The sequence below is a fragment of the Streptomyces sp. NPDC059003 genome, assembly GCF_042740445.1.
Lineage (GTDB): Bacteria > Actinomycetota > Actinomycetes > Streptomycetales > Streptomycetaceae > Streptomyces.
On record NZ_JBHYJH010000077.1, the window covers coordinates 1 to 41503 of the forward strand.

The following is a 41503-nucleotide window of genomic DNA, read 5'->3' on the forward strand; positions in this document are numbered from 1 at the left end:
GAGTCCGGAGACGTCGACGGTGACCGTGCCCGCGTGTTCGGTGACGTGCCCCGGGATATGGAAGTGCCGGTCCCCTCCGGCGTGTTCAACGATGAACGCCCAGGTGTCCCGGTGCGCCTGAAGCGTGGCGGCGGAGATGCCCGCGGCTTTGCGGAGGAGCTCACGGTGCTCGCCGTCGGGGCTGTCCCGGCGCGAGGGCTCGTCGCCTGCCGGTACGGGGTCGGCGTGGACGGGCTGTACCGGCTGCGCCGGCTCTGCTGATGACCTGTCGCGGGTGAGGCTGTTGAGTGCCGCCCGGACGGCGACAAGCTCGGTGTTGATACTGGTGAGCGGGTCACGGATGGTGTCGTTGCCGCGAGCAAGACCGTCGCGGACGACGGCACGGATCTCCGCGAGTCCCGTGGTGACGGCCGCGGTGGCGTCCTGGCGGGCTTGGTCGGCGGCGTGCTGCTGGTCGGTGACCCGCTGGCTGAGTACCGCCAGTTCGGTCAGGACCTGGTGGAGCAGGTCACTGTTGTCGTTCCTCTTGCCGAAGATACCGAGGCTTGGCACGAACCCCCCTTTGTCCGGTTGAACTGAAAAGGGTGGCATGCATGGACAAGTCGACAAGTGCGCGAATTGGCCACGCCTCCACCCGTCCCGACGTGCGCGGTCAGTCCGCGTGCGGGTCCGGGGTTCGGCCCGGTCCGGAGAGGAACGCGAAGTCGCAGCCGGTGTTCGCCTGGGTGATCTGGTCGTTGTGGAGCGCGCCGTAGCCGCGCTCGTATCGGTTGGGCGGTGGTGTCCAGGCGGCTCTTCTGCGGCTCAGCTCCTCTTCCGTTACGTCGAGTCGGAGGCTGCGCGCCTCTACGTCGAGGGTGATCGGGTCCCCGGTGCGGACCAGGGCGAGCGGTCCGCCGACGTGTGACTCGGGGGCCACGTGCAGCACGCAGGTGCCGTAGCTCGTGCCGCTCATCCGGGCGTCGGAGATCCGCACCATGTCGCGCACCCCCTGCTTCAGCAGGTGGTCCGGAATCGGCAGCATGCCGTACTCGGGCATGCCGGGGCCGCCCTTGGGCCCGGCGCCCCGCAGCACGAGCACGCTGTCGGCGGTGATGCCGAGGTCCGGGTAGTCGATGGTGCGCCGCATGGTCCGGTAGTCGTCGAACACGACGGCCGGTCCTGTGTGCCGCAGCAGGCGCGGCTCGGCGTTGATGTGCTTGATCACCGCGCCGTCGGGGCACAGGTTGCCGCGCAGCACGGCGAGCCCGCCCTCGGCCGCGACCGGCTCGGCCCGCGGTCGGATCACGTCGTCGTCGTGGACGCGCGCGCCCGCGAGCTGCTCGCGCAGCGTCTCGTGCGCCACGGTGGGCCGGTCCAGGTGCAGCAGGTCGGGGATGCGGGAGAGGAACCCCGGCAGGCCGCCCGCGAAGTGGAAGTCCTCCATCAGATACGTGTCGCCGCCGGGGCGGACGTTGGCGAGGACCGGCACGGTGCGGGCGATGCGGTCGAAGTCGTCGAGCGTGAGCCGGACCCCGGCGCGCCCCGCCATCGCGATCAGATGGATGACGGCGTTGGTCGAGCCGCCCAGGCCGACGACGGTGGTGACCGCGTCGGCGAAGGCGTCCGCGGTCAGGAGGTCCGACAACCTCCGGTCGCGGTGGACGAGTTCGACGATGCGCAGGCCGCTGGCCGCCGCCATGCGGTCGTGCTCGGAGGCGACGGCGGGGATGGACGAGGCGCCGGGCAGCGTGACGCCGAGGGCTTCCGCGGCAGCGGTGAGCGTGGCGGCGGTGCCCATCGTCATGCAGTGCCCGGGCGAGCGCGCAAGCCCGTTCTCCAGCTCGGTCAGCTCGCAGTCGCCGATCAGCCCGGCCCGCATGTCGTCCCAGTACTTCCACATGTCGGTGCCGGAGCCGAGGGTCTCGCCGCGCCAGCGGCCGGGCAGCATGGGTCCCGCAGGGACGAACACGGTCGGCAGGTCGACGGAGGCCGCGCCCATGAGCAGCGCGGGCGTCGACTTGTCGCAGCCGCCGAGCAGCACCGCGCCGTCCACCGGATAGGACCGCAGCAACTCCTCGGTCTCCATGGCGAGGAGGTTCCGGTAGAGCATGGGCGTGGGCTTCTGGAAGGTCTCGCTCAGCGTGGCGACGGGGAACTCCAGCGGGAAGCCCCCCGCCTGCCACACCCCGCGCTTGACCGCCTGCGCCCGGTCGCGCAGATGGACGTGGCACGGGTTGATGTCCGACCAGGTGTTGAGGATCGCGACGACCGGCTTGCCCAGGTGCTCCTCGGGCAGATAGCCCAGCTGACGGGTGCGGGCACGGTGGCTGAAGGAGCGCAGGCCCGACGAGACGCCACTGCCGTACCACTGGTGGCTGCGCAGCGACTCGGGAGCACGGATCGGGGTCGTTCCGTGGGTCATTCCGTGGGTCGTTCCGCGAGCCGGTCCGTCGGTCACAGGGCCCACCCCGCGGCGATCGCGGCGACCTCGGCGCGCCGCTCCTCCGGCAGCGGCCGGCTGGGCGGCCGCACCTCCCGGCGGCACAGGCCGAGTGACGCGAGGGCCTCCTTGACCACGGCGACGTTGTTCGCGGAGGCGTCGGCGGCACGCAGCTCCTCGAAGGGGCGGATCCGCTCCCACACCTTCATCGCCGCCGGGTAGTCACCGCTGCGCAGCGCCGCGAGCATGGACAGCGAGAGGCGGGGGCTCACGTTGACGAGCCCCGAGGTGAAGCCCGTCGCGCCCGCCGAGAAGTACGAGGGCGCGTACGGCTCGGCGAGCCCGGCCACCCACACGAAGCGGTCCAGGCCCGCGTCCCGCGCGAAGGCGGCGAACCGGGCCGCGTCCGGGACCGCGTACTTCACGCCCACGACATTGGGGCAGCCGTCGGCGAGTTCGGCGAGCCGCGCCCCGGGGATGAGGGGATTGCGCACGTACGGGACGACGCCAAGGTCGGGCACGGAATCGGCGATCGCCCGGTGGTAGTCGACCCAGCCCGCTTCCGCCACGTACGGGTGCACGGGCTGATGGACCATCACCATCTGTGCCCCGACGTCGCGGGCGTGCCGGGCGGCGGCCTTCGCGGTGGCCAGATCGTGCCCGACCCCGACGAGGACGACGCCCCGCTCCCCCGCCTCCGCGACGGTCACCTCCGTGACCAGGCGCCGTTCTTCGGGCGTGAGCGCGTAGAACTCGCCGGTGTTGCCGTTGGGCGTCAGCGTGCGCACGCCGCCGTCGAGCAGCCGGCGCAGCAGGGCCCGGTAGGCGCCCTGGTCGACGGCACCCTGCGCGGCGAAGGGGGTCACCGGGATGGCCACCACGTCGGCGAGTGCGGCCCGCTGCGTCTCGTACGTCCTCTGAGTCTCGTACGTCCTCTGCGTCTCGTACGCCATCACGCCCGCCCTCCTTCCTCGCCCGCCACGCGGACAGCCCGCGCTTCCTCGTCCGCCGCGGGGAAGGCTCGCCCCACGAACGACGCGATGTGTGCGTGCAGGGCCCGCGCCGCGCCGTCCCCGTCGCCCTCCAGGGCGAGCCGCAGGATCTCGCGGTGCTCGTCCGCCTCCCGTTCCCAGGACGGCTCGGCGGCCCAGGCGACGGTGGAGACCAGGGCGGCCTGGTCCCGCACCTCGTCGAGCATCCGCCCGAGCAGCGGGTTGCCGCACGGCAGATACAGGGCGCGGTGGAACTCCCGGTTGGCGAGGGAGCGTTCGGCGGTGTCCGCGGCCGCGTCGGCGCGGGCCAGCGCGTCCCCCGCAGCGGCGAGCGAGGCGCCGCGCCGCACCGTCCGCCGCAGCGCCTCCGGCTCGAGGAGCAGCCGCACGTCGTACACCGCACGCGCCATGTCCGCGTCCACCCTGCGCACCGCGGCGCCCTTGTACTGACTCATCACCACGAGCCCCGTGCCGGCCAGCGTCTTCAGCGCCTCCCGCACGGGGGTCTTGGACACCCCGAACCGCTCGGCGAGCTCGGTCTCCACCAGGGCCTGCCCCGGACGCAACTCCCCCGTGAGGATCCGGTGCTTGATCGCGTCCTGGACGAACTGGGTGCGGGAGGGGATCGGTACGGGAACGGAGGTCATGTGTGCCTCTCGGATCTCGCGTATCACGTCTCGTATATGACGTACGACGCCGACGCGTCGAAGGTAGGAGGAGGGCGGCGATGGGTCAACGCTTCTGACAGAGAAAAGGGGTGCCGTACGGTTGGTTCATGATCGACAAATCGACCACACCCCTGCGGGTCCTGTTCTGCATCGGGGTGACCCAGGACTTCTTCTCCGCCCGTGCCGATGAGCGGGCCGAGGTGGCGCGCGTGCTGCCGGACGCCTTCGGCGGGCTCGGCGAGCGGTTCGGGCTCACCGTGCTCGGGACCATGGACGACGACCAGTTGATGGTGGGGGCGTCCGCCGCGTACCCCTGGACCTCGTACATCCTCGCCGACGCGCCGGATCTCACGGCCGTCGCGCGCGTGTGCTCCATCATCCGTGACGCGCCCGTGGGCGAGCACCAGCTGTGGCGGTATCTGCGCATCGAGGCCCGGGTGGGGCGGGAGTTGTTCTTCGGCAATGAGTGACTCGCCCGTTGCCGCGGACTTCGCCGGGCGCACCGTGCTCGTCACGGGTGCCGCTCAGGGCCTGGGCGCGGCCATCGCCCGCTCCTTCCACGCACAGGGTGCCCGCGTGGCCCTCCTGGACTTCGATTCCGCCACCAACGAAGAGACCGCCCGCTCCCTCGACCCGGACGGCGGGCGCGTGCTGCCCGTCACCGCGGACCTCGGCGACCTGGAGCAGGTGCGGGCCGCACAGCAGGCCGTCGTGGACCGGTGGGGCGGTGTCGACGTACTCGTCAACAACGCCGCCCGCGCCCCGATGAGCAGTCTGTGGGAGATCACTCCGGAGGAGTGGGACGGGGTCTTCCGGACCAATCTCACCGGCACGTTCTTCCTCACGCGGGCGGTCGCGGAGGACATGCGCCGCCGGGCGCGCGGCGGACGGATCGTCAACATGGTGTCGGTCGCCGGGCAGACCGCCCGGCCCACCGCGCCGCACTACGGCGCGTCCAAGGCGGGTCTGATCGCGCTGACCCGGGTCTTCGCGACGGAGCTCGCCGCCGACGGCATCACGGTGAACGCCGTCGCGCCCGCGATGATCGACACGCCGATGGTCCGCACGGTCGGCGAGGAGAAGCTGGCGGAGATGACCCGGCGCGTGCCGGTGGGGCGCATCGCGGACCCGCAGGAGGTGGCGGACCTGGTGCTCTATCTGGCCGGCGAGCGGGCCGGGTTCATCACCGGCGCCACGTACGACATCAACGGCGGGGTCCTTATGCGCTGACGCCCGGCGCTTGCCCGGCGTGCGGACGACGCACGCAGGACGCGCGGACGACATGCGGTTGCCGCCCGTGCACGGGCACGGGCGGCAACCCTTCTCATGAGGTCAGGCCATCGGGACAGGGACCGGTCGGCTCGGCGCTCTCCCGCGTGACGCTCACCTCTGGCACGGCGGCGGTCAGATCTCGACTTCGAGGCAGACCAGGCGCTGTTCCTTGCGTGCGGTGAGGGCCGCCGCCCACAGCGACTGGGCGAACGGCGGGATCAGCGAGGTCCCGATCCGGTCGGGGGCGACGAAGCCGTACTTGCCCACGCCGCCCTCCTGCACGCGGATCGAGCGCCGCTGCTTCGCGCTCACCACTCCGGCGTCGAAAATGTAGTAGACGCGCGGCATCTGACCGCCGGTGTCGACCCAGGCGACCACCAGCAGGTCGCCGACCTGGACGTCGAGACCCAGTTCCTGACGGATCTCACGAGCGCAGGCGAGGCTCGGGCTCTCCTCTCCATCGATATGGCCTCCCGGGAGGTTCCAGTACGCCGTGTACACCGGGTTGACCATGAGCACATCACCGTGTTCATCGGTGATGATTGCCCCCGCCGACGCGGCGAGGGGCGGTGCGACAGTATCCATGGCATCTTCCTGACTTAGCCAAGACATGACGTGAGCACCAGCGAAAGGGGCTCGGGCAAGCCCCCCTGGGCTCATAGGCGTACACCTGGTGATAAAGCGGACCGGCAGTCGCCTCCCGTGCGCGGACCCCTTCTCGGGGCCGTCGCCGCGGGCCATGACCTGTTGCTATGGAACAGCCCGGCGTCATGTCCACTGGACATGCCACCGGGCCACGCGCGGAGAACCCGTCTACCTCTCCCGGTGCCCCCACACCGGGAATCAAGCGGACACGGGGCGTTCCGAGCGTGTCGGACCGAAACGACCGTTCTGCGGTGCGGGACTTCGCACCGCGGACAGGGCGCGACAGCTGCCGCACTCGTGGCCACCCTCGACGGGCTCGAAGGCGCCACGCGCTGCCGCGGCCTGTTCATCGTTCCTCCCCCGGCTCCGTGGTCCTGCCGAACCACGGGGTCATGGATCACCTGGTGCACCAGTCGTTCCACTCGCGGGCCGACCAACCCCACAACGCGACGCGGGCGGGCGTGCCCTCCAGAACACCGCAGCTCGGCGCCGTCGCCGACTGAGGTGCCGCAGAGTCGGGTGGCTGCTCACCGACGCCTCCCACCCCCATGCGGGAAGCCCCGGAAACAGGCCGTGAAACGAATGGAACCAACGGGCAGGCGTCGCTCGCCGTCAGAGCCAACCTGCCCCCCGGCTCTGGCGTGAGACAGATCCTGATGCAATATCACACGCGGTGTCAACGATTGAGAACGACGCATGTCACACGCATGTCGTTCTTCTGTTCGTCCGCGGTGCGCCCCGGCAGCCCGCGCGCGCCCGCCCGCAACGCGCGTAGCACGGCGGCGACCTCCGCCGCTATGCCTCCCGGCCGGGCCCCCTGACCTCCGGATTGCGCTGCCGCATCAGCTTCACCACTTCGTCGAGGGCGGGGAGAAGATCACGCAGCGTGTCGATCTGTGCGCCGTCCCCCGTGCTGCGCAGCGCCACGGAGCGGGCACCCAGCTCCTGCAGCACCGCCCGCGTCGCGAGCTTCGGCAGGTCCTCGTTGACCATGCGGCGCAAGTACGCGACGAGCGCCGCCCCTTCCGTGCGGGAGCAGAAGCCCTCCGGTACGCCGAAGAACAGCTCCAGGCGGGCCGCGTGGTCGTGGTTGGCGCCGCGCTCGCCGTTGAGCAGGTTCGACACGTGCTGCGCGGAGATGCCCGTCGCCCGGGAGATCTCCCGCAGCCCGTACGGCTCCTTGCCCGTCGGCGTCGCCTTCAGACGGGTGCGCTGCAGGAAGCGCAGGCGCTGTTGGAACAGCGCCTTGCGGAAGCCCTCGCGCGCGTACTTCTCGCGCGGCTCCTCCTCCGGGGGCTCGCCCGCGAGCAGGGCGCGCACCCGGGCGGGCTCGATGCCCGTCGTGCGGGAGATGAGCGTGACGTCCAGGAGACGGCCGCGGGACGTCCCCAGGCGCCGGGCGTAGGCCTCGACGTCGTCGAGGAGGCGGGCGATCTCGTGTGCAGGCGCCGGTTGGTGGTCGACTGCGTTCACCTGAAGGTCTCCATGGGGCCACCGAACTCGTTGGGCGTCCCTGAGCGTAGCCACCTCGACCGACCCCGGCCAGCGGTGTCCTCAATTGTTGACACGCAACCTGCGCGTGCATCAGGATCTGCGCGTGATCGGCTCGGGGTCCATGCGCCCGATCGCGGCGGTACGGGCCTGCTCCTCCCGGTGCCCGACCGAGCACCGCGATCCCCGCCGTGGCACCGCGCCGGCCGCCGACGACCAGGCCGTCAACTCCCGCCCGCCGCCCGCCCGCCGCCCGCCCTCCGTCCGCCCCGGAACCCGATGCGATGACCCCCACACCTGCCTCTGCCCCTCCTGCCTAAGGCCCTTGATGGATCTCGCGCACCCCTTGCTCCGCCTCGACGAGTACGCCACCGACGTGCCCGCGGAGGGCCACCGCATCCGTGCCCTGGGACCCCTGATCCCGGTGGAACTGCCGGGACCGGTGCGGGCGTGGGCCACCGCCGACCACTCCACCGCCAACGAGGTGTTCCGGCACCAGGGGTTCCGCAAGAACCCGCGCCACTGGGCGGCGTACGCGAACGGCGAACTCCCCGACGGCTGGCCCCTGCTGCGGCTCATCACCGTCGCCGGCATGCTCACCATGGACGGAGCCGACCACCGGCGGCTCAGCTCCCTGGTCAACAGGGCGTTCACCCCCCGCAGGGTGGCCCGGCTCCGGCCCCGCGTCGAGGAGCTCACCGCCGGGCTCGTCCGCGACCTCGCCGAACGCGCCGCCGAGGCCCCGGCGGCACCCGTCGACCTGCGGCAGCGGTTCGCCTTCCCGCTGCCCATGGCCGTCATCTGCGAGCTGTTCGGCCTCACGGACCCGGCCGGCCGACAGCGCCTGGCCGACCACTACGGGGCGCTGCACGACAGCCGCACCACCCCGGCCCGCGCCCAGGAGGCCGACGCCGGCATCCAGGAGGTGATCGACGCCCTCATCGCGTCCAAGCGCGCCCGGCCCGGCGACGACCTCACCTCCGCGCTGCTCGACGCGCACGGCGGCGAGGAAGCCCGGCTCGGCGCCCGGGAGTTGAGCGAGACCCTGTTCCTGTTCCTCTTCGCCGGCCACGAGACCAGCCAGAACCTCATCACCAACGCCGTACGCGGCCTCCTGGAGCACCCCGGTCAGCTCGCCCTCGCGCACGACGGGGCCGCGGGCACCGACTGGTCCGGTGTCGTCGAGGAGACGCTGCGCCGGGACTGCCCGGTGCACACCGTGATGTTCCGCTACGCCGCCGCGGACGTGGACGTGCCGGGCACCAGGGTGACCGTACGGGCGGGCGAGCCCGTCCTGGTCTGCCTGGCCGCCACGGGGCGCGACCACGGCCGGTTCGGGCCGGACGCCGACGCGTTCGACGTGACCCGCGAGGACGCCGACCAGCACCTCGCCTTCGCCCGGGGCGCGCACTACTGCGTGGGCGCGCCGCTGGCCCGGATGGTGGCGGGAACCGCGCTGCACGCGCTGTTCCACGCCTTCGACATGGCGCTGACGGATCGGGACGCGCTGGTTCCGCTGCCGAGTTACGCGTCCAACTCCGTGCGGTCGCTGCCGGTCAGGCTCTCCGCGCGGGCGGCGGTCACGCCCGGCCAAAGGCGCCGGTCGAGCATCTGGTGAGGCTTCGTCGGTGGTCTGGCGAGGCCTCGGCGGTGGTCTGGCGAGGCTTCGGCGGTGAGGTGGTGAAGCCTTCGATCCGCTCTCTGGTGAAGCCTTGCATCCGCAACCTGGCGAAGCCGTGAATCCACCGCTCCTCCCGGGGCGTTGCAGGCGACACGGGCCCCCGGAGCCGCGCCCGACCCGCTTGATAGTGTCTCTGCGCATGTCGGCCTGCACACACCGTCACGTAGGGAGCGTGGAGCGTGCCCGCCACGTCATGGCACCGCCCGCGCCTGACCTCCGCGGTCGACGCCGCCGCCCGTGCCCGGACCGCCGTGCGCAAGCACCGCGCCTGGGCCAGGGCCCGCCGCCGGGCCACCCGCATCATCCGCGTGGACCTCGGACTGCGCCCCGGCCAGGGCCTCCAGGACCTGATCGACGCCGTCGCGCGTGAGCGCCAACGCCCGATCACCGTGCTGCGCCTGGCGCTTCCGCCCCATGTGAGCGGATTCTGCGTCCAGGGACAGGACAAGGACACCGTCGTCGTCACCGCCAACACCAGCGAGCGGCAGGGCCTGCACGTCCTGCTGCACGAGCTGTACCACCTGCTCCGCGGGGCCCCGGCCGCCGACGACGCCCTGCCCGTCGCCGCCTGCGACCTGCTCGGCCTCGGCACGCTCACCGACCAGATGCCCTCGCTGCCCGCCGACGTCGTGCACGAAGTCCTCTCCCGCCCCGCCCAGTTGCGGACCGGGTACGAGGAGGACGAGGAGTGGTCGGCGGAGGTCTTCGCCACGATCGGCCTGCTGATGCTGTCCCTGGACGACGGTGGCAGCCGCACGGGGTCGCTCACCTCGGCCTTCGCCAACCGTTGGTCGGACGTCTGATGGGGTCCGCGCTGTTCACCGTGGTCAACCTGACCATCGCCGCGGGCACGTTCGTCCTGTGCGTCTCCAAGGCCCTCGCGGCCCGCCACGAGCCCGACCTCACGCTCAAGCTCACGGCCTCGGTGCTCGCGCACGCCGCGGTGATCTTCCTGCTCGCCGCCCCGGCCGTCTACCGGCCCGTCGGCGCGGCCCTCGGCTCCCCCAACCTGCCCGCCCTGCTCATCAACTGCGCGACCCTGCTGTGCGTCGCCCACGCCCACCTGATGACACAGCTGTGGCACCCGGCGCGCAGCACCCCCCGCGTGCTGCGCCGCGCCGTCCTCACCTGGACGCCGCTCTACGCGGGCGCGATCGCCGCCATGACCGTCCTCTACGTCCGGGCGGACCTGTCAGGACCCGCACGCCCGATCCGCTTCGCCGCCGCCTACGCGCACGTGCCGCAGGTCGTCGCGCTCCAGCTCGTCTACCTGACGGCCCTGATCACCGGCGTCGTCGCGACCCTGCTCCAGTGCCGGGGCCTGATCGCCCCCTCCCCCGGGCCCACGGCTGCGGAGCAGGGGGTTCGCCCTCCGCCCGAGGGCTCCGGCGCGCTGGCCAAGGACCTGCACCGGTCCGTGGCCTGGTTCGCCGTCGCGCTCGCCCTCGACCTCGCACACGTCGTCTGCTCCCTGACCGCCATGTTCCACGCGGTCGGCGGCGACCACGGCCTCGACCACCTCGCCGACTGCGCCTGGCTCGCGACCATCGCCAGCGGACTCGCCGCCAACCACGGCCTGGGCCGCCTCACGGTCACCGCACGCCGCGAGGAGCGCCGCGACTACCAGACCCTGCGTCCCCTGTGGCGCACCGTGGTCCGCGCCAACCCCCAACTGGTGCTGGCCCCCGGGCTCCTGTGGAGCGGCTGGGACACGCGCATCGCCCTGTCCCGCAAGCTCGTCGAGATCCGCGACGGCGCCCGCAGCCTCAGCCCGTGGATGAGCGACGCGCCCGCCCGCGCCGTGGCGCACCTGGCCCGCGGCGACGGCGGTTTCACCGCGGCGGACGTGGTGGCGGCCCAGGCCGCGGCGACCCTGCTGTACGCCGCCGGGGCGCGCGGGGACGGCGAGCCGCCCGCGGACATCCGTCTCGCGGCGCTGCCCGGGGAGGACGTCCCCGCCGCCGCGGAGCGCGCGCACCTCGTGCTCGTCGCCCGGTACCTCAGCCATCCGGTCGTCACCGAGGCGGTCGCGCTCGTCCGGCGGGACCCGGCGGCGTACGACGTCACGGCGCGCCGGTGAACAACGGGACGAGCCGGCGACAGGACCCCGGTCACGGCCTCTCGGTGACGGCCGCGTCCAGGAGCGGGCCGAGCTCCTGGACCACCGTCGTCAGCGCGCGTACGTCCCGCTCGGCGCGGGCGATGAGCAGTGCCCCCTCGACCGCGCTGATCATGAGCGTGGCCAGGGCGTCGGCCCGGCCCGCCGGGACGCCCATGTCCGTGAGCGCCCGGGCCACCGGCCGCGTCCAGCGGGCGAACGCCTCCGCCGCGGCGGTCCTGGTGGACTCGGCGGTGTCCCCGCAGTCCACGACGGCCGCGGCCACGGGGCAGCCCGTCGTGGCGCCCGGCGCCGCCTGGAGCTCGTCGGTCCACTGCCGCACCATCTCCGCGAGCAGCCCGCTCGGCGTGGGCTCCGGCAGCGCGTCGAGGAACCGGGCGACGCGCTTGGCCGCGTAGGTCCCGCCCCACTCCACGGCCTCGTTGACCAACTGCTCCTTGCCGCCGGGGAAGTAGTGCTGGAGCGAGCCGCGCGGCGCCCGCGCGTGGGTGACGACGTCCCGCAGCCCGGTGGCGGCGACGCCGTGACGGCGCATCAACTGGGCCGCGCTGAACACCATGCGCTCACGCGGCCCTCGCTCGGACCCCATTGTCGGCCTCCCAGGTCGTACGGTGCGTGGCTCGCACCTTCCATGGCGCGCGGCCTTCGCGGGTCGCGGCCCAGGTCAGCTTAGGCAGCCGCATTCCCCGTGCCGGGCGCCGCGTCGCGGGCTACTATGACGAGTGTCATAGAAGACGAGGTCGATGGCGCATCGAGTGGGCCAGAGGCGGGGTGTGCAGTGGACGTGGGATTCCTGGGGCTCGGTGTCATGGGGCAGCCCATGGCGCTCAATCTGGCCCGTTCCGGCGCAGAGCTGATCGTCTGGAGCCGCACCGCCGCCAAGGCCGAGCCCCTGCGCGCCGCGGGGGCGCACGTGGCGGCGGGACCCGGCGAGGTCCTGGAGAAGGCGCCCGTCGTCCTCCTCATGCTGGCCGACGGCGCCGCGATCGACGCCACGCTCGGCCGCGGCACCCGGGAGTTCGCGGCGCGGGTCGCCGACCGCGTCGTCGTGCACATGGGGACGACGTCGCCCGCGTACTCCCGCGGGCTCGAGGCGGACATACGCGCGGCGGGCGGGCGGTACGTGGAGGCGCCCGTGTCCGGCTCCCGCACACCCGCCGAGGCCGGGCGGCTCGTGGCGATGCTGGCGGGCGAGGCGTCGGCGGTGGAGACGGTACGGCCGCTGCTGCGGCCCCTGTGCCATGAGGCGTTCGTGTGCGGCGACGTGCCGAACGCGCTGACGATGAAGCTCGCGGTGAATCTGTTCCTGATCACGACGGTCACCGGGCTCGCCGAGTCGTTCCACTTCGCCGAGCGGCAGGGCCTCGACCCGCGGCAGTTCCTGGCCGTCCTCGACGCCGGGCCGATGGCGAGCGGCGTGTCCCGTATGAAGGCGCCCAAGCTCCTGGAGCGCGACTTCGCCGTCCAGGCCGCCGCCCGGGACGTCCTGATGAACAATCAGCTGGTCGCCGACGCGGCCCGCGCCTCCCAGCTCGCCTCGCCGCTCCTGGACGTCTGCCACCGGCTCTTCGCCGACACGGTGGAGCTGGGGCACGGTGGCCTCGACATGGTGGCGGTGCTGCACGCGATCGAGGCGCGGACGGACCGCACGGCGCCCCCGGAGCAGCGGGCCGACCGCACGGCGCCCCCGCGGTGAGGGTCAGCGCACCAGGCCGCCCAGGATGCCCACCCCCTCCGCGATGTCCGTCGGCGTGCTGGCCGCGTACCCGAGGACCAGGCCGGGCCCGTACGGGCGCTGGGTGTGCCAGGACAGGGGCTGGACCTTCACGCCGTGCTCCAGGGCAGCCGTCGCGAGGGCCATGTCGTCGCCGACGGTGCCGTCCTCGAAGGTGACCATCAGGTGCAGGCCCGCCGCGGCGCCGTGGACGACGGCGCCCGGGAGGTGGGCCGCGATGGCCTCGATCATGGTGTCGCGGCGGACGCGATGGCGTTTGCGCAGGAAGCGGAGGTGGCGCTCCAGCTCGCCGGACTCCATCAGGTGGGCGAGGACCAGCTGCGGGAGTGCCGCGTTGCCGAGGTCGGCGAAGCGCTTGGCGTCGGCGAGGGCGCCCAGATGGCGGCGGGGCGCGAGCAGCCAGCCCACGCGCAGCGCGGGGGCGAGGAGCTTGGAGACGCTGCCCGCGTAACAGACGTGGTCGGCGAGCGTGGACCGCAGGGCCGGGACGGGGGGCCGGTCGTAGCGGTGCTCGGCGTCGTAGTCGTCCTCGATGATCAGGCCGCCGTCGCGCGTCCAGTCGGCGAGTTCGCGGCGCCGGACGCCGTCGAGGACGACGCCCGTCGGGAACTGGTGGGCCGGGGTCAGCAGGACGGCCGGGGCGCCGGTGGCGCGCAGCTCGTCCACGCGGATGCCCCGGGCGTCCACCCGGACCGGCGGTGTCCTGAGCCCTGAGTTGTGCAGATGCTGGCGCAGGCCGAGGGAGCTCGGGTCCTCGATGGCCACGTCCGCGACGCCCTCCGCGTGCAGCAGGGTCGCGAGCAGGCCGAGCGCCTGGGCGGTGCCGGCGACGATCAGGACCTCGTCCGGGTCCGCCGCGATCCCCCGGTTGCGGGCCAGCCACCGGGCGACGGCACGGCGCAGCGCCGGGGTGCCACGGGGGTCGCCGTACCCGAAGTCCGAGGGCACCAGGTCGGCGAGCACGGACCGCTCTGCCCGCAGCCAGGCCGCGCGGGGGAACGCGGCGAGGTCGGGCAGGCCCGGCGACAGGTCGATGCGGGCGGGCGCGGCGCGCAGGGCGTCGAAGACGTCGGTGGCGTCCGGGTCCGAGAACAGGGCGCGGCCGGGCGACGCACCGTCAGGACTCCCCATACCGGTGCTCCCCGTACCGGTGCTCCCCGTACCGGTGCTCCCCGTGCCGATGCTCCGCGCACCGAGGCCTGTCGGGCGCCTCAAGGGCACGGCCACCACGACCGTTCCGCCCCTCCCCCGCCCCGCCACGTGCCCGTCCTCCGTCAGGCGCCGGTACGCCTCGGTCACCACGCCCCGGGACACGCCGAGCTCCGCGGCGAGCACCCGGGTCGCGGGCAGCCTGCTCCCCACCGGCAGCAGGCCCTCCGCGACCGCGCGCCGGATCTGCCGCGCCAGCCAGTCGGCCATGCCGCCCTTCGGGGCCTCGGCGGTGTTCAGCTGCAGAAAATCGGAGGCGGAGCCCGGGACCGATGCCGCAACGGAACCCGAGGCAGAACCCGAGTCAGCCGTTATGGACCTGTCGAAAGGAGATCCATTGGACCTGTTCATGGATCCATTGTCGCGCCAGAGTCAAGGCATGGAGTTTCTGCTGACCTCGCTCGTCATCACCGCGACGCCGGGCACCGGGGCCCTGTACACGATCGCGGCCGGTCTCTCGCGAGGCGCCCGCGCCAGTCTCGTCGCGGCCTTCGGCTGCACCCTCGGCATCATTCCGCACATGCTGGCCGCGATCACGGGCCTCGCCGCGCTCCTGAACGCCAGCGCGGTGGCGTTCCAGACGCTCAAGTACCTCGGAGTGGCGTACCTCCTCTACATGGCGTGGAACACGCTGCGCGACAAGAGCGCGCTCACCGCCGAGCGCGACAGCGCGCCGCGCTCGGCGCGCGACGTGATCGTGAACGCCGTCCTGGTCAATCTCCTCAACCCGAAGCTCACGCTGTTCTTCTTCGCGTTCCTGCCGCAGTTCGTGCACGACGACGACCCGCACGCGCTGCTGCGCATGACCGAACTCAGCCTGTACTTCATGCTGTTGACGTTCGTCGTGTTCGCCGCGTACGGGAAGTTCGCCGCGGCGATGCGGGACCACGTCATCACGCGTCCCCGGGTGGTGGCCTGGCTCCGGCGCGTCTTCTCGGGCGCGTTCGCCGCGCTCGCCGCCAAACTGGCCTTCTTCTGACCGTCGCTCCCGACGACGGCCCCCGACCGCCGCTCCCGCCCCTGACCGCCGACTCCCGATCGGAACAACCACCGTGTACTTCCAGCACTCCAGCACCGTGTGGCAGGACTTCCCCGCCCTCGTCCCCGGCGTGATCCACGTCAAGGGCATCACCCCGGACGCCGTCGTCGACGGCCCGGTCGCCGAGTTCAACGCGACGGCAGCGTCCCGCCTGTCCGGCACCACGGAGGCCCAGCTGCCCGAGGTCCAGGCCTGGCGGCGGGCGTTCTCGGCGATGGGGCTCAAGCCCACCCAGTACCGGTGCGCGTCCGAGGCGCTGCTCCGGCGCTTCCGCAAGGAGGGCTCGCTGCCGCGCATCCACCCGCTCATCGACCTGTGCAACGCCGTGTCGCTCGCGTACGGCATCCCCGTCGCCGCCCTCGACCTGTCCCGCGTGTCCGGGAACCTCGAAGTGCGGTACGCCGAAGGGGACGAGGCGTACGAGACGTTCGCCGGCGACATCGAGCGGCCCGACACCCGTGAGGTCGTCTTCGTCGACGACGAGCGCCGGGCCCACGCCCGACGGTGGACCAACCGGCAGAGCGGCTACTCGGCGGTGCGGGAGGCCACGTCGGACGTCCTGATCGTCTCCGAGGCGCTGCACGACTGCGCGTACGAGGACATGACCCGTCTCGTCACGTCCCTCACCCAGGCGCTGCGCACCGTCTGGCCGGTCACGCCGACGTCGGCGGTGCTCGGCCCGTCGGCGCCCCGGTTCACCTGTTGACGAAGCCCGCTGCTGACGAAAGCCGCTGTCTGACGAAGGCCGCGCGGAAGCCGTTCGGCGCCGCGCGGCTCAGTCGTTGCTGACCAGGACCGTCAGGCGGTAGTTCAGGTCGTCGCCCCATTCGATGTTGACCCAGATGACGTACTGCCCGTCCCGCGCGGCCACGTTGTGCACGGTCATCCGCGCGGCCCCGACGAACGGGTTCCCGCTGCCGTCCACTTCCGTGATCGACGCGACGATGCTGCTGGTCCTGAAGGCGACGGGCGAGTTGATGGGCTGGACGAAGCTGCCGCGTCCCCTGCCGTTGAAGACGCGCCGGATGACTGTGCTCACTGCCTACCCCTCCCACTGGCTGAATTCCGCGCTGTGTTCCGCTCAGACCGCGTCGGCCCGGACTTCGTCGTCGTCCTCGGCCTCGCGCACCTGGGGCGCCGCGGCGGCCTGGCCGCCCGCGTCCGCGGCCTGGTCGTCGTCGGCCACCGACGCCCTGAGCGGGGCCACGCCCTGCTCGGCCGGCTCGTCCTGCCCGGCGGCGGCCACCCTCGGGGCACCGTCCCCTGCCTGCGTGCTGCTCACCCACGTCCCCCTTCCCGTGACGCCCCGGCCGCGGGTCGGGGCGGCCGGGCGCAGGCATCGTCCTGCCGCGGAATCGCTTTCGTCCACAGCGATAAGCCGCCATCCTCATATGCCGGAGTCACCGCCGAACTTCACTGGCGGTCACCGGTGGTCAGCGGCCGTACTCCACCAGGCTCGTCGGCAGCACCACCCGCCGCGCCCCCTCCGCCACGACGACCGCCGCGGCCGCCCCGGCCCGCATCGCCCGCGTCGTCCGCATCCGCTCGACCAGCAACCGCCCCGCCGCACGCCCGAGTTCGTCACTGTCGTACGCGACGAGGGTGAGCGGCAGGCCGAGCGCGTCGGCGAGCTCGAAGTCGTCGAAGCCCGCGAGGGCGGTGTCGGTGCGGGCCGCGCGGATGGCGCGGAACGCTCCTATGGTGTTGCGGTTGTTGGAGCAGAACAGCGCCGTCGGCGGGTCGGGCAGGGCCAGGAGCTCGGCGGCGGCGCGCTCGGCCTCATGGGTCTGGCTCTGGCCCTGGCGCACCAGGCGTTCGTCGGCCGTGCGGCCCCCGGCGGCGAGGGCGGCGCGGTAGCCCCGCAGGCGCTCGGTGCCGGTGTGGACCGCGGGCGGTGAGCCGAGGAAGCCGATGCGGTGGTGGCCGAGCGCGACGAGGCGGGCCGTGGCGTCGCGGGCGCCGCCGAAGTCGTCGACCAGGACGCAGTCGGCGGCGAAGTCCTCGGGCGGACGGCTGGCGAGCACCACCGGGACGCCGTCGGCGGCGGCCGCCGCGAGGTGGCGGTGGTCGGACCCGGCGGGCACGGCGATGATGCCGTCCACGCGCCGGGCGACGAGGTCGGCGACCAGGTCCCGTTCGTGCTCCAGGTCCTGCCGGGTGTTGCCGATGACCGTCTTCAGACCGTCGCCCGCGACCACGGAGTCGACGCCCAGGGCGAGCCGGGAGTAGAAGGGGTTGGCGAGGTTGGTGACGACGAGGCCGACCAGGCCGGTGCCGCGTCCGAGGCGGAGGCTGCGGGCCACCTCGTTGGGCCGGTAGCCGAGCGCGGCGGCGGCCGCGCGGACCCGGTCGCGGGTCGCGGGCAGCACCCGCGGGTCGTCGCGCAGCACGCGTGACGCGGTCATCGCGCTGACCTCGGCCCGCTCGGCGACGTCCCGCAGCGTGGGCTGACCGCTCCTGGGGTCACGAGGGGATGCGGGCATGGTGACGCCTTCCTTTCCCAGTCACGTCCGGGAGTACGCGGTCTCAGCGCTCCCCACCCGCGTACACCGCCGCCCCCACCAACCCCGCGTCCGCACCGAGCGCCCCCGCGCACAGCCTGACCGGAGTATCCCCCAGACCGGCGCGCAGCGCGGGCCCGACCACGTCCCAGGACCCGGCCATGCCGCCGCCCACCACGAGCGCCGTGGCGCCGAAGTCCCCCACGAGCGGGGCGAGTACGCGCCCCAGGGCCGTCAGGGCCTCGTCGACGACCCGGGCCGCGCGCGCCTCGCCCGCCCGGGCCCGCGCGGCGATGTCCCGCACGTCCACGCCCGGGTCGCCGTAGCGTGCGAGGAGCGCCCGCCGCGACACCACGTCCTCCAGGGGGCGGCCGTCCGCCTCGGCCAGGTCGATCCGGCCCAGCGGCGGCACGCCGGGACCGTCCCGGCACACGGCGCCGTCCGCGAGGAAGGCGGAGCCCACACCCGTGCCCAGGGTGATGCCGACGCACCGCCGGTGTCCGCGCGCGGCGCCCGCGTGCCACTCGCCGAGCGCGAAGGCGTGCGCGTCGTTGAGGAAGACGACGCCCGCGGGCCGCGGCCAGACGCCGTCGCGCAGCACCGAGCCCACGTCGATCCCGTACAGGTCGTCGAACTTGCCGACGCCCTCGAAGCGGGCGATGCCCTTGTCGTAGTCGAAGGGCCCCGGCACGGCCACGCCCCACGCCGAGCCCGCCGCCGCGTCCAGGTCCGTGGCGCAGCGGACCACCGTGCCGAGGACGTGCTCGGCGGTGCCGCGCGCGTCCACGTCACGGCGCACGCGGCGCAGCACCCGGGCGCGGCCCGGCGCACGGCCCCGGCCCGTCTCGACGAGTGCCGCCGTCACATGGGTGCCGCCGAGTTCCAGGACGGCTCTCATGCGGCGGCGCCGCGGACCAGCGCCTTGACGACCTTCACGGGACCGCCCCGCGCGACGATCCGGTAGGCGCCGACCGCCGCGGGCACCGTCAGCGTCTCCGCGTACGACAGCGGATGGCGGTCCCCGGCGGCCGTGCGCACCTCCACGCCCTCGCCCTCGACGACGTTCAGGACGTGGAAGCGCCCGTCCGTGTCGTCGGCGGCGACGGCGCCCGCGTCCAGGACGTAGCGGCGTACCTCGTAGAACATCTCGTCGAGGGCGCCGATGCGTTCCTCGCGCCATCCGGCGCCGCCGCGCAGGGTCCTCGGCTCCTGGATCAGGTCGCGGGCGACGGCATCGCCGCGGCGCCCGGTCTCCAGGTTCGCCAGGCCGTGCTCGTAGGGGAGCTGGCGCGGCCGGCCGTCGGCGTCGAGGCGCAGCCAGTCGTAGAAGCGCAGGCTGTACAGGTACGGTGTCGCGCTGATCTCCAGGACCAGGTTGCCCGCGCCGCTGGCGTGCGGGGTGCCCGCCGGGATCATGAAGAGGCGGCCCTGTTCGGCCGGGAACGTCAGGACGTGGTCCTCGGGGTCCATCGGCACCCCGTCCCGCGCCGCCTCCTCGACCTCCTTGCGGAACAGGTCGAGGTCGGCGTCCTCGCGCAGGCCGAGGAAGACCCGCGCCCCGGGGCCGCCGACGGTCAGGTAGTACGTCTCGTGCTGGGTGTAGGCCCAGCCGAACCGCTCGCGCATGTACGGCTCCCGTGGGTGGCAGTGCACCGACAGGTTGCCGCCGTCGACGGTGTCGAGGTAGTCGAAGCGGATGGGGAAGGACGTGCCGAACCGGGCGTGGACGTCCGGGCCCAGGAACGCGTGCGGGTGCAGGACGCACAGGAGCTGGAAGGGGATCTCGGCCTGTCGGTCGGGTCCCGGCCCGATCAGGACGCCCGCCTCGGGCGCGATCAGCTCGTAGCCGAGCGCGGTGTTGCGGGCGGCCGGGGCGAAGCCGAGGGTGCGCTGGGCCCAGTGGCCGCCCCACGGCGTGGAGTTGAAGTAGGGCCGGGTCCGCACGGGGCGGCGGGCGAGGCCGGCGAGGGTCGCGCGCAGGCCCGCGCCGTCCAGGTACGTGGGCCGGTCGGGTTCCTGTACGTCGAGCCAGGCGTCGACGCGCGGGGCGAGGGCGTCGCGGTGGCGGTCGAGCATCGGCCAGTCGATGTAGAACAGGCGTCTCAGGTCGGCCGGTTCGCCGGGAAGCCCCAGGTTCCGCCCGGTGCCCGCGACGACGGCGGCCTCCGCGTGCCGCTTGGGCACGTCGGCGTACCAGAGCGCGTCGTGCGGGACGAGCGCGGCGCCGGGCCCGTACACGAGGAGCAGGGCGTCGCCGGGCCGCTCCGCCTGCGGGAGCGCGTCGAACAGGGCGCGAAAGGGGGCCTCGGCGAGCCGGCAGTAGTACGGGTCGGCGGCGCCGTCGTCGGTGCGGTGGCGCACGGCGTGCGGGGGCGCGTAGTGCGCGCGGACGTCGAGTGTGCGCACCGGGACGCCCGCGGCGGTGAGTTCCTCGGTGAGGCGGGCGGCGAGGAGGTCGAAGTCGGCGGTCGGCGGCCCCTCCACGGCCACGGTCGTCGGGGAGGCGGGCAGCTGTGCGGCCACGGCGCGCCAGCCGGTGACCATCACGGCCCCCGGCGCCGGGCCGTAACGCGGGTCGAGCGCGTACACACGGGCTCCTTCGTGCGGGGTTCAGGGACGGACGAAAAGCACGGCTGTCGTCCCTAAAGGAGGAATGCCGGCGGTCACCTCGCCTTCCCTGCACGCCAGTTCCGCACGGGTGCGCCCGTCGCCGACGGTGCCCAGGTAGTCCGCCCGGTGCGCGGCGGCCACCGGGAAGCGCACCCGGACGGGGCAGTCCACCGGCTCCTGGGCGAACGACTGGAGCCGCAGGAGCACCTCGCCCGGCCGCGGAGCGGTCATCCCCACGAGCCGCACCCTGGCGTCGCCGAGCTCGGCGAAGGAGTGCGAGGCCCGGGCCGCTCCCGAGGCGCCCCGGGCCCGCACCGCCCTGAGTGGCCTGCTCCAGGCCGCCGCCGTGCGCGGTCCGAGCCCGAGACCGACCACGGTCGGGGCGCAGGCGACGCTGTAGCGGAAGGTGAACTCGAAGCCCTGCTCGCTGGGGAAGTTGGTGTCCCACAGGTTGTTGTGGATCCAGGAGAAGACCGTGGCGGGCTCGTCGTGGCCCATCGTCTTGGGGAACGGGGCGTAGGGCAGCGCGATGTTGCCGAACTGCACGAGCGGCGCGTCCTGCGTGGACCAGGCCACCGACAGGTTCTCGTCCTCCAGGGTGACCCAGCGGCGTACGGCCCGCATGTGCAGGGCGGATCCTGGCACCACCGGCAGTCCGGTGCCGGTGACGCCGCCGGACGCCTCCATGCGGACCACGGGGTGGTCGAAGGCGAAGGGGAACGCGAAGTAGGCGCTCTCCTTGCCGAGGGTGCGGTCCTTGTCCAGACGGTTCTCGATGTCGAGCCGTGGCACGCCGCGCGGCAAGGTCAGGGTGACGCGCAGCCGGTTGGCGCCCGCGGGGCGGGTCTCGTACGTGATCGTCTCCGCGGTTGCCGTGGAGTGCCGGGCGATGAGGGCGGCGGGCGGTGCGACGGCGCGGCGGCCGAGGTGTTCCAGGCGGTCGGAGGCCGTGGTGCGGCTGGAGTTGTGGTTGAAGGCGCCTGCGGTGGTGTAGCTGTCGTGGACGTAGCCGTTGAAGCCGACGACGGCGTCCGGGCGGACCAGGTCGCGCCCCGTCGCCTTGTCGATCACCGAGGCGACGCAGGCCTGCGCCAGGTCGACGCGGACGGCGAAGTGTTCGTTCTCCAGGAGCGTCGGGTCGGGGTGTGCCGCCGCGTGGGCCGCGGTCTCGGCGGGGTCCTCGCGCTCGGTGCCGCCGGTGGGGTTCCAGCCGGTGGCCGCCTTCACGACGGTGGCGTCCGCCCGCTCGGCGGCGCCCGCCGCGTCGGCCCTGACGTCCAGGCGCACCGACCCGGCGGGCGGCACGTCGTCGACGCGCACGAGGAGGAACCGCCCGGCGTCCCGGTGGTCGTCGTTGGCCTGGGGCCGCTCCTCGTGGGTGAGCCGGTGCCCGTCCCGCGCGTCGTGCACGGCGACCGCCTCGTCGAGCGGGGCGCTGCTCTCCGGCAGGAAGATCCGTACGACGTCGGTGCGCGGCCAGGAGCAGGTGTTGACCACGTGGTACGTCGCCAGGGCGCCAGGTGACGCGGTGAGCCGCTGGCCGAGGCGGGCGCTCGCGCGGTGCAGCAGCGCCTGGCCGTCGTCGTGGGCGCGCAGGGCCTGCCCGTACTTCCAGTGCCACTGGTGCTCTCCGGAGTGCCCTCCTTCGTCGCCGTGGGTCCATGGGTCGCCGGCGCCCCAGGTGTGCTCGTCGAACAGCGACACCGCTTCGTAGACCGCGGCGGCGTCCCGCGTGTCCTCCTCGGCCCCCGTGGCGTCGAGGAGGGACGCGAACACGCCGATGGTCTGGGCGTCGGCGACCACGGACTGCGCGGTGCGGGCCAGGGACAGCGGCCTGGCCCCCGCGCCCACGCCGTCGACCCACCAGTCCGTCCAGTCGCCCTCGAAGGTGCGGATCTCCGCGCCGAGCCTGGCTTCGGCGTCGCGGAAGAAGTCCTCGTTGCGGGAGAGCCTGAGGCGCGGATAGGCCCAGGTGTCGTTCCAGCGGCGCACGGTGTCGGCGATGATGCGGCGCGGCGGCGCGTTGTCGCCGAACTTGCCCTGGACGCGCAGGTGGAGCACGTCCCAGGGGTACGGTTCGCGCTTGACGTCCGCCTGGTCCATGGCCCAGCCGAAGATGCCGCCCCGATAGGGGTAGGGGTGGGTGGCGAGCGACGTCAGATAGGCGGGCAGCAGGTCGTCGACGTCCCCGTACGCGGTGTCGAAGCCGAGCAGCGGGCCTTCCATGTACGCGAGCCCGTGCGGGGTGTCGGTGACCCACACCAGGACGCTGTTGCCGCTGGGCGCCCGCCAGCGGAACAGGCGGGGCAGCTTCTCCCCGCCGACCAGGTGCGGCACGGACCGTCCTGCCCAGTTGTGGGCCACGGACAGGTACTTCACGCCCGCGGCGGCGAGGGCGTCGACGAGGCCGACGACGGCGCCGGGCACGTCGGTCTGCATCGCGGAGGTGAGGGTGACGCCGTACCGCTCGCGTACGTCCCGTGCCAAGCGCAGGAGTTCGTGCAGTTCGTCCGTGGAGCAGGTCTCGGTGTGCAGGTTGAACGGCAGCGCCGTCAGCTCGATGCGCCCCTCCCCCACCCGGCGCATCAGCTCCTCGACCTGCTCCGCGGGGCGCGCCGCGGCCCACTGCTCGAAGGACCACAGCGACTCGACGCACCACCGGAACTGGGACTCGGTCGGCCAGTCGTCGGTGGCCCGGGTCAGTTCGAGGCAGGAGTCCAGGAACGACAGGTGCTCGCCCAGGACCTGCCCCTGGGGGTCGGTGTAGCCGATGTCGAGGTGGGAGTGGTGCACCAGGTGGACGGTCCACTTGCGCTGCGGAGTCAGCGGCACCTCGATGCCGGTCCCGCCGGGCACGCCGACAAGGACCCGCGTGGGCTCGTCCACGGCGGGCAGCAGGAGCCGCACCGAGCCCCCGGGCCCCGCGACGCGCTCCGCCCGCACCGCCGCCCCCGACTCCGTGCGCACCTCCAACCCCTCCGGCACGGGGGAGCCGTTGACGGGCTCGACCCGCACCGACTGCAGCAGCGTGCCGTCGTCCGCGTACCGCATCAGGGGCTCCTCGGTCAGCCTCAGCGCCCGGTCGTTCAGGGTGCCCTCGGCGGTGACCACGCCGGAGCGGAGGCTGGCGCGGATGCGGTCGTTGTCCCAGTCGCTGGTGCGGACCAGGGCCCGTGTGGTCATGCGGCGTCTCCCGGAGCTCGTACGGATCGGTCAGCGGGCGGAGGCGGTGATGCCGCGCAGGAACAGGCCGCGGAACACCAGGAACAGCAGGAGCGTGGGCACGGACACGACGAGCGCCCCGGCGAGGATCACCGGCGGTCCGCTCGACGCGTAGGAGTTCTTGAGGGTGGTCAGGGCGGCCATCACCGGCTGGACGTCGCCGCTGCGGCTGAGCGTGATGCCGAGCAGCAGGTCGTTCCAGACGGCCGTGAACTGGAAGATGAAGGCGGCGCCCAGGCCCGCCCGCATCAGCGGTACGTGGATGCGCCAGAAGATCCGGGTGAAGGACGCGCCGTCGATGAGGGCGGCCTCGGTCAGCTCCGGCGGCATCGTGGTCATCTGGTTGCGGATCAGGAAGAACGCGAACGGCACCGCCCAGGCGACGTACACGAGCATCAGGCCGAGCCGGGTGTCGTACAGGTTGGCGTCGGCGTACAGGCCGAACAGCGGCGCGAGGAAGATCTGCAGCGGGAACAGCGTCCCGGAGTAGATCAGCCAGAACCAGAACGCGGGCCGCGGGATCGGCAGGACGACCACGGCGAACGCCGCCATGGCCGCGACGAGCACGGCGACGAGGCCGCACACCACGGCGTACAGGAGCGAGGCCTGGAAGCTGTCGCCGATCCCTGCCTTGTCCCAGGCCTCCTCGACGTTGTCGACGAGCGCGAAGCCCTGGAGGGTCCAGTCGGGCTCGCCCGCGTACTCGTCCACCGGCGTCAGGGCGTTGACGACGAGGAGGTACAGCGGGATGAGCCAGAGCACGACGCATCCGCCGACGAACACCGGCCGTACGAAACGTCCCATCACGGCCCCCTCAGCTCTTCGCCCAGCCGGTGTCGGGCATCTGACGGCGCAGGTACAGCCACGACGAAGCGACGACGATCACCGAGAGGACCAGCGCGATCGCCGAGCCGTAGCCCACGTGGAACAGGCGGAACGTCTCGCGGTACATGGTCAGGGCGAGCGTCTCGGAGGAGCGGGACGGGCCGCCCTGGGTGAGGATCCAGATCATGTCGAAGGCCTTCAGGCTGTTGACGACGGCCATGCCGACCACCACGACGGTGACGGCGCGCAGCTGTGGCAGCGTGATGTGGCGGAACATCCGCCAGCCGGACGCCCCGTCCAGCTGGGCCGCCTCGACGGTGTCCCGCGGGATCGCCCGCAGGCCGATCGCGAAGAGCACGACGTTCAGGCCCGTCGCCTGCCAGGTGCCCGCGACGATGAGGGCCAGGGTGTTCTGCGGCCACTCCAGGAGCCAGGTCTGCGCCCAGGAGTCGAGGCCGACGCCGCGCAGGACCTGGTTGACGGCGCCGTCGGAGGTCAGCATGAAGTTCCACAGGACGGCGGTGGCGGCCGGGGAGAGCGCGAAGGGCAGCACGATCACCATCTGCGCGAGCCCGCCGAAGCGGACGCGGTGCGTGGCGACCGCGATGAGCAGCCCGGCGAGGACGGGCAGGAGCAGCGTCCCCGCCACCCACATCAGGGTGTTGAGCAGCGACCGGCCGAAGATGGGGTCGTCGGCGAGCCGCGTGTAGTTGTCGATGCCGGTGAATCTCCTTGTGAAGCCGTTGTCCTCGAAGAAGCTGCCGTACACGCTGCGGAAGAACGGGTACACGAGCAGGACGCCGACGAACACGCAGGCGGGCAGCGCCCAGGGCAGCGCGGCGAGGGGCCCGCCGAGCCGGGCGCTCGGGCGCGCGGCCCGGTGGGGGGTGCGGAGGGGTACGCGGCGGCGTACGCGGCGGGGCTTGCCGCCCGTCGTCCCGGCCGGGCGTGCGGGCGTGCCGGCGGGGGTCACCATCTCGGTCATGTCTCGGCCGCCTCCCGCCACACCTTCCACGCCTCGTCGGCACGGTCCTGCATGGTGCGCAGCACCTTCCGGTACGAGGACGGGTTCAGGAGGAACCCGGCGAGGTCGTCGACGGTCGCCTCGACGAGCTCGGGCGGGCCCTGCTCCCAGAACCGGTTGAGCAGCCACAGGCGGTCGCCGCGGACCTTCTCGGCCAGGCTCGCGACGACCGGGTTGGCGGGCGGGACCTTCGGGTTGGGGCAGCCGTCCTGGAGGGTGGTCGAGAAGGCCTTCATCACCGCCGGGTGCAGCCAGTTCCGGGTCGCCCGGACGGCCTCGGTGCGGTCGGGGCCCTTGACGGTGGCGACCAGGGCGCTGGACTCGAAGATCACGCTGGGGCGGGCCCCGGGATCGGCCATGGGCAGCACGAAGGCGTCCACGTTCTTGCCGGGCTTGCCGCTCGCGGCCACGAAGGTGGAGCCGAGCCAGGTGCCGCAGGGCACCATGCCGAGCTTGCCGTGCACGACGGCCGCGGCGGCGTCGGGGTGGTTCGTGTCCATGGGCGTGAACCAGTCCCTGTCGAAGAAGGAGACGAGGGTGCGCAGGGCGCGTTCGGCGCGCGGGTCGGTGTAGCGCGCGCGGCCGTTCATCAAGTCGTCGTAGAACCGGGGGTCCTGGCGGCTGAGGATCTCCTGGAACCAGATGAAGGAGGGCCAGCGGCCGTCGGCCGTGCCGTGCAGCGGGGTGATCCTGTTGCGCTTCAGGCGCCCGCACACGGACAGGAAGTCGTCCCAGGTGCGCGGGCGCCGAAGGCCGTGGTCCGCGAACACTTCGGGGTTGTAGAAGAACACCCAGTACGCGAGGTTCATCGGCAGGCCGTAGACGCGGCCCCGGTGCGTGAACGCCGCACGCAGCGAGCGGTCGACCCAGCCCCTGCGGACGGCGGCGTCCCACTGGCCGGTGAGGTCGACGATGCCGCCGGTGCGGGCCAGGTCCTTCAGGCGGTAGCCCGACCAGTACTTGAGCATGTCCGGGGTCTTCCTGGTCCTGAGCGAGGACTTGACGACCTGCTCGAACGACTCCAGGGACGGGTTGACCTCGGGGACCAGGCGCAGCCCCGCCACCGTGTGCAGCGCGTCACCGGCCGCCTTCATCGGGGCCTCCCAGGCGGCGCTGTCCCCGAACACGGCGACCTTGCCGGGCGGTTGGCCCTCGGCGGTGCCGCAGGCGGTGGCGAGCGCTCCGGCGGCCGCCGCGGTGAGGAGGGTGCGGCGGGGGAGGGCGGGGCGTGTGGTGCCGGTACGTGGTGTGGTGCCGGTGGGCTGCATGTTGCCGGTGGGCTGTGTGGTGCTGGCACCCGGCGTGGTGCCGGTGGGCTGCGTGGTGCCTGACATGGGTGGCCCCCAGGTGCGTTCCCGGGTGTGTCCGAACCGGTGTTAGCGTTAACACGAGCGTCTTGGAGACTCCTCGCGCCCGGCGCGCTTGTCAAGGGACCGAGACACATGGGGAGTTGGGCGGGCCGCGAGCAGCGTCCGCACCATGCCGACCCCGGCCACCACGGCGGCCAGGTGCAGCACCACGGCGACCGTGGGGTTCTCCGGCGGGACGACGTCGGCGGGCTCGGTGACCGCCACGAACACGGTGAGCGGCAGCCGCCAGGCGCTCCACGCGAAGAGCGAGCCCGAACCGATCCAGCCGAGCGCCAGCGGCAGCCACCGGGGCAGCCGGGCGGGCCGGGCCAGGGCGAGCGTCCGGACGGCGGCGGCGCCGACGAGGGCCCAGAGCGCGCCCAGGCCGGTGAGCAGGGCTCCTTCCGTGGTCCGCTCATCCGGGTGCACGATGCCGAGGGTGCCGCCGACCGCCCAGTACAGCCAGGCCAGGCCGACCGCGGCCGCGACGACGGCCGGCCACGGCACTCTTCCCCACCCGGTGTCGCCCCCATCGGCCCCGCGGGCGCTGTCGCCGACCCGCCCGGCGAACGCGTCCGGCCAGCGTCGCCGCAGATGGGCCGGGAGCGCGACGGCGAGCCCGAGTCCCATCCCCACGAAGCCGATCTGGACCAGTGCCGCCTCCCAGCCCGGCATGGCCGGATCGTCACTCCCGCCGCCCGAATCGTCCGGCGCGGCGTCGAGCAGCGCGGTGACGACGGCGTACGGCAGGACCGCCACGAGGAACCCCGCCCCCGTCCAGGAGCAGAACCCCACCAGCCACCCCGGTATCCGCATCCCCCACGGCCGTACGAGGGCGAGCGACAGGGCGATCCCGATGCCCGCCATCCCGATCGTGACCGTGTTCAGGAGCACCCACCCGGCCAGGCTGAAGCCGTCCCCGATCGCCACCAGGCCGAGCAGCGAACCCACTACCCACGAGACCTTGATCAACAGATACGGCGACAGTGCCAGCGCCCCGGCGTATCCGGCACACCGCCCCACCCGGTCCCAGCGCTCCACGCGAACTCCCCCGTACGGCCCGTACGTCCAGTGACAGGAATCCACCCTCGAACGCCGACCGGCCCGGCCACATCCGCCCGTGAGGGCACGCGCCTCCCCCGCGCGGCGGAGGAGCCCTGCCCCCACGGACTCACCCGAACTCCCGGCACTCGTGCAACCAGACGGCCGTCCCGTGGGTCATCAAGGCAACGCCGAAAGCACCGCCGAACAAGGGAATCCGCACCATGCGCACCCGCACCCTCCTCGCGCTCACGGCCACGGCAGGCGCCACCGCCACGCTCCTCGCGCTCGCCCCCACCGCCGGAGCGCAGCCCACCGGCTCCGCCGCCCGCACGGCGACCTGCAAGGAGTCCGCCCTCACCGTGAAGGCGTCCGCCGCCGACAAGCCCGGTGTGCTCCGCGTCAGCGTCACCAACCGCGGCGACCGGACCTGCGTCGTCGACCGCATCCCGACCGTCACCTTCGGCGCGCTCGACGGCGCCGCCCAGCCGGTCCCGGCCACCGAGAGCGCCCCGTACCGCGTCGGCGCGGGCCGCACCGCGTACGCGGCCGTCCGCACCGTCGCCGACCCCGGCGACACCGACGCCCGCCTCGTGGACTTCGTGACCGTCGCGGGCGACCCCTCGCACCGGGGACGGCAGTTCACGGACGACAAGCTGGGGCTGCCGCAGGGCGTGCGCGTGTGGGAGCCGGTCACCACGTGGTGGCAGCCGTCGCGGGCGAAGGCGGACGCGGCGCTGGAGCACGCCACGCGCTGACGGCTCCGCCGGACGGTTCACGGCTCGGTCTGTGCCCCGCGTCCGGCCGGGCCGCCGCTCGTAAATCCAGTTGCCCGGGCACCCGCCCGGGCAACAAGCTCGGATCATGTCCTTCCCCACGACGCCCGCCCCGCTGCTCGCCGCCTCCGCCGACCGTTCGGCGCGCGGCCGACAGCAGCCCGGGCCCCGGTGGAGGCCGACGCCGCCGCCGCGATGACCGGCCACCTGGTCGCGGGGCTCGTCGCCGGGTACGGCATCGCCATGCCGGTCGGCCCGGTCGCGGCCTATCTGGTGGCGCTCACCGCCCGCACGTCGTGGCGGACCGGAGCCTGCGCCGCCCTCGGCGTCGCCACCGCCGACGGCCTGTACGCGCTGGTGGCCGTGGTCGCGAGCGCGGCCGCGGCACCCGTCGTCGCCCCGCTCATGGGCCCCCTGCGCTGGATTTCCGCCGGTGTCCTCGTCGTCCTGGCGGTGCGCGCCGCCGTGACGGCGGTACGCCACCACCGGGAGCCGGACGCGCTCGCGCCGCGCGACGACGGCGTGCCGACCCCGGCCCGCGCGTACGGCACCTTCCTCGGCATCACCCTGCTCAACCCCACCACGGTCATCTACTTCGCGGCCCTCGTCGTCGGCAGCCGGTCCGGCGCGGCGGCGGACCCCGTCGGCAAGGCGGTGTTCACGCTCGCCGCCCTCGCGGCGTCCGCCAGCTGGCAGCTGTTGATCGCCGGTGGCGGCGCGCTCCTCGGGCGGGCCCTGACGGGCCGCCGCGGCCGTCTCGTCACGGCCCTGGCGTCCAGCACGGTGATCACGGCGCTCGCGGTGCAGCTGCTGGTGTCGGCACCGTGAGGTCAGCCGTCGTACGCGCGCGGTGAGGCCGTACGCCGTACCCGCGCCGCAACCCGTCACCTCCCGGTGCCGGAACCGCCCCGGCCGTGCCCGCGTCCCCCCGCACACCGCGACGATCATCCCGAGCGGCCCCCGCCCCACCGAGGAGACGGCCGAACCCATGACCGGAACCGCCACCCGCTACCTCTACCTCGCCCGGCACGCCGAGCCCTCGCCGGACGAGTCCGAGCTCACCGACACCGGCCGCCGTCAGGCCGCGCTCCTCGGCGAGCGACTGCGGGAGACCCCGCTCACGCGGATCACCCACGGCCCGCTCCCCCGCGCCGCCCTGACCGCCCACCTCGTCCACGCCCGGCTCGGCCCGACCGCCCCGGCCCGACCGCTGCCGCACGCGGCCGCCGGGGACTACTTCCCGCACCTGCCGACCCGCGACGAGCTCCCGCAGGACTCCGCCGACACCGTGCTTGACCGCCTCGCGCGGCTCACGGTGGCCGAGCCGGAGCGCGGCGCCGCACTCGCGCGGGCGGCGCTCGACCGCTTCGCCGGCCCGGTCGCGGGCCCCGAGCCGCGCCACGAGCTCGTCGTCACCCACGCCTTCCTGATCGGCTGGTTCGTGCGCGCCGCGCTCGACGCCCCGCCGTGGCGCTGGCTCGGCCTCAACCACGCCCACGCCGGCCTGACCGTGATCCGCTACGCGCCCGACCGCCCGGCGTCGCTGCTGCTCTACAACGACACCGGGCACCTGCCGCCCGCCCTCCGCTGGACGGGCCTGCCCGCCGAACTCCACGTCTGACCGGCGGCACGGCCCACCGGGCCTCAGCGCGCGTGCGGCTCGCTGCGGTGGGTCGGGCCGTGGCCGCTCGCGCAGTGGCGGCTCGGCCCTGCCCCGGCCCGGGCGGGCTCGCCGACGGTGAGCGGCGGCTGGTCCTCGTGGTCGATCTGCAGGGTGGTGTGCGTGAGGCCGTACGTGTCGACGAGGAGCTTGTCCAGGTCGCGCCGGACGGTGTGGCAGTCGCCGCCGGGCTCGACCATGACGTGCGCGGACAGGGCGGGTTCGCCGGAGGTGATGGTCCAGATGTGCAGGTCGTGGACCTCCGCCACGGCGGGGGAGGCCGCGAGCCTGTCCCCTATCGCGTCCGGGTCGAGCCCCGCGGGCGCCGCCTCCAGGAGGATGCGGCCCGAGTCGCGCAGGAGGCCGCAGCCCGCCTTGACCATCAGGACGACGACGAAGAGCGTGGCGATGGTGTCGGCGCGCGCGAAGCCCGTGGTCATGACGATGACACCGGCGATGGCGGTGCCGATGAACGCGAACAGGTCGTTCAGGATGTGCTGGTAGGCGCCCTCGACGTTCAGCGAGGCGCGGTTGGCCTTGGAGAGGCACCAGGTGGCGGCGAGGTTGACGGCCACGCCGGTGAGCGCGGTGGTGAGCACCATCCAGCCGGTGACCTCCGGCGGGTGCATGAGCCGCGCCACGGCCTCGTAGCCGAGCCAGCCCGCGGCGAGCAGCAGCGTGAGCCCGTTGGCCTGCGCGGAGAGAATCTCGACGCGCTTGAGGCCGAAGGTGTACGTGCCCTTGGCGGGCCGTGCCGCGAGCCGCATCGCGACGAGGGCGAGGACGATGGAGAAAGCGTCCGTGAGCATGTGCACGGCGTCCGACAACAATGCGAGAGAACCGGCCATGAAGGCAATCACGGTCTCCACGCAAATGAAAACGCCAATCAATACGAGCGCGAGGGAAAGCCAGCGCCTGTCGGTGTCCGCCGAGACACCGTGACTGTGCCCGGCATGGCCTCCTGCCTCGTGGTCGTGCCCGTGGTGGTGCGTGTGCGCGTGCCCCACTGAGAATTCCCCCCAGGTGGTGTTCCGACGGCCAACGCCCGGAATTTAAGCGCAGTTTCGCGATGCCCGCAAAGGCTGCACCGGTGACGGTTTTCAATACCGACTCCGGGCGACTTCGACTACTTCAGCGACTTCGGCGACTTCCGGGAGGCATTTATCCCCGCACTTTCGGTAATTCCCTTGCGCTGCCCGCTCGGCGGGCGCCCTCGCGCTCCTCGGCCTCGGCGGTCCCGTCGGGCCCGGGTCCGTGGGATGGTGATCCGGTGGAATTGGACGACCTCGTCCGGCTGCGCCGGGCCCGTGACCTGATGGACCGCGAGTACGCGAACCCGCTCGACGTGCCCGCTCTCGCGCGCTTCGCCCACATGTCGGCGGGCCACTTCTCCCGCAGCTTCCGCGCCGCGTTCGGCGAGACGCCGTACAGCTATCTGATGACGCGCCGCATCGAGCGGGCCAAGGCGCTGCTGCGGCGCGGTGACCTGTCGGTCACGGAGGTCTGCTTCGCGGTCGGCTGTACGTCGCTCGGGTCGTTCAGCTCCCGGTTCACCGAGCTCGTCGGCGAGAGCCCGAGCGCGTACCGGGCCCGACCCCACGACGAGGGCGCCGCCGTTCCGGCCTGCGTCGCCAAGATCTACACGCGCCCGGTCAGGTCGGCCAGGTCGGTCAGGAATGGAGAAGCGGGATCCGACCCCCGCCCGTAGCGTGAAACGCATGGACATCAAGCTTTCGACCTGCTTCATCGCCGTCGACGACCACGACGCGGCGCTCGGCTTCTACCGCGACGTCCTCGGCCTCGAGGTGCGCGACGACGTCGGGTTCGAGGGGATGCGCTGGGTGACCGTCGGCTCACCGGCGCAGCCCGACGTGAACATCGTCCTCGAACCGCCGCTCGCCGACCCGAACGCCTCCGCCGCCGACCGGCAGGCCATGGCGGAGCTCCTCGCGAAGGGCCTGCTGCGCGGCGTCCTGTTCGCCACCGAGGACTGCGACGCCACCTTCGAGCGCATCCGCGCCGCGGGCGGCGAGGTGCTCCAGGAACCGGTCGACCAGCCCTACGGCGTCCGCGACTGCGCCTTCCGCGACCCGTCGGGGAACATGCTGCGCTTCACCCAGTACCGCAAGCAGTGAGCCCCGCTCCCACCGATACTGGACCGGGCCCGACCGACAGATCTCACGGATAGAGACACGATGAGCATGGCCAGAAGAGCGGACCGGCGGTCGTCCGCTCCGCACGCCGCCGACAGCCACGATCTGATCCGCGTGCACGGGGCGCGGGTGAACAACCTCAAGGACGTCAGCATCGAGATCCCGAAGCGCCGCCTGACGGTCTTCACGGGCGTCTCGGGCTCGGGCAAGAGCTCGCTGGTGTTCGACACGATCGCCGCGGAGTCGCAGCGGCTCATCAACGAGACGTACAGCTCCTTCGTGCAGGGCTTCATGCCGTCCCTCGCGCGGCCCGAGGTCGACGTGCTCGACGGGCTCACCACCGCGATCATCGTCGACCAGCAGCGGATGGGGTCCGACCCCCGCTCCACGGTCGGCACCGCCACCGACGCCAACGCGATGCTGCGCATCCTCTTCAGCCGGCTCGGCAAGCCGCACATCGGCCCGCCCAGCGCGTACTCCTTCAACACCGCGTCGGTGCGGGCGAGCGGCGCGATCACCGTCCAGCGCGGCGCAAGGACGAAGGCCGAGAAGGCGACGTACGAGCGCACCGGCGGCATGTGCAACCGCTGCGAGGGCCGGGGCACGGTCTCCGACATCGACCTCACCCAGCTCTACGACGACTCCAAGTCGATCGCCGAGGGCGCGTTCACCATCCCCGGCTGGAAGTCGGACAACGTGTGGACCGTGGGGCTCTACGCCCAGTCCGGCTTCCTCGACCCGGACAAGCCGATCCGCAGGTTCACCAAGAAGGAGCTGCGGGACTTCCTCTACGGCGAGCCGACCAAGGTCAAGGTCAACGGCGTCAACCTCACCTACGAGGGCCTGATCCCCAAGATCCAGAAGTCGTTCCTCTCCAAGGACAAGGAGGCGATGCAGCCGCACGTCCGGGCGTTCGTGGAGCGGGCCGTCACCTTCACCACCTGCCCCGAGTGCGACGGCACCCGGCTCAGCGAGGGGGCCAGGTCGTCGAAGATCAAGCGGATCAGCATCGCCGACGCCTGCGCGATGGAGATCCGCGACCTGGCCGAGTGGGTCCGCGGCCTCAAGGCGCCCTCGGTGGCGCCGCTGCTCACCGCGCTCCAGGGGACCCTCGACTCGTTCGTGGAGATCGGCCTCGGCTATCTGGCGCTCGACCGCCCCTCGGGCACGCTCTCGGGCGGCGAGGCGCAGCGCGTCAAGATGATCCGTCACCTCGGCTCCTCGCTCACCGACGTCACGTACGTCTTCGACGAGCCCACCACGGGCCTGCACCCCCACGACATCCAGCGGATGAACAACCTGCTCCTGCGCCTGCGGGACAAGGGCAACACGGTGCTCGTCGTGGAGCACAAGCCGCAGACGATCGCGATCGCCGAGCACGTCGTCGACCTGGGCCCCGGCGCCGGCACGGCGGGCGGCGCCGTCTGCTTCGAGGGCGACGTCGACGGCCTGCGGGCGTCCGGCACCGTCACCGGCCGCCATCTCGACGACCGGGCCACGGTCAAGGAGACGGTGCGCGAGCCCACCGGCGCGCTGAAGATCCGCGGCGCGACGGCGCACAACCTCCAGGACGTCGACGTGGACATCCCGCTCGGGGTGCTGACCGTGGTCACCGGCGTCGCGGGCTCCGGCAAGAGCTCGCTCGTGCACGCGTCGATGCCCGCCGACGAGGACGTGGTGTCGGTCGACCAGGGCGCGATCCGCGGCTCCCGGCGCAGCAACCCGGCGACGTACACGGGCCTGCTCGACCCGATCCGCAAGGCCTTCGCCAAGGCCAACGGCGTGAAGCCCGCGCTGTTCAGCGCCAACTCCGAGGGCGCCTGCCCGCACTGCAACGGCGCCGGGGTCATCTACACCGACCTGGCGATGATGGCGGGCGTCGCCACCGTCTGCGAGGAGTGCGAGGGGAAGCGGTTCGAGGCGTCGGTCCTCGACCACCACCTCGGCGGCCGCGACATCAGCGAGGTGCTCGCGATGTCGGTGACCGAGGCCGAGGAGTTCTTCGCCGACGGCGAGGCGCGCACGCCCGCGGCCCACAAGGTCCTGCGGCGGCTCGCGGACGTCGGGCTCGGCTACCTCACGCTCGGCCAGCCGCTCACCACCCTCTCCGGCGGCGAGCGCCAACGCCTCAAGCTGGCCACGCACATGGCCGACAAGGGCGGCGCCCCCCAGGTCCTCGTACTGGACGAGCCGACCACCGGCCTGCACCTCGCCGATGTGGAGCAGCTGCTCGGGCTCCTCGACCGCCTGGTCGACGCCGGGAAGTCCGTCATCGTCGTCGAGCACCACCCGGCGGTCATGGCGCACGCCGACTGGATCGTCGACCTCGGCCCCGGCGCGGGCCACGACGGCGGCCGGATCGTCTTCGAGGGCACCCCCGCGGACCTCGTCGCCGCCCGCGCCACCTTGACCGGCGAGCACCTCGCGGACTACGTGGGCGCCTGACGCCCGCCACGCGGGCTCGGCATCGACCCCACCCGTAAGGCCAACTCCCGTACATCGCGCCGTAGTTGACAGGGGACTCGGCGAAGGTGCGCGAGTACACTGCACCGTGCCGGTGCGTCCCGCGCGGCCACCCCGGCGCGGCAACTGGCCGAGGTGAGGGCGGGGCGTGATGGCTGACATCCGTGCACCAGGGTCCGTGCTCAAGAGGGAGCGCGTGCGGGACTTCGTCCTGGAGCTGATCGAGTCGCGCCGCGCCGGGGACGGCATCCCCTCCGAGCGCTCCCTGTGCGCCCGCCTCGGCGTGTCCCGGCCGACGCTGCGGGCGGCGGTCGACGAACTGGTGGCGGCGGGCCTGCTCGTGCGCGAGCACGGCCGCGGCATGTTCGTCGCGCCGGAGAAGATCACCCAGGAACTCGTGTCGGAGCCCCAGGCGCTGACGGTGCCGCGGGCGGCCGGGTCCTGGACGAGCCGTCTGCTCGCGTTCACCACGGCCCCCGCGGGCGCGCGGGTGGGCCGCAAGCTGCGGATGCCGCCCTCGGCGGACATCGTGTACGCGGCGCGGCTCCGCCTGGTCGACGGCGCCCCGCTGGCCGTCGAGCATCTGCACCTCAGGGCCGGGCTCGTCCCCGGCCTGTCCGCGCGGGACCTCGCGGAGGGCGACCTGTACGCGCACTTGCGCGAGCGGCACGACGTGCGGGTGCGCGAGGCGGTGCAGACGTTCGAGCCGACCGTCGCCACCCGTGCCGAGGCCCGTCTTCTCCAGGTGCCGGAGCTGTCCCCCGCGCTGCTCTGCGAACGCCTCACCACGGACACCGCGGGCCGGCCCGTCGAGTACGTCCACTCCCTCTACCGCGGCGACCGCTACCGCGTCGTCTCGCGCATCGTCCTCACCCCCACCTCGCCTGCCACCCCCGGCGTCCCACCGGGCGACCTCACGGACCCGGAGCCGGTCGCGTCGTCGGCCACGGGCGACGTCCAGGACGCGTAGCGGGCCGCTACATCGGCGGCGTCGCGGGGGCCGGGCCGAGGGTCGTGGTGCCCGGGGCCGCGCGGTGGCCGAGGCCGGTGCGGTAGGCGTCGAGGGCGGCCTCGACGCGGCCGGTGCGGCGGAGCAGGTCGCCGAGGAGGCGGCACAGGTCGGCCAGGTCGCCCGCCGCGCTGGAGCGTTCGAGGAGGGACAGGGCGGCGCAGTAGTGCTCCTCGGCGGTTTCGGTGTCGCCGCGCTCCTCGGCGATCAGGCCGAGCAGGCGGTGGGCGCCGCCCGCGTGCACCGCGCCGCGCTCGGCGCCGAGCGCGCCGGCCGCCGCCTCCTCGGGGCCGTCGGACGCGCCGGAGGTGAGCAGCGGCCGCAGCAGCGCCTCCGCCTCGTGGGCCTTGCCGCGGCGCCTGAGGACGTCCGCGAGCTCGACCTCGACCTGCTCGGTGAAGAGCGCCGCGCGCTTGGAGGCGAGCATGTCGCGGGCGGTGCGCAACTCGCTCTCGGCGCCCTCCAGGTCGCCGTCCTGGGCGTGGACGTAGCCGCGCATCCAGTGGCAGTGGGCGAGTTCGGTGCGGATGTGCAGCTGCTGGTAGAGCTCCTGCGCCTTGGCGAGCGACGCGTCGGCCTCGGCGGTGCGGCCCTCGGCGATCAGGGTGCGGGCGACACCGCGGTGCATGCCGGCGACCAGGGCCGGGTCGCTGACGCGCGGGGCCAGGGCGAGGGCGAGCTCGGCGGCGTGGGCGGCGCGCGCGTGCGCTCCCATGTCCATGTACGGGGCGATGGACGCCGTGTAGAGGAGCAGCAGGGCGTCGGGGTCGTGCAGGCCCGAGGCGTTGAGCTCGTCGAGGGTGGTCTCCAGGAGGTAGCAGGCGTACCGCAGTTCGCCGGTGAGCAGGTGGGCGGTGGCGCGGCCGCGGATGGCGGGGACGCGGCGGGGCAGCGGCTCGTCGGCGAGGAGCCGCTCGACGGCGGCGAAGGCCTCGCGGGCGGGGTGGAGTTCACCGGATTCGAGGAGGCAGTCGCCGAGGCCCTGGAGCGCGGCGGCCCGCTCCGCCACCAGCGCGTGCTCGGCGGCCTCGTCGTGGAGGGCGCGGAAGACGGCCGCCGCGTCCTCGGGCGCGCCGGTGGCGAGGGCGCGGCGGGCGTCGGTGAGCCGCAGCCTGAGGTCCGTGGCGAGGTGGGCCGGGCGGCCGGTGACCAGCTCCTCGTAGCCGACGCCGAGCCGCTCCGCGAGGTGCCTGAGGGCCGCTTCGGAGGGCCGCACCTTGCCGGACTCCAGTGTGGAGACGTACGCGGGTGTGTAGGCCGGCTCCGCCACCTGCCGCTGTGTCAGGCCTCGTTCGGTGCGCAGCCGCAGCACGCGGCGGCCGATTTCGGCCGGGTCGTCGAGCCGCGCGCCCTCGGGACTGTTCTCCGCCACCTCTCCCCCTCCGTAGGTCACGGCCCTGAGCTAAGTCCATGGACGACGCCTTGGATAGAGGCCGTACGGGTTCGCCCGTGGCGTGAACCCACCCCCAACTCACCCGTCCCTTGAACAACTTGGCTCAAACCATTGCCTCGCTCCCCACCACCCTCTACGTTGAGCCGCGCATTAATTCGGTTTAACCCGCCACTTAAATGGCGGACTTCGGGAGGACCCCCCATGCGGAGCGAAAATTCCGGCATAGCCGGGCGTACCAGACGTACGCGACTCCAGATCTCCCTGGCCGCGGGCGTCGCCCTCGCGGCGTCCCTCGCCGCGGCTGGCGGCGCCACCGCCGCCGACCCCGACCCCGACCCGTCGGCCCGTTCGCGGCAGCACGTCGAGTACTTCGGCCGCGACGGCCACCCCCGGCACACCGAGGTCCCCGCGTCCGACGCGCTGTCCCGCACGGAGCGGTCGGCGATCGCGGGCGACGGGGACGTGGTGCCGATCGTCCGGAACGGCCCCGTGGAGTCCAAGGCCGACGTCGTCTTCATCGGCGACGGCTACACCTCGGCCCAGCAGGAGGACTTCCACGCCGACGTGCGCGCCAAGTGGGCTGAGGTGTCCGCGGTCGAGCCCTACGCCTCGTACAAGAACCTCTTCAACGTGTGGGCGGTGGACGCCCACTCGCGCCAGTCGGGTGTCTCGGGAGACCCGACGAGCAACGTCCGCAAGGACACCGCGCTCGGCTCGAACTTCTACTGCGACAACATCGAGCGGCTGCTCTGCGTCGACACCAACAAGGTCGAGGCGTACGCGAGCAAGGCCGCCGACCCCGACCTGGTGATCGTCCTCGCGAACTCCACGAAGTACGGCGGCGCGGGCTACAACGACATCACCTCGCCCTCCGGCTACGACGGCATCGCCACCGCCTCCTCCGACCACGCCAAGTCCTCGCAGGTCGTCGTCCACGAGACGGGCCACTCGCTCGGCAAGCTGGCGGACGAGTACTGGTACGACGAGTACGGCACGTACACGGGCGCCGAGCCGTGGGAGTCCAACATCAGCAAGCTCACGGCGGCGCAGCTGACGGCGCAGAAGAAGAAGTGGTACCGCTGGATCGGCCAGCAGTCCCCGGACGGCGGCACCGTCGGCGCGTACGAGGGCGGCGGCTACTACCCGCGCGGCCTCTACCGGCCCACCGACAACTCGATCATGCGGACGCTCGGCCGCGAGTTCAACTCGCCCGGGCGCGAGGCGATGATCGCGGGCTTCCACCGGCACGCGACGGTCGCCACCAGCACCACGCCCGACGGCAGCGAGGTGCGCCGCAAGCAGCGCATCACCGTCGCGGCGGGCGACGGCGTCCGGCTGCGCTGGTACGTCGACGGCCGCGCGACGAAGAAGGGCCGCGACGCGGCGAGCGTCACGCCGCGCGCCCTCGGCGTCCCGGCGGACGGCCGGGGGCACACGGTGTCGGTGCGCGCGACGGACGTGACGGACAAGGTCCGAGACCCGCAGGTGCGGGGGCTCCTCACCAAGACGCTCAGTTGGCGCGTCGTGCGCTGAGGCCCGCTCCCCTGGGCCCGGCTCCGGCCGGGCCCAGGGGGCTGTGCCGTCAGACGACGGCTCCGGAGTCCTGCGCCCGCCTCCTCGCCTCCAGCGGGCTCGCGGCGCCGCGCCGGTCGGCGCGCTGACGGCGGCCGGTCGGCGGCGCGGGACTGCGCTGTTCGAGCAGCACGGCCGCGGGCGTCGCCACGGACACCGTCGACACCATGCCGAGGACGACGCCCGCGATCAGGGCGACGGAGAAGTCCGCGAGCGAGTCGCCGCCGAGCACGGCGAGGGCCGCCAGGACGAACAGCGCGCCCATGCCCGTGTTCACGGTGCGCGGCAGCGTCCGGACGACGGCCTTGTTCGCGAGCGTGGCCAGGTCGGCCCGCGGATCGCGGCGGCGGGCCTCGCGGATCCGGTCGAAGACCACCACCGTGTCGTTGACGGAGTAGCCGATGACCGTGAGCACGGCGGCGAGGAAGACGCTGTCGACGGTCTTGCCGAGCCAGGCGAACAGGCCGACCACGAGCAGCACGTCGTGCACCATCGCCGCGACCGCCGCCGTCGCGAACGTCCAGCGGAACCGGACGCTCAGATAGATCAGCTGGGCGGCGACCGCGATGCCGAGCGCGACGAGCGCCTTGTGCCGCAGCTCGTCGCCGATGCTGGGGCCGATCATCTCGTCGCGCACGACGCTGACGTCGCCGCCGCGTTCGGCCAGGGCCTCCTTGATCTCCCGCTGTTCGCCGTCGCTGATCTTCCCGGTGCGTACGGTGATGTCGTCGTCGCCGGACTCCTGGACCACGGCCTGCGGGAACCCGGCGTCCGCGACGGCCTCGCGCGCGGTGTCGGCGTCGACGCGCTGGCTGGTGCTGTACTCGACGAGGCGTCCGCCGGTGAACTCCACGCCCCAGTCCAGACCCCGGACGGCGATCCCGGCGATCGCCACCGCCACCAGGAGCGCGCTCGCGCCGAGCCAGCGCCGCCGGTGCTGCACGATCCGCGGGTCGCGGCGGGCGAGCAGCGCACGGATCCGCCCGGTGGCGGCGATGCCGGTGAGCCGCGGCCGCCGCTGTACGAAGCGTCGGCGCACGGCGAACTCGGCGAGCGCCCTGGTGACGACGAACGACGAGACCATCGACACCAGGACGCCGATGGACAGGGTCACGCCGAAGCCCTTCACGGGCCCGGTCGCGAAGAAGAACAGGAGTCCCGCCGCGAGCAGCGTCGTGACGTTCGAGTCGATGACGGCGCTCCAGGCCTTGGTGAAGCCGGTGTGCAGCGGCTTGGCCAAGTTGGTGGAGCGGACCCCGAGATAGTCCTCCCGCGCCCGCTCGAAGACCAGGACGTTGGCGTCGACCGCCATGCCGATGGCGAGGACGAACCCGGCGAGGCCCGGCAGCGTGAGGGTGGCGCCCACGGCGAGGAGCGCCGCGTACGACATGACGCCGTACGCGATCAGCGCGAGGGTGGCGAGGGCACCAAGGAGCCGGTAGACGACGATGATGAACAGGCCGGTCAGGGCGAGGCCGATGAGCGCGGCCTGGGTGCTCGCCTCGATGGCGGCGGCACCCAGCGTCGGGCCCACCGTGCGCTGTTCGACGACGTCGACGGGCACCGGCAGGGCGCCGCCCTTGACGAGCGCGGCCAGGTCGCGGGCCTCCCCCTCGTCGAAGTTGCCGGTGATCTGGGTGCTGCCGCCGGTGATGCCGGTCCCGCACGGCACGTCGCCGTTGACGGCCGGCGCCGAGATGACCTTGCCGTCGAGGACGATGGCGACGCGCCGCTCCGGTGCGCCCTGGGGCGCGCAGGCCGCCTCGCCGGTGACGTGGGCCCAGTCCTTCCCGGCGCCGCCCCGGAAGTCGAGGGTGACGTACCAGCCCGACAGGGTCTGCTGGTCGAGGGCCGCCTTGGCGTCCTTGACGCCGTCGCCGGTGAGCACGGTCGGGCCGAGCTTCAGCCGGCCCCCGGGACGGTCCGGGTCGGGCAGGGTGCGCGAGCCGTCGGCGGCGGGCGCGGCCCTGCCGGGTGTCTCGCTCTGCCCGACGACGGGGTGCACGGTCAGTTGCGCGGTGCGGCCGATGACTTCGGCGGCCTCCCGGGGGTCGCGCACCCCGGGCAGCTCGACGATGATGCGCCGGTCACCGGACTTGGCGAGGCTCGGCTCGGCCACGCCGAGGGCGTCGACGCGCTGGCGCAGCACTTCGACGGCCCGGCTCGTGGCCTCGGCGTCGGCCTTGACGGTGGGTGAGTCCTTGGTCTCCAGGACGATCTGGGTGCCGCCTCTCAGGTCGAGGCCGAGGCGCGGGGACTGGGTGAGGGCGAGATACAGCGAGGCGGCGACGGCGACGAGCGCGACGATCGCCCGCCACAAGGGCGCGCGGGGCATGGGAGTTCTCCACATCCACGGGCCGTGAGCTCACGCGGGCGCGCGCAGGCGCAGGCATGGCGGCGCGAGGTCACGGCGTCACGAGTTCACGATGAAGGCATGACGAAGGGCGGAGCGGCGCCCGGGGCGTTGCGGGTGTGGTGCGTGCCCGTCAGGCGGCGTCCGTGAGCGTTCCGTTGCTCCATCGCTGCGGCGGGGCGCCCCGCCCCCGGGGGGGGGGCGCCGGGCCCCCCGCCCGGGGGGGGGGGGCCCGGAGGCGTATCGGGCCCGGCTGCGGGCCGGTGGGGGGTTTCCGCC

General features: G+C 73.2%; 36 protein-coding genes and 1 pseudogene. 16 read left to right on the plus strand and 21 right to left on the minus strand.

Annotated features, from left to right (window positions below; translation table 11 throughout):
- From ACFWZ5_RS25160 to ACFWZ5_RS25175, 4 genes and pseudogenes are all read right to left on the minus strand, one after another.
- Positions 1-552, minus strand: a pseudogene (locus ACFWZ5_RS25160) (hypothetical protein); the annotation flags it as partial.
- Between the two features lie 100 nt (positions 553-652).
- Positions 653-2404, minus strand: coding sequence for an L-arabinonate dehydratase (gene araD / locus ACFWZ5_RS25165; protein WP_384788077.1), 1752 nt, complete (start codon positions 2402-2404; stop codon positions 653-655).
- 32 nt (positions 2405-2436) lie between these two features.
- Entirely contained in the window at positions 2437-3375 is a 939-nt protein-coding gene (locus ACFWZ5_RS25170; RefSeq protein ID WP_384788074.1) for a dihydrodipicolinate synthase family protein, read from the minus strand.
- Positions 3375-4061: a GntR family transcriptional regulator gene (locus tag ACFWZ5_RS25175; protein WP_384788071.1), complete on the minus strand. Its 687-nt coding sequence runs from the start codon at positions 4059-4061 to the stop codon at positions 3375-3377. The genes ACFWZ5_RS25170 and ACFWZ5_RS25175 overlap by 1 nt, the downstream gene beginning before the upstream one ends.
- A gap of 128 nt (positions 4062-4189) precedes the next feature.
- On the opposite strand from ACFWZ5_RS25175, the gene ACFWZ5_RS25180 reads away from it, so the two are divergent.
- Both ACFWZ5_RS25180 and ACFWZ5_RS25185 read left to right on the plus strand, forming a co-directional pair.
- On the plus strand, positions 4190-4552 hold the full coding sequence (locus tag ACFWZ5_RS25180) for a hypothetical protein (protein WP_384788068.1): 363 nt from the start codon (positions 4190-4192) through the stop codon (positions 4550-4552).
- Complete coding sequence (locus ACFWZ5_RS25185) at positions 4545-5312, plus strand: SDR family NAD(P)-dependent oxidoreductase (protein WP_384788065.1); 768 nt, start codon at positions 4545-4547, stop codon at positions 5310-5312. The genes ACFWZ5_RS25180 and ACFWZ5_RS25185 overlap by 8 nt, the downstream gene beginning before the upstream one ends.
- 174 nt (positions 5313-5486) lie before the next feature.
- On the opposite strand, the gene ACFWZ5_RS25190 is transcribed toward ACFWZ5_RS25185, so the two are convergent.
- Entirely contained in the window at positions 5487-5939 is a 453-nt protein-coding gene (locus ACFWZ5_RS25190; RefSeq protein ID WP_384788062.1) for an NUDIX domain-containing protein, read from the minus strand.
- A gap of 855 nt (positions 5940-6794) precedes the next feature.
- Positions 6795-7472: a transcriptional regulator gene (locus ACFWZ5_RS25195; protein ID WP_384788059.1), complete on the minus strand. Its 678-nt coding sequence runs from the start codon at positions 7470-7472 to the stop codon at positions 6795-6797.
- 346 nt (positions 7473-7818) lie between these two features.
- Between ACFWZ5_RS25195 and ACFWZ5_RS25200 the strand changes: the two genes are divergently transcribed.
- The 3 genes from ACFWZ5_RS25200 (at position 7819) to ACFWZ5_RS25210 (ending at position 11251) form a co-directional block, all read left to right on the plus strand.
- Entirely contained in the window at positions 7819-9108 is a 1290-nt protein-coding gene (locus tag ACFWZ5_RS25200; RefSeq protein WP_384788056.1) for a cytochrome P450, read from the plus strand.
- A 242-nt stretch (positions 9109-9350) separates the two neighbouring features.
- Complete coding sequence (locus tag ACFWZ5_RS25205) at positions 9351-9974, plus strand: hypothetical protein (RefSeq protein ID WP_384788053.1); 624 nt, start codon at positions 9351-9353, stop codon at positions 9972-9974.
- Complete coding sequence (locus ACFWZ5_RS25210) at positions 9974-11251, plus strand: DUF6545 domain-containing protein (protein WP_384788050.1); 1278 nt, start codon at positions 9974-9976, stop codon at positions 11249-11251. The genes ACFWZ5_RS25205 and ACFWZ5_RS25210 overlap by 1 nt, the downstream gene beginning before the upstream one ends.
- A gap of 31 nt (positions 11252-11282) precedes the next feature.
- On the opposite strand, the gene ACFWZ5_RS25215 is transcribed toward ACFWZ5_RS25210, so the two are convergent.
- Positions 11283-11879, minus strand: a complete 597-nt coding sequence (locus ACFWZ5_RS25215; RefSeq protein WP_384788048.1) for a TetR/AcrR family transcriptional regulator — start codon at positions 11877-11879, stop codon at positions 11283-11285.
- Between the two features lie 189 nt (positions 11880-12068).
- Here ACFWZ5_RS25215 and ACFWZ5_RS25220 point away from each other — a divergent pair, with 189 nt between their 5' ends.
- A complete protein-coding gene (locus tag ACFWZ5_RS25220) occupies positions 12069-12986 on the plus strand; it encodes an NAD(P)-dependent oxidoreductase (RefSeq protein WP_384788045.1) in 918 nt (305 codons plus the stop codon).
- Between the two features lie 3 nt (positions 12987-12989).
- Here the strand turns inward: ACFWZ5_RS25220 and ACFWZ5_RS25225 are convergent, their stop codons facing one another.
- A complete protein-coding gene (locus ACFWZ5_RS25225) occupies positions 12990-14585 on the minus strand; it encodes a PLP-dependent aminotransferase family protein (protein ID WP_384788042.1) in 1596 nt (531 codons plus the stop codon).
- 28 nt (positions 14586-14613) lie between these two features.
- Here ACFWZ5_RS25225 and ACFWZ5_RS25230 point away from each other — a divergent pair, with 28 nt between their 5' ends.
- Together ACFWZ5_RS25230 and ACFWZ5_RS25235 are read left to right on the plus strand one after the other, a co-directional pair.
- Positions 14614-15213, plus strand: coding sequence for a LysE family translocator (locus ACFWZ5_RS25230; protein ID WP_384788039.1), 600 nt, complete (start codon positions 14614-14616; stop codon positions 15211-15213).
- A 73-nt stretch (positions 15214-15286) separates the two neighbouring features.
- Entirely contained in the window at positions 15287-15979 is a 693-nt protein-coding gene (locus ACFWZ5_RS25235; RefSeq protein ID WP_384788036.1) for a B3/4 domain-containing protein, read from the plus strand.
- A gap of 69 nt (positions 15980-16048) precedes the next feature.
- On the opposite strand, the gene ACFWZ5_RS25240 is transcribed toward ACFWZ5_RS25235, so the two are convergent.
- The 10 genes from ACFWZ5_RS25240 to ACFWZ5_RS25285 all read right to left on the minus strand — a co-directional run bounded on the left by ACFWZ5_RS25240 (position 16049) and on the right by ACFWZ5_RS25285 (position 27845).
- Positions 16049-16312: a hypothetical protein gene (locus tag ACFWZ5_RS25240; RefSeq protein ID WP_384788033.1), complete on the minus strand. Its 264-nt coding sequence runs from the start codon at positions 16310-16312 to the stop codon at positions 16049-16051.
- A 42-nt stretch (positions 16313-16354) separates the two neighbouring features.
- A complete protein-coding gene (locus ACFWZ5_RS25245; RefSeq protein ID WP_384788030.1) occupies positions 16355-16555 on the minus strand; it encodes a hypothetical protein in 201 nt (66 codons plus the stop codon).
- Between the two features lie 151 nt (positions 16556-16706).
- Positions 16707-17756, minus strand: coding sequence for a LacI family DNA-binding transcriptional regulator (locus ACFWZ5_RS25250; RefSeq protein ID WP_384788027.1), 1050 nt, complete (start codon positions 17754-17756; stop codon positions 16707-16709).
- A gap of 43 nt (positions 17757-17799) precedes the next feature.
- Positions 17800-18672 carry an ROK family protein gene (locus ACFWZ5_RS25255; protein WP_384788024.1) on the minus strand — a complete coding sequence of 291 codons (873 nt, stop codon included), beginning with the start codon at positions 18670-18672 and terminating at the stop codon, positions 17800-17802.
- Positions 18669-20363, minus strand: a complete 1695-nt coding sequence (locus tag ACFWZ5_RS25260) for a class I mannose-6-phosphate isomerase (protein WP_384788021.1) — start codon at positions 20361-20363, stop codon at positions 18669-18671. Before ACFWZ5_RS25260 ends, ACFWZ5_RS25255 begins: the two co-directional genes overlap by 4 nt.
- A gap of 21 nt (positions 20364-20384) precedes the next feature.
- Positions 20385-23567, minus strand: a complete 3183-nt coding sequence (locus ACFWZ5_RS25265) for an alpha-mannosidase (protein ID WP_384788018.1) — start codon at positions 23565-23567, stop codon at positions 20385-20387.
- Between the two features lie 30 nt (positions 23568-23597).
- Entirely contained in the window at positions 23598-24410 is an 813-nt protein-coding gene (locus ACFWZ5_RS25270; RefSeq protein ID WP_384788015.1) for a carbohydrate ABC transporter permease, read from the minus strand.
- A 10-nt stretch (positions 24411-24420) separates the two neighbouring features.
- Positions 24421-25407, minus strand: a complete 987-nt coding sequence (locus tag ACFWZ5_RS25275) for a carbohydrate ABC transporter permease (protein ID WP_384788235.1) — start codon at positions 25405-25407, stop codon at positions 24421-24423.
- A gap of 5 nt (positions 25408-25412) precedes the next feature.
- On the minus strand, positions 25413-26789 hold the full coding sequence (locus ACFWZ5_RS25280; protein ID WP_384788012.1) for an ABC transporter substrate-binding protein: 1377 nt from the start codon (positions 26787-26789) through the stop codon (positions 25413-25415).
- Between the two features lie 48 nt (positions 26790-26837).
- Positions 26838-27845 carry a hypothetical protein gene (locus ACFWZ5_RS25285; RefSeq protein ID WP_384788009.1) on the minus strand — a complete coding sequence of 336 codons (1008 nt, stop codon included), beginning with the start codon at positions 27843-27845 and terminating at the stop codon, positions 26838-26840.
- A 224-nt stretch (positions 27846-28069) separates the two neighbouring features.
- Here ACFWZ5_RS25285 and ACFWZ5_RS25290 point away from each other — a divergent pair, with 224 nt between their 5' ends.
- From ACFWZ5_RS25290 to ACFWZ5_RS25300, 3 genes are all read left to right on the plus strand, one after another.
- Positions 28070-28603: a DUF4232 domain-containing protein gene (locus ACFWZ5_RS25290; protein WP_384788006.1), complete on the plus strand. Its 534-nt coding sequence runs from the start codon at positions 28070-28072 to the stop codon at positions 28601-28603.
- Between the two features lie 213 nt (positions 28604-28816).
- Positions 28817-29449 carry a LysE family transporter gene (locus tag ACFWZ5_RS25295; protein WP_384788232.1) on the plus strand — a complete coding sequence of 211 codons (633 nt, stop codon included), beginning with the start codon at positions 28817-28819 and terminating at the stop codon, positions 29447-29449.
- Between the two features lie 160 nt (positions 29450-29609).
- Entirely contained in the window at positions 29610-30242 is a 633-nt protein-coding gene (locus ACFWZ5_RS25300; protein WP_384788003.1) for a histidine phosphatase family protein, read from the plus strand.
- Between the two features lie 23 nt (positions 30243-30265).
- On the opposite strand, the gene ACFWZ5_RS25305 is transcribed toward ACFWZ5_RS25300, so the two are convergent.
- The gene (locus ACFWZ5_RS25305) at positions 30266-31288 is read right to left on the minus strand and encodes a cation diffusion facilitator family transporter (protein ID WP_384788000.1); all 1023 of its coding nucleotides are present in this window, start codon (positions 31286-31288) and stop codon (positions 30266-30268) included.
- 263 nt (positions 31289-31551) lie between these two features.
- Between ACFWZ5_RS25305 and ACFWZ5_RS25310 the strand changes: the two genes are divergently transcribed.
- The 4 genes from ACFWZ5_RS25310 (at position 31552) to ACFWZ5_RS25325 (ending at position 35867) form a co-directional block, all read left to right on the plus strand.
- Complete coding sequence (locus ACFWZ5_RS25310) at positions 31552-31989, plus strand: helix-turn-helix transcriptional regulator (RefSeq protein WP_384787997.1); 438 nt, start codon at positions 31552-31554, stop codon at positions 31987-31989.
- Positions 31990-31999: 10 nt separating this feature from the next.
- The gene (locus ACFWZ5_RS25315; RefSeq protein WP_384787994.1) at positions 32000-32416 is read left to right on the plus strand and encodes a VOC family protein; all 417 of its coding nucleotides are present in this window, start codon (positions 32000-32002) and stop codon (positions 32414-32416) included.
- Between the two features lie 60 nt (positions 32417-32476).
- Positions 32477-34879: an ATP-binding cassette domain-containing protein gene (locus ACFWZ5_RS25320; RefSeq protein ID WP_384787991.1), complete on the plus strand. Its 2403-nt coding sequence runs from the start codon at positions 32477-32479 to the stop codon at positions 34877-34879.
- Between the two features lie 169 nt (positions 34880-35048).
- Complete coding sequence (locus tag ACFWZ5_RS25325) at positions 35049-35867, plus strand: GntR family transcriptional regulator (RefSeq protein WP_384787988.1); 819 nt, start codon at positions 35049-35051, stop codon at positions 35865-35867.
- Between the two features lie 7 nt (positions 35868-35874).
- Here ACFWZ5_RS25325 and ACFWZ5_RS25330 read toward each other — a convergent pair whose 3' ends face one another.
- Entirely contained in the window at positions 35875-37278 is a 1404-nt protein-coding gene (locus tag ACFWZ5_RS25330) for a helix-turn-helix domain-containing protein (RefSeq protein WP_384891282.1), read from the minus strand.
- 222 nt (positions 37279-37500) lie between these two features.
- On the opposite strand from ACFWZ5_RS25330, the gene ACFWZ5_RS25335 reads away from it, so the two are divergent.
- Positions 37501-38832 (plus strand): M64 family metallopeptidase, encoded by a 1332-nt coding sequence (locus tag ACFWZ5_RS25335; RefSeq protein ID WP_384800104.1) that lies wholly within the window; start codon positions 37501-37503, stop codon positions 38830-38832.
- A 49-nt stretch (positions 38833-38881) separates the two neighbouring features.
- Here ACFWZ5_RS25335 and secD read toward each other — a convergent pair whose 3' ends face one another.
- The gene (gene secD / locus ACFWZ5_RS25340) at positions 38882-41206 is read right to left on the minus strand and encodes a protein translocase subunit SecD (protein WP_384800101.1); all 2325 of its coding nucleotides are present in this window, start codon (positions 41204-41206) and stop codon (positions 38882-38884) included.
- Between the last annotated feature and the right edge of the window lie 297 nt (positions 41207-41503).

Coding starts and splice junctions, on each gene's coding strand:
- araD (WP_384788077.1), bottom strand. CDS start 2,404: ATGACCCACGGAACGACCCCGATCCGTGCTCCCGAGTCGCTGCGCAGC.
- ACFWZ5_RS25170 (WP_384788074.1), bottom strand. CDS start 3,375: ATGGCGTACGAGACGCAGAGGACGTACGAGACTCAGAGGACGTACGAG.
- ACFWZ5_RS25175 (WP_384788071.1), bottom strand. CDS start 4,061: ATGACCTCCGTTCCCGTACCGATCCCCTCCCGCACCCAGTTCGTCCAG.
- ACFWZ5_RS25180 (WP_384788068.1), top strand. CDS start 4,190: ATGATCGACAAATCGACCACACCCCTGCGGGTCCTGTTCTGCATCGGG.
- ACFWZ5_RS25185 (WP_384788065.1), top strand. CDS start 4,545: ATGAGTGACTCGCCCGTTGCCGCGGACTTCGCCGGGCGCACCGTGCTC.
- ACFWZ5_RS25190 (WP_384788062.1), bottom strand. CDS start 5,939: ATGGATACTGTCGCACCGCCCCTCGCCGCGTCGGCGGGGGCAATCATC.
- ACFWZ5_RS25200 (WP_384788056.1), top strand. CDS start 7,819: ATGGATCTCGCGCACCCCTTGCTCCGCCTCGACGAGTACGCCACCGAC.
- ACFWZ5_RS25210 (WP_384788050.1), top strand. CDS start 9,974: ATGGGGTCCGCGCTGTTCACCGTGGTCAACCTGACCATCGCCGCGGGC.
- ACFWZ5_RS25215 (WP_384788048.1), bottom strand. CDS start 11,879: ATGGGGTCCGAGCGAGGGCCGCGTGAGCGCATGGTGTTCAGCGCGGCC.
- ACFWZ5_RS25225 (WP_384788042.1), bottom strand. CDS start 14,585: ATGAACAGGTCCAATGGATCTCCTTTCGACAGGTCCATAACGGCTGAC.
- ACFWZ5_RS25230 (WP_384788039.1), top strand. CDS start 14,614: ATGGAGTTTCTGCTGACCTCGCTCGTCATCACCGCGACGCCGGGCACC.
- ACFWZ5_RS25250 (WP_384788027.1), bottom strand. CDS start 17,756: ATGCCCGCATCCCCTCGTGACCCCAGGAGCGGTCAGCCCACGCTGCGG.
- ACFWZ5_RS25255 (WP_384788024.1), bottom strand. CDS start 18,672: ATGAGAGCCGTCCTGGAACTCGGCGGCACCCATGTGACGGCGGCACTC.
- ACFWZ5_RS25265 (WP_384788018.1), bottom strand. CDS start 23,567: ATGACCACACGGGCCCTGGTCCGCACCAGCGACTGGGACAACGACCGC.
- ACFWZ5_RS25270 (WP_384788015.1), bottom strand. CDS start 24,410: ATGGGACGTTTCGTACGGCCGGTGTTCGTCGGCGGATGCGTCGTGCTC.
- ACFWZ5_RS25275 (WP_384788235.1), bottom strand. CDS start 25,407: ATGGTGACCCCCGCCGGCACGCCCGCACGCCCGGCCGGGACGACGGGC.
- ACFWZ5_RS25280 (WP_384788012.1), bottom strand. CDS start 26,789: ATGTCAGGCACCACGCAGCCCACCGGCACCACGCCGGGTGCCAGCACC.
- ACFWZ5_RS25290 (WP_384788006.1), top strand. CDS start 28,070: ATGCGCACCCGCACCCTCCTCGCGCTCACGGCCACGGCAGGCGCCACC.
- ACFWZ5_RS25295 (WP_384788232.1), top strand. CDS start 28,817: ATGACCGGCCACCTGGTCGCGGGGCTCGTCGCCGGGTACGGCATCGCC.
- ACFWZ5_RS25300 (WP_384788003.1), top strand. CDS start 29,610: ATGACCGGAACCGCCACCCGCTACCTCTACCTCGCCCGGCACGCCGAG.
- ACFWZ5_RS25315 (WP_384787994.1), top strand. CDS start 32,000: ATGGACATCAAGCTTTCGACCTGCTTCATCGCCGTCGACGACCACGAC.
- ACFWZ5_RS25320 (WP_384787991.1), top strand. CDS start 32,477: ATGAGCATGGCCAGAAGAGCGGACCGGCGGTCGTCCGCTCCGCACGCC.
- ACFWZ5_RS25325 (WP_384787988.1), top strand. CDS start 35,049: ATGGCTGACATCCGTGCACCAGGGTCCGTGCTCAAGAGGGAGCGCGTG.
- ACFWZ5_RS25335 (WP_384800104.1), top strand. CDS start 37,501: ATGCGGAGCGAAAATTCCGGCATAGCCGGGCGTACCAGACGTACGCGA.
- secD (WP_384800101.1), bottom strand. CDS start 41,206: ATGCCCCGCGCGCCCTTGTGGCGGGCGATCGTCGCGCTCGTCGCCGTC.